The organism is Aeromonas sp. s10 (assembly GCF_040907975.1).
GTDB classification, from domain to species: domain Bacteria; phylum Pseudomonadota; class Gammaproteobacteria; order Enterobacterales; family Aeromonadaceae; genus Aeromonas; species Aeromonas caviae.
In genome coordinates this window covers 113,853-154,552 of sequence record NZ_JBFOCV010000038.1, presented here as the reverse complement: position 1 = coordinate 154,552, position 40,700 = coordinate 113,853, and the positions used below count along the sequence as shown (strand labels likewise).

The following is a 40,700-nucleotide window of genomic DNA, read 5'->3' as shown; positions in this document are numbered from 1 at the left end:
CCCCGTGGAGGGGTTCCCGAGCGGCCAAAGGGATCAGACTGTAAATCTGACGGCTCTGCCTTCGAAGGTTCGAATCCTTCTCCCTCCACCATCTTCCTGAACACAATATGCAATGCCCCTGTGGAGGGGTTCCCGAGCGGCCAAAGGGATCAGACTGTAAATCTGACGGCTCTGCCTTCGAAGGTTCGAATCCTTCTCCCTCCACCATCCTTCAGACAACCCGGCCTCGCGCCGGGTTTTCGCTTTTCTGGATAGAATCCATATGGCGCTGTCAGATCTGACAATTGCCCTCCCCGCACTTTTTAGAAACAGTGGAGCCTCATGTCGCAAGGAGTGCACACAGATGTTTGAAATCTGGGATGAAACGGGTCGCGAGCACGGGCTGACACTGCCCGAGCTGCAACTGCGGCTGCGGGATTACCAGGGAGACGTGATGGTGCGCTACCTCAACCGCCTCGGCTTGCCAAGCACCCTCTTCCTGACCATCCGCCAGGGATGTGCCTATCAGCGCTTCAAGGCGGGCTCCCCCATGCTCGACTGGTCCTGGCTTGCCCAGGCCATGCACGCAGCCCCCCTGGCTGGCGCCGCACCTGCACAGGGCCATGCCCTTCCCTGACCCCCTCCTTTCTGCCCACGCCCATTATCAGACTCTTCCTACAGCCTCCCTTTAGACCCTCCCTGTATGATGCGCAGCCATGTTCCCGTCAGGTGAGAGCCATGTTTGCGTTCAAAGAAGAGTATCCCGTGAGTGCCATGGTCAGCATGGCGGATATCGTCGTCCCCTTTTATCAGCCCATCATCGGCCAGGATCGTCAGGTCAAGGGGTATGAGGTGCTGGCCAGACGCTGGAATGCCGGCAGCCAGGGTTATCAGGGCATCGATTTTGCCGCCCTCGGCGAAGATGACGCTCTGCACCTGGATATCGTCATGCTCAGGGCCATCATGCGCGATCTGCCCGTGCTCGCCCAAAAAGGCCCCTATGCGCTCTCCATCAACCTCAATCCGGCGCTCTCCAGCCCCACCTACCGCAATCTGCTGTTGCTGGTGCTGCTCCAGGCCCGCAAGCTGGGGATCGCCATCTGGTTCGAGGTGCTGGAACACGTCAGGATCAAGCACCAGCACAGGGAGATGATCGAGGTGTTGCGAGCCCATGGCGCCCACATCGCCTGTGACGACTTCGGCTCCCTGGCATGCAACTTCCAGCGCCTGATGATGCTCCCCTACGAGATCGTGAAACTGGATCGTTCCCTGCTGCTCCAGGCTGTACGCAGCACCCATGCCCTCAACATGCTGACGGGGCTGGTGAAATACCTGCAACGACTCGGCATGGCCGTGGTGTGCGAGGGAGTGGAGACCCAGGCCCATATCGAGGTGGCGAACCGGCTGGGCTGCGACTACCAGCAGGGCTACGCCTACGCCATTCCCTCCCCTCTCTCCCGCTGGGCCTGAGCCGAGCGCTTGCGTGTCACGGGGGAAACCCGGGCACCTTTCCCATGAAATTCGGCAGGGTGCTGCCATTTTCCTGCCAAAGATGGCAGGCTGTCCCGGCCACACTGACGCCGAGGCCCGCCATGGTTCGCTTTGCCACCTTCAATCTCGCCTTCGATCGCACTGCACCCGGCATGCTGGGGGAAGAGCTCGCCCTGACCCGCACCGAGCAGGATGCCCTGCTGGCCCGCCTCGCCGACGGCACCTTGAGCGGCGCCGAGAAGACCAAGGCCCTCGACGTGCAGCAGATCCGCAACATCGCCGAAATCCTCCAGCGCACTCGGCCGGACGTGTTGCTGCTGAGCGAATTCGACAATGACGGCAAGGGCAGCGACACCAAGGACCTCAACGCCTTCAACGACAACTACCTGGCCCACGCCCAGCACGACGAGGTGACCGCCATCAGCTACCCGGTGCTGCAGAACTTCGCCACCAACACCGGCCTGATGAGCGGCCACGACCTCAACCTGGATGGCAGAGTGAGCGGGCCGGACGACGCCTGGGGCTTTGGCAACTATCACGGCCAGTACGCCTTCGCCGTGATGTCCCGGTATCCCATCGATACCAAACAGATCCGCACCTTCCAGACCTTCAAATGGAAGGAGATGCCGGGCGAAGCGAACCCCGTCATCGACGACTGCCACAACCCCAGGGTACCGATCCCGAACGGCCGCCAGTGTGGCGATGCCTGGTATGACGACGCCGCCTGGCAGGCGCTCCCCCTCTCCTCAAAGAACCACGCCGACGTGCCGGTGCGCATCAGGCAGGGAGACAGGGAGGAGGTGCTCCACTTCCTTATCTCCCACCCGACCCCGCCCATCTTCGGCAACGCGGCGCGCCACAACGTCAAACGCAACCGTGCGGAGATCGCCTTTTGGCAGGACTATGTGGCAGGGGCTGGCTACATGGTGGATGACGCCGGCAAGGCGGGTGGCTTGGCCGAGGGCGCCAGGTTCGTCATCGCCGGGGATCTCAACGCCGATCCCCAGATTGGCGATGGGGATCTCACCGCCATTCAGGCGCTGCACAACCATGTGCTGGTCAACCAGGCCGTCACCAACGGCGCCCTGATCCCGGTCAGCCAGGGCGGCCCCGAGTGCCTCGCCAGCCAGCCGGATCAGTGCAAGCGCAACAACAACCGCCCCACCCCGGAGCGCATCACCAGCAGCAGCGGCCTGCAGCTCGACCACGTGCTGCCCTCCGCCAACCTGAACGCGGTCGCCTCCGGCGTGTTCTGGCCGGCCAGCTTCGAGCCGGGCTACCACCTGGTGTATGACCCCAAGCTCGGCATCGCCAAGGGCGTCAGTTCGGATCACCGCCTGGTGTGGGTCGACGTCACACTGTGACAGTGACGCAGAGCAGACAAGCAACGGGGCCCGCAGGCCCCGTTTTCATTGGTTTGTCATACCAGCTTCTCCACCCGGGCCGGCAGCCCCTGGCGGGCCGACGAGCCGATGGCCCAGTCCACCAGGGGATAGCGGCCATGGCGGCTGGGATCCAGCACCGCCAAGTCATTCAGATTGACCCCGGCTCCGCGCAGGGGATTGGCGACCACTTTCTGGCCGTCTATCCAATGTTCCCGCGCCCCCAGCTCCTTGTGGCCGAAACCGTGTTCGATGGCGATGGCATCGGCCTGCACCCCGGCCACGCACTCGGCCACCCCGATCACGCTGCCATCCGGGGTGCTGACCCGCACCCTGTCCCCGCTCTCGATGCCCAGCTGCGCCGCCGTCTGCGCATTGAGCCGCACCCGGTTGCTGGGATTCACCTGGCGTAGACGATCCGAGCCGATACTCATGGAGCTCATGGTGTGAGACTTGTAGCTGGTGAGCAGCAGAGGCCACTGGGCCGGCTTGAACGCCTCGTTGAGCGGCGTGCCGTCCGCCAGCTGGGGGCGGAAGAAGCGCGGGGTGCCACTCAGGAACTTCCCGCTCTGGCTGTGACGACGGCTGCCCACCTCGGGGTTCCACACCATCAGCGGCTTGGGCCAGCGCTTGCTTGGCTGACCCGCGTCATCGCGCCCCTTGGCCGCCGGCTCGAAGCGCCCGCCGCGAGCGAAAAGATAGGCGGCGCGGCCCGCCTCCTCCGCACTCAGGGTGGCATTCAACACCGGCAGGATCCGCTCCACCCCGGACCAGGCGAGATCCTCAGGCCCGATAGGAGGCACCGGCTCGCCGAGATAGGCGACGTTGGCCGCGCCGTAGAGGGAGAAGTCCGCCGCCTTGTGCAGAGCATGCAGCTTGCCATCCGCCCCTTTGAGCGCCCCCTCGCCAAAGCCCGGCAGCCCCAGCCGTTTGGCCACCGCGATAAAGAAGGACTCCATGCAGACCGGATCTCCCTCGGCGGTCTTGGCGACACGGGGCTCCACGATGGGCCAGCGGCCGGTGGAGACCTTGGTCATCACCCCGTGCCAGGCACTGGCCCAACCCCAGGACTCGTAGGTGAGGGTATCCGGCACCAGGTAGTCCGACAGCGCCGACGACTCGTTGATGAAGCTGTCGATGCTGACAATGAGCGGCAGCACGGCAGGATCCTTGAGCTCTTCACCGATGGCCTTGGCGAGCCCGGCCTGGCCGTAGAGGGGGTTGCCCATGTGATTGATCCAGGCCTTGAGCCGGTAGGGGTAACCGTTCACCGCCGCAGTCAGGTGTTCGCCGAGCAAGGGGCCCGAGATGGGGAACCAGGGCTCTTGCGCCGGATAGGGGTTCTGGCCCGCCTCGCGCTTGCGCCGATACTCGGAGGTCTTCTCGTAGGGGAACTTGGAGCGCGACAGGAAGACCCCGGCGGGCTTGACCATGCCGGGGAAGCTCGCCAGATCGTAGCGCGGCCCTGCCCCGAAGGGATCGAACTTGCCGCCGCTCGCCACGGCGCCGCCCCGGGCGTTCAAGTTCCCTACCATGACGTTGAGCATCATGATGGCCCAGGCCGAATAGAAGCCGTTGGCGCTCATGGTGCCGCCGTGGGAGACCACCGCCGCGCGGGTGCCGTGGCTGGTGAACTCCCGCGCCAGCGCCTCGATATCACTCACCGGCACGGCGCACTCGGCGCTGTATTGCGCGAGGGAGTGCTCCCGGCACGCCTCGGCCAGCAGCTGGAAGCTGCTCTTGACCATGAACTCCCCCTTGGGGCCCGGAATGGTGCGATCCACCCAGAGGTTGGCCCGCTCACACTGACCGGCGGGTCTCGGCTCGCCGCTGCTCGCCTCCTCTACCAGCATGGCGTCCCCCTCCCCATAGGCTTCCCCCTCAAAGGGCAAGCCGAGATCGCTGGCCCGCAGCATCTGGCCGAAGCGCGGATGCCCCTCGTCGCAGACAACCAGATGGCTGGCGTTGCAAAAACCGCGATAGCCGGCCCGCTCGGCGGCAGCGGCATGGGGGGCCGTCAGGAAAGGCTCGGCGTAGCGTTGGTTGTCGATGATCCAGCGCAACATGGCCATGGCCAGCGCCGAGTCGGTGGCAGGGCGGATGGGCAGCCAGCGGTTGGCGGGGGCGGAGGGCATGTTCACCGTGTTGGGCAGGCTGGGGGCCACCACCACGTAGGAGAAGGGCTTGCCCTGCCGCGCCCGGTTCGCCGCCAGCTGACGGGACTGACGCTTGAAGGGGTTGCCCGATTGCTGGGGCGAGGTACCCATGAACAGCAGGAAGTCGCTCTCGTCCCAGTCCGGCTTGAGGTGGGCGTTCTTCTCCAGATCGTCCAGCAGGGCGCCGGCCCCGACCCGGAACGACAGGCCGCAATAAGCACCGTGGTTGGCGAAGTTGCGGGTGCCGAAGCTGTTGAAGGTGAAGCGCTTGATGAAGTGATCCCGCCCCTCGTCCGAGGCGTTGCTCACCAGCAGCTGGTTGGCCCTGGGGCCGTACTCCGGGTTGGCCGGATCGAGCGGCTCGGCGAGGTTGCGAATGGCCCGCAGCCCCTCAACCAGGCCCTCGCCAAACAGATCGCCCCCCTCCACCACCTCGGCCACCAGCTGCTCGAAGGGGATGCTCTGCCAGCGGCCGCTGCCACGGGGCCCCACCCGCTTGAGACAGCGGGTGACTCGCTGCGGGCTGTCGAGCTGCTCCAGCATGGCGTTGCCCCGCGCGCAGGCGGTGGAGCGTCCGTCCAGCCCCCCTTCCTGGTAGCCGCTGGTAGCGAGCAGCGCCTGCTTGACCGGGGTCTTGAAGTCGATGTGATGGCGGGCGGAGAGGGGATGATAGGGATTGCCCAGGATCCGCACTATCTGGTCGCGTTCGTTGTCGATGCGGGCCCGCACTCCGCACAGGGTCCAGCAGCCGAGGCACATGGTGTTGGCAACCCGCTGATCCGGGTTGGGGTGCAGCTCCCCCCGCTCGTCAACCCGGTACTCCACGGCCAGCGAGTTGCCATGGATGGGATCCCGGGTCGGCTGGCCCGAGCTGCCGGTGGCAAGGCCAGTCGCCACCTGCTTGAGGGTGTCGCTGTAACCGGCGACGAACAATCCTGTGCCGCCGGCGATGGCGGCGCCCTTGAGAAACTTGCGTTTGCTGTGATCCATCAGAGTGCCTCGCGTGCAAAAGGAGTGGATGCCTTGATGGCGGGGGAAGCAGAGGGGCGCACCAGCTCCGAGAGGGCCACCAGCAGGGCCAGCAGCAGACCGAAGGTGCCGAGAATGCCGAGCACACCAGCCGGGCCCCAGGCGATTTCATAGAGGTAGACGCCGGCCCCGTACTTGGGTGCGAGCTGCCCCTGGATCAGCATCAGCCAGCGCAGGCCCCACACCAGGTGCAGCCCCAGCAGCGCCAGCCCCCAGAGTGCCAGGCGGGCAGAAAGCCTTGGCCGCAGCAGCATCAGCAGGCCGGCCAGCCCCAGGGTCAGCAACAGCCAGTGGGCCGCCAGCCGCCAGCTCGGGTCGAGCCGATAGAGGGCCGCGGCCTCTGCTGCCGAGGCGCCGCCAAACAGGGCCCAGCCCAGCAGGGAGAGGGCCAGCAGGCCTAACGTCCAGCCGCTCTGGTGCAGCAGGGTCGACTCGGTCTGGGCACGCCAGCCAGCCAGCAAGCGATTGAGCAGCAGCAGGGCACTCTGAGCCCCCAGCACAGCGCTCAGGGTCAGCAGCCAGGGCAACCAGGGGGTATGCCAGAGCGGGCGCGCCGCTACCGCCATGGTCTCGAGCCCGGTGTAGAGGGCGATGCTGAGCCCGCTCAGGGCGGCCAGCAAAGAGAAGGGCCGCAGCCAGACGTGCCCCGACCAGCGTCCCAGGCAGAGCAGCCTGGCAAGGCGGGCTATCTTGTCCCCTTCTGCGCCGCGCCGGGCCAGGGCAGGCCTTAGCAGCAGCCAGCCGAGCAGCATGGAGAGCAGGCTGAACAGCGGCAGCAGATAGGCGCCATACCACATGACGGAGCCAAAGCGCGTCTGGGCGTAGAAGTGCCAGGCCCGGGCCGGCTGGTGCAGATCCGCGGTCAGGGCGATGGGCGCCACCAGACCGGCCGCCACCATCAGCACCGCCGCCAGGGTCTGCAGCCGCGGGTCCGGCGCCTTGCGCCACAGCTCAAACGCGCCGAGCCAGAGGCCTCCGTAGGCGAGGCCGATGAGGAAGAAATATTGCACCGCCCAGGGCAGCCAGGTGATGGGCTGAGCCGGGGCCAGCAGTTCGTTAATGACCATGGGCTATCTCCTTGCCATCGTCGGTGAGCAGGGTGCGCAGGGCCGGGTTGCCGTCGACCTTGCTGACGAAGGCCTCGTCCATGCCGAGATAGAAGACCCGCGGCTGGGTCTTGGCCTCCGGCTTGAGCACCTTGAGCGCCGGCTCGTGTTCGCGCAGCAGCCGGCTGATCCGGCTCGCGGGGTCGTTCAAATCCCCTATGATGCGCGCCTCGCCGACACAGCTCTCGACGCAGGCGGGCAAGAGCCCCGCCTCCAGCCGATGGGCGCAGAAGGTGCACTTGTCGGCGGTGTTGGTCTCGTGGTTGATGAAGCGGGCGTCATAGGGGCAGGCCTGCACGCAGTAGCCGCAGCCGACGCACCAGTCGTTGTTGACCACGACGATGCCGTCGTCGCGCTGGAAGGTGGCGCCGGTGGGGCAGACATCGAGGCAGGCGGGCTCGGCGCAGTGGTTGCACAGCCTCGGCAGCATCAAGAGGGAGGCGGGAGCCGCGAGGGCGGCCACGTCGCTCACCTCGTACTGGCTCACCGTGGTGCGAAACTGGCCGAGGGGAGGCTGATTTTCGATGGTGCAGGCCACGGTGCAGGCCTGACAGCCGACGCAGCGGCGCAGGTCGATCAGCATGCCGTAACGCTTGCACCCGTCCCCCCGGCTAATGGCCGCCCGCCCGTTGCGGGGAGCGGGAGCGGACTGCGCCTGAACCTGGGTGACGGGGATCAGGGCCGCCCCTGCGGTGAGGGCGGCGATCCCGGATAACAATCGGCGCTTGCTGGGCTCCATGGCGTCTTTCCTTCTGCTGAGCTGGCTTGAAAGGGGTTGGGCCGATTGTCCTCAACGCAGGAAGTCGCCTCTATTGTGGTTTTCCACATACCGGGAGCCGGGTTGATCCAGCGCAATAAAAAATGCCCCAGCCCTGCTGAACTGTGACCGGGGCGGCGTTTGCCACCCCTCCCGGCCCCCGTTCGCATGCAAGCGCACATCCCGGTGATAGACTGCCCCCTTTGCACCGAGAGGAGAGCCCCCTGCACGCCCCAGTTCCCTTGCCCCTGCTCAGCCTGCTGCTCTGGCTCGCCCTGTCAGCCCTGCCGCTGCGGGTGCAGGCCGCCTCGCCCCCCTCTTCACCAGCGCCGGCCCGACAGGAATCCGCCCCATCCCAGGCCATGTCGGTGCAGGCCATGGCCGAGCCGATACGCATCGGCGTGCTGGCAACCCGCGGCCCGGCCCTGGCCAGAGCCCAGTGGCAACCGCTGTTGCGCTGGCTGGCACAGCGCGTGCCCGGCCATCGCTTCGTGCTGCATCCGCTGGGGCTCGATGAACTGGCCGAGGCCGTCGCCCGCGAGCACCTCGACTTCGTCATCACCAACCCGGGCCAGTCGGTGAGTCTGGCGCGCCAGTATCCGCTGGCTTGGCTCGCCACCCTCAAGAGTCCGGCCGGGGGGGACAACCTCGCCATCGGCGCCGCCCTGGTGGTGCCTGCCCAGACCCCCTACCGACACTGGCGTGACCTCGAGGGGCAAGCGGTCGCCGCCGTCTCGGAGAACGCCTTCGGCGGCTACCTCGCCTATCGCTTCGAGGCGGGCGAACAGGGGGTTCGGCTGGAGCACTTCTTCTCCACCGTGCAGTTCACCGGCTTTCCGCTGGACCGGCTCATCGAGCGGCTGGCGGCTGGCGAGGTGGCCGCCGCCATCGTGCCGGTGTGTCAGCTGGAGCGCATGGAACGGGAAGGCAAGGTCGCCAGGGGGGCGTTTCGGGTGCTGGACGATCAGGCGCCGGCCGAGTTTGGTTGCCAGAGCTCGACCCGGCTCTACCCCAACTGGTCCTTCGCCAAGACAGAGCGGGCCTCCCCCGCGCTGGCGCTGGCGGTGACCCGCGCGCTGTACGATCTGCCCGCTGATAGCGAGGCGGCCATCGCCGCCGATTCGGCGGGCTGGACCGTGCCCACCAGCGAGCTTGCCATCGACCGCCTGCTCAAGGCGCTGGATCGCCACCCGCTGCAGGGCCCCTGGTGGCAAGCGGCCTGGCACTGGCTGCGCCAGCATCAGCAGTGGGGCTGGGGTGCTTTGGTGCTGGTACTGCTGCTGGGAGGCCACCACCTGCTGCTGCAATACCTGTTCAACCGCAGCCAGCGCCGGCTGCTCAAAGCCCGCCACCAGCTCGAACAGAAGGGACGCCAGCTGGCACAGGCCAGACGGCTCGCCGAACTGGGCGAGCTGGGCGCCAACGTGGCCCACGAGATCAATCAGCCCCTCAGTGCCATCGCCAACTACAGCCAGGGAGCCTTGTTGCGACTGGACAAATTGGCACAGGATCCGGCCCAGTCTGCCGCCCAGGCCTCCCTGCGTCAGGCCCTGGAGCAGATAGGGCTCCAGGTCCAGCGCATCACCCAGACCGTCAACCGGCTCAGGGCCCGGCTGCAAAAGCGCCCTCCCCGCTTCGCGCCTTGCGACCTGCCCACCCTGGTGGCGGAGTTGCGCCCCCTGCTGGAGCAGATGCTGGCGCCGCTCGACGTCGCCTTCACCCTGCACTGGCGAGGCCAGCCGCGCCCGTTACCTCTGGACGGCACCGGGATGGAGCAGCTGCTGGTCAACCTCATCAAGAATGGCGCCGAGAGTGCAGCGAAGAGTGCGCGCCCCGCTGTTCACTCCCCTACTCACCCCCCTGCGCAAGCACCGGCACAGGCGCCAGCCCGGGTCGAGCTGCTGATCGCCTTCGAGGCGCAGACCCTGCTGCTGGAGATCCGCGACAACGGCGCCGGCCTGAGGGTCCCCGCCACCGAACTGCAGCAGGCGTTTTACAGCGACAAGCCGGACGGCATGGGGCTGGGGCTGGCCATCTGCCGGGAGGTGGTCGAGAGCCATCGCGGCCAGTTCAGCCTGGAGAGCCTGAGCCCCCACGGCTGCCTGGCCCGGGTCATCCTGCCCGTGCCGCCACCCGAAACCCTCCCTTCATCCACCGACATACCGAGGAACTGAGATGCCGACCCCTGCCCGCCCCCCGCTCTATCTGGTCGATGACGACGAGGCCGTGCTCGACTCCCTGCGCTTCATGCTGGAGAGCTGCGACGAGCGGCAGCTGTTCAGCTTTTCCGATGGCGAGCGCTTTCTGGCAGAGGTCGATCTGCACCAGCCCGCCTGCCTCATCCTCGACTGCCGCATGCCGGGGCTCTCTGGCCCCGAGGTGCAGCAGCGGCTGAAGGCGGCCCAGAGCCCCATCGCCATCCTGTTTCTCACCGGCCACGGCGAGGTGCCCCTGGCGGTGGAGTCCCTCAAGCTGGGGGCGGTGGATTTCTTGCAAAAGCCGGTGCAGCTGGCCCCCCTGCTCGCCGCTATCGAGCGGGCCGAGCAGGCGACGCTGAGCGCGGCCACCCGCCTCGCCCAGCTGGCCGCCTTTGAGCGCCTCACCCCGCGCGAACGCCAGTTGTTGCAGCTCATCGCCCGGGGCCACAAGAACCAGCAGATAGCGCAGGATCTCTGCATTTCGGTGCGCACCGTCGAGGTGTGCCGCGCCAGCCTGATGAAACGCCTGGCGGTGAACTCCCTCGCCGAGATGCTGCTGCGCTACGCGCAGGTGAACGAACACCCCTGAGTGGCCTGCAACCGTACAAAACGGGCAGGGATCACACATTTGGCGCTTCGATGGCGGTAGAGTGCCCTCTTCTCTTCACCAGGATCGCTCGGGTCCTGCGCCTTGTTTCGAGGACACATCATGGAACTGCTTCTGCTCAGCAACGGTAAAACCACAGAACACCCCGGCCTGCTCGGCTGGGCCCGCGACCGGGTGCAAACCATGCTCGCTCGCAACCAGGTCAAGCGCATCCTGCTCATCCCCTACGCGGTGATCCGCAGCGACTGGGATGCCCGTGCCCGGGAGCTCACCGAGAGTCTGGGGGTGGACGCCATCAGCATCCATCACTTCGACGATCCGGTGGATGCCATCAACCGGGCCGACGCCATCTTCATCAGCGGCGGCAATACCTGGCTCCTGAACCAGCGGCTGCACGAGTATGGTCTGGTGGTCCCCATCCAGCGTGCGGTGCGCGAGCGGGGCGTGCCCTATGTGGGCTGGAGCGCCGGCTGCAACGTGGCCACCCCCAGCATCCGCACCACCAACGACATGCCGGTGTGCAGCGCCGTGGTGCTGCCTGCGCTGGGGCTCTTCCCCGTGCAGATCAACCCTCACTATCTGGACGCCAGCATCAGCGGCCACATGGGGGAGACCCGGGACGAGCGTCTGGCCGAGTTCTGCGCCATCAACCCGAGCGAATCCGTGGTGGCCCTGCGCGAGGCGAGCCTGTTGCAGATCGGCGGCAATCACATCGAGTACTGGAGTGCCCGGGGCGAGACCTTCAAGATCTTCAAGCACGGCGAACCCGTCCGGGAATACGGGGACGCTGCGCCTCTGGCAGCGCTCACCCCCTTCACGCCGGCACGCTGATCCTGCCAAACGACAGAGGGATGGCCTGCGCCATCCCTCTTTCTTTGTTGCTCGCCCCTTCGTGATTCACTCCAGAATGGCCATCTCCTCCCGAGAGCCGCTGCGCCCGGGAGCCCTCAGCAACACCACCACCGGCACGGCGCACAGGCTGACCCACATCATCAGGCGAAAATCCTGCAGGTAGGCGAGCAGGCTGGCCTGCCGGGTCACCTCGCCGTTGATCATGGCCAGCCCCTTCGGCGTCATCAGCTCCGCCATGCCCCCGCCCTGATGCAGGTTGACATTGAACGGGGTGATGTAGGCGGCGAACGCCTCGTGGTTCATCTGGGATCGCTGGGCCAGATAGGTGATCACCACCGAGATGCCGATGCTGCTGCCGATGTTGCGCACCAGGCTGAACAGCGCCGTCCCCTCGTTGCGATAGCGCGGCGCCAGGGTCGCAAAGGTGATGGTGGAGAGGGGCACGAAGATGAAGCCGAGCCCCAGCCCCTGGATGATGCCGGTGCGCACTATGTCCCAGCTGCCGATGTCCGTGTTGAACAGGGTCATCTCCCACATGGAGAAGCTGGTGAGCAGCAGCCCTGACAGGATGAGGTAACGGGCGTCCACCCGGCCCGACAGCCTGCCCACCAGCATCATGGCAACCATGGTGCCCACCCCGCGCGGGGCGAGCAGGTAACCCACGTCGATCACCGGGTAACCCATCAGCCCCTGCATGAAGGGAGGCAGCAGCGTCATGGTAGCCAGCAAGATGATGCCGACGATGAAGATGAAGAGCAGACCGACGCTGAAGTTGCGATCCCGGAACAGGGCCGGTTCTATGTAGGGGTGCGGGTGGGTGAAGATATGCACCACGAAGAGGTAGAACGCCATCACCATCAGGGCGGTCTCGATGACGATCTCCCGGCTGGCGAACCAGTTCTGGGACTCTCCCCTGTCCAGCGCCATCTGCAACGCCCCGATGCCGAGACTCAGCAGGGCGAACCCCAGCAGATCGAAGCGGCGGCTGGCATCGATCTTCGTCTCCTCGATGAAGGCGGCAAGTCCGAACCAGGCCAGCAGACCGAACGGCAGGTTGATGTAGAAGACCCAGCGCCAGTTGTAGTACTCGGTGAGCCAGCCCCCCAGCGACGGCCCCAGAATGGGGCCCACCATGACCCCTATCCCCCAGAGCGCCATGGCGGAGCCGTGCTTCTCCGGCGGATAGGTGTCCAGCAGCACCGCCTGTGAGAGGGGCACCAGACTGGCACCGAAGATCCCCTGAAGCAGGCGGAACAGCACTATCTGATCCAGGCTCTGGGCCGCGCCGCACAGCATGGAGGCGACGGTAAAGCCCGCCACCGACCACATGAACAGCCTTTTGCGGCCAATTCTTGCCGAGATGAAACCGGTCAGCGGCATGAAGATGGCGGCCGCCACTATGTAGGAGGTGAGCACCCAGGAGATCTGATCCTGGGTCGCCCCCATGGCTCCCTGCATGTGGGGGAGGGCCACGTTGGCGATGGTGGTGTCCAGCGCCTGCATGATGGTTGCCACCATCACCGACAGGGTGATGAAGGTGCGACGGGAAGCCTGGTCGGCCTGCCCTGTGGCTGCGCTCGTCATATCAACCTCGACCTGACAGGCCAGGCAGGGTGCGCTGATGGCCGGTGTCTATCTCGGCAGTGGCACTCAGACCCGCCCTCAGGGTGGGCAGATCCGCTCCCGAATCCAGCTTGATCCGCACCGCCACCCGCTGGGCGATCTTGACCCAGTTGCCGGTGGCGTTCTGGGCCGGGATCACCGAAAACTCGGAGCCTGTGGCCGGGCTAAGGCTCTCCACCACCCCGGTCCAGTGCGCATCTGGGTAGGTATCCACACTGATGTCCACCTTCTGGCCAGGTTGCACATGGGTCAGCTCCGTCTCGGTGAAGTTCGCCTCCACCCAGGGGGTGTCGGTCTCCACCAGCATCATGGCGGTCATGCCCACCAGATTGTACTGGCCGGGCTTGGGCAACTGGCTGACGATGCCGTTGGCGGGGGCATAGATGGTGGTGCGAGCCAGATCCAGCCTGGCCTTGGCCAACTCGGCCGCGGCCTCCTGATAGGCGGGCTGCTGCTCCACCGGCTGGTTCACGTCCCCGCTGAGGGAGGCTTCAATCTTCTTGAGCCCCTCCTCCAGCGCCACCTGCTGCTGGGCGGTCTGTATGGTGAGCTGGCGGGCATCGTCGTAATTGGCGGTGGAGGTGAAGTGCCTGGTCACCAGATCCGCCTGGCGATGCTCCTCCTTCAGGGCATAGGCATGGCGGGTGCGGGCCACGGCGATCTCCGCCTGCTGGCCGCGATAACTGGTCTGCAGCGCCACCAGATCGGTGCGCACCTTGGCAAGTTCCGCCTCGGCCTTGGCCACGGCGACCCGGAAGGACTCCTGATCCAGCTCGAACAGCGGCTGGCCAGCCCGGACCTGCTGGTTTTCCTCGACGAACACCTTGGCCACCCGGCCCAGCACCTCGGTGCTGATGGGGACCTTGTCCGCCTTCACATAGGCGTTGTCCGTCTCCACATAGCGCCCGCCCTGCAGGTAGATAACGCCCGCCCCGAGCAGGGCCAGTGCCGGCACCACCACCAGCAACAGCAGGCGGGTGCGGCGCCGGTTGGCGGCGGGACGGGAGGAAGAGGGGGAATCAGTGGTCATGATATGGCTCCACGTTGGTTGGCATCACAGGAAAGCATCAGAGGTGGCCGAGGTTGGCACGCAGGATCTTGAGGGAGCGGCACAGCGCCTCGGTCGCCTCCTCCCCCAGCTCGCCGATGGCCCTCTGATGCACCAGATCGGACGCCTGTTTGATCATCGCCAGATAGGGGGCGGCCCCTTCGGTCAGATGGAGCTGATAGGCCCGCCTGTCATGGGGGTCGCTGCGCCGCTCCACCAGGCCGCTCTCCGCCAACTGATCAAGCTGACGGGCCAGGGTGATGGGCTGGATGTCGAGCCGCTCCGCCAGATCCACCTGGCGGATCCCTTCGCTGCGTGCAATGTGCACCAGAGCTCTGGCCTGGGCCAGGGTGAGGCAGCTTCCCTCCAGCTGCTGCTGGAACTGGCGGCGCATCAGGCGCTGGACGTCGCCGATGAGAAAGCCAAGGGTGTCCGGTTGTTTGTTCATGATATGCAATCCATATAGTAAGCTTTACTTATTATATGCAAAGCGTATCCATGTGCAAGCTGGCCCCGGCCGCCGTTTGGGTTCATGCTGGGTGCCACCACCTCAACGGCAGGAGACACGTCATGGATATCAGGATGGAGCGGGACAGCCTGGGGGAGATAGCCGTCCCGGCGGACAGGCTCTGGGGGGCCCAGACCCAGCGCTCCCTGCATCACTTCAACATCTCGGGGGAGCGCCAGCCCATGGAGATCATCCATGCCCTGGCCCGCATCAAGTCCGCCTGCGCCCGGGTCAACCACGCCCTGGGGCTGCTCCCCGCCCGCAAGGCCCAGGCCATCATGGCCGCCGCCGACGAAATCCTGCGCGGCCTGCACGACGCCGAGTTTCCCCTGATGGTGTGGCAGACCGGCTCCGGCACCCAGACCAACATGAACCTGAACGAGGTGCTGGCAAACCGGGCCAGCGAACTGCTCGGCGGCCCCCGGGGGGAAGCGCGGCTGGTGCATCCCAACGACGAGGTAAACAAGAGCCAGTCCAGCAACGATGTCTTCCCGAGCGCCATGAACCTGGCGGCGGTCACCGCCATCACGCAGCGGTTGCTGCCGGCCCTCGCTGCCCTGAAGCAGACCCTGTCAGGCAAGGCCGCCGCCTTCGACCACATCGTCAAGATTGGCCGCACCCATTTGCAGGATGCCACTCCCCTCACCCTGGGCCAGGAGATCTCCGGCTGGGTCGCACAGCTTGAACAGGGGGAGCGCCATCTAAAGGCCGCCCTGCCCCATCTGTGCGAGCTGGCGCTCGGCGGCACCGCCGTGGGCACCGGCCTCAACTGCCCTCCCGGCTTTGCCGAGGCGGTGGCCAGGACCCTGGCCGAGCAGACCGGCCTGCCGCTGGTGAGCGCCCCCAACAAGTTCGAGGCCCTGGCGGCGAGTGACGCCCAGGTTCACGCCCACGGTGCCCTCAAGACGCTGGCAGCCTCCCTCATGAAGATCGCCAACGACGTGCGCTGGCTGGCGAGCGGCCCCCGCAGCGGGCTGGGGGAGCTGCTCATCCCCGAGAACGAGCCTGGATCCTCCATCATGCCCGGCAAGGTCAACCCGACCCAGAGCGAGGCCCTCACCATGCTCTGCGCCCAGGTGATGGGCAACGATGTGGCCATCAACATCGGCGGTGCCAGCGGCAACTTCGAGCTCAACGTGTTCAGGCCGATGATCGCCTACAACGTCCTGCAGAGCGTGCGGCTGCTGGCAGATGGCATGCAGAGCTTCCACGACCACTGCGCCGTCGGCATCACCCCGAACCAGGCCAGGATCGACGATCTGCTCTCCCGCTCCCTGATGCTGGTGACGGCCCTCAACCCCCATATCGGCTATGACAAGGCGGCCGAGATCGCCAAGCGGGCGCACCATCAGGGGCTCAGCCTGCGGGAGGCGGCCATTGCCTCGGGCCACCTCAGCGCGGAGCAATTCGATGCCTGGGTGATCCCCGCTGACATGGTGGGTCGCACGCCATAAGGCAGCTCAGCTGCGCGATAATCCGAGCCCGGGTGATCCCCGTCGGCAGAGTGGGTCGCACGCCATAAAGCAGCTCAACGCACTGCACGGCAATCCCATGCCCGGGCATACCAGCGCAGGTGGCAGGCGCAGCAAATAGGGACAGTGATGGGCAATAAAGATGAAAAGGGCGCCATGGCGCCCTTTTCATTGCAGATCTGCCGTCAGGTCTTGCTCTGGCAGTTGAACATCCAGTGGGTGCCGAACTTGTCCACCAGGGATCCGAAATAGTCACCCCAGAACATCTCCGCCAGCGGCATCTCCACCTGGCCTCCCTCGGCCAGGACTGCGAACAGGCGATCGGTCTCGCCCCGGCTGTCCGGCTCCAGGTTGAGGTAGCTGTTGTTGCCCTGCACCAGGGTGAACCCCATGCTGGCCGGAGCATCCGTGCCCATCAGCACGTGACCCCCAAGGATGGGCAGGGCCACATGCATCACCAGCTCCCCGTCTTCCTCCGACAAAGGGGGCTGGCCCGGGCAACCCGGGGACTCCTTGAACCTGTGGATGGGGCCGCTGAAGTCACCGCCGAACACTTCGCGATAGAAGAGGAAGGCAGCCTCCGTCTCCCGGGCAAAATTGAGATAGGTACTGACACGCGCCATGGGTTTCTCCTTGTCACCGATAGCTGGCCCCTGTGGCCAGCTAACAGCATAGAAGAGCACGGGGCTCTGTCAGGTGGCGCTCCGCCCCCTTCTGCGCACGGGGGAGCCGCGCTCACAGCCCAGGCTCGGTCGAACACGCAAAAGTGCAACCCGATTCACAGTGGGTTGCACTTCATATAGGCATTCATAAGATGCATTGCCAACCCATTAATAATGCTGTGAAAAGCGGACAAGCGGCGGGTTTGAAAGGATCCCGATGGAGACCGTATTCATGGAAGAATTCAACAATGTAACCAATACATTAAAATTTCTTGCTTGAAGGTTGCACCTGGTTGCACCATCATCGGCGAAATTTAACCGTCCGGTAATATTGTTACCTTCTAGACACAGGAAGTCCCATGGCCACTACCACCCTCGGCGTCAAACTCGATGAAGCGACCCGCGACCGCCTCAAACAGGCTGCGCAGACCCTGGATCGCACTCCCCACTGGCTGATCAAGCAAGCCATCTTCACCTATCTGGAGCAACTGGATCGCGGTCTGACCCCGCCCGAGCACTCCGGGCTGGCTGCCGCCGCCGGGGAAGAGGCCGTCGAGACCCTGACCGAGCAGGGCATCCAGGTCTTCCTCGAGTTTGCCGAGAGCATTCTGCCCCAGTCCGTGCTGCGGGCCGCCATCACGGGGGCTTATCGCCGCCCCGAGACCGAAGCCGTCCCCATGCTGCTGGAGCAGGCCCGTCTGCCCAAGGAGAAGGCTGACGCGACCCAGAAGCTGGCCATGGGCATCGCCGAGAAGCTGCGCAACCAGAAGAGCGCCAGCGGCCGTCAGGGCCTGGTGCAGGGACTGCTTCAGGAGTTCTCCCTCTCCTCCCAGGAAGGGGTGGCCCTGATGTGCCTGGCGGAGGCGCTGCTGCGCATCCCCGACAAGGCGACCCGGGATGCCCTCATCCGCGACAAGATAAGCGGTGGCAACTGGAGCCAGCACCTGGGCCAGAGCACCTCATTGTTCGTCAACGCGGCCTCCTGGGGTCTGCTCATCACCGGCAAGCTGGTGGCCACCCACAACGAGGCGGGCATGAACAGCTCCCTCAAGGGACTCATCGGCAAGGGGGGTGAGCCGCTCATCCGCAAGGGCGTCGACATGGCGATGCGCCTGATGGGTGAACAGTTCGTCACCGGCGAGACCATCGCCGAGGCGCTGGCGAACGCAGGCGGCATGGAGAGCAAAGGGTTCCGCTACTCCTACGACATGCTGGGGGAAGCGGCCCTGACCGAGGAGGACGCCAAACGCTATCTGGCCTCCTACGAGCAGGCCATCCACGCCATCGGCAAGGCCTCCCACGGTCGCGGCATCTACGAGGGGCCGGGTATCTCCATCAAGCTCTCCGCCCTGCATCCGCGCTACAGCCGCGCCCAGTACGATCGCGTCATGGAGGAGCTCTACCCCACCTTGCTGGGCCTGACCCAGCTCGCCAGGCAGTATGACATCGGCATCAACATCGACGCCGAGGAGGCCGATCGCCTGGAGATCTCCCTCGATCTGCTGGAGAAGCTCTGCTTCGATCCGTCCCTCGCCGACTGGAACGGCATCGGCTTCGTCATCCAGGCCTACCAGAAGCGCTGCCCCTATGTGATCGACTACGTCATCGATCTCGCCAAGCGCAGCCGTCACCGCCTGATGATCCGTCTGGTGAAGGGCGCCTACTGGGACAGCGAGATCAAGCGTGCCCAGCAGGAAGGGCTGGAAGGCTACCCGGTCTATACCCGCAAGCCCTACACGGACGTCTCCTACCTCGCCTGCGCCCGCAAGCTGCTGGCGGTGCCCGAGGCCATCTATCCCCAGTTCGCCACCCACAACGCCCACTCCCTGTCTGCCATCTATCAGCTGGCGGGTCAGAACTACTACCCGGGCCAGTACGAGTTCCAGTGCCTGCACGGCATGGGTGAACCGCTCTACGAACAGGTGGTCGGCAAGGTGGCCGACGGCAAGCTGGGTCGCCCCTGCCGCATCTATGCCCCGGTGGGCAGCCACGAGACCCTGCTCGCCTACCTGGTGCGCCGCCTGCTGGAGAACGGGGCCAACACCTCCTTCGTCAACCGCATCGCGGACAACAACATCTCCCTCTCGGATCTGGTGCAGGATCCGGTGCAGCAGATCGAGCAGATGGCCGCCCGTGAAGGGACCCTGGGTTTGCCCCATCCGCGCATCCCCCTGCCCCGGGATCTCTACGGCGAGGCGCGCCCGAACTCCGCAGGTCTGGATCTCGCGAACGAGCACCGCCTGGGATCACTCTCTGCCGCCCTGCTCGCCAGCACCAACACCGCCTATCAGGCCGTGCCCATGCTGGGTTGCGACACCGAGGCGCCGACCCAGTTCCAGCCCGTGCTCAACCCGGCGGATCACCGCGATGTCGTCGGTCAGGTGAGCGAAGCCACGGTAGCGCTGGTGGACAAGGCGCTCGCCTGCTCCCTCACGAGCGGCCAGATCTGGCAGTCCACCCCGCCAGCCGAGCGGGCCGCCGTGCTGGACAGGGCAGCCGATCTGATGGAATCCGAACTGCAACCCCTGATGGGCCTGCTGGTTCGCGAATCCGGCAAGACCTTCGCCAACGCCATCGCCGAGGTACGCGAGGCGGTGGACTTCCTGCGCTACTACGCCGCCCAGGCGCGCAACCACTTCGCCAACGACACCCACAGACCGCTCGGCCCCGTGGTCTGCATCAGCCCCTGGAACTTCCCGCTGGCCATCTTCAGCGGCCAGGTGTGCGCGGCCCTGGCAGCCGGCAATACGGTGCTGGCCAAGCCTGCCGAGCAGACCCCCCTCATCGCGGCACAAGCGGTGCGCATCCTGCTGGAAGCGGGGGTTCCCGCCGGTGCGGTGCAACTGCTGCCGGGCCGTGGAGAGACCGTGGGTGCGGCGCTCATCGCGGACGAACGGGTGCGCGGCGTCATGTTCACCGGCTCCACCGAGGTGGCGGGCATCATCTCCCGCAACCTGGCCGGTCGCCTCGACGCCCAGGGTCGCACCATTCCCCTCATCGCCGAGACCGGCGGCCAGAACGCCATGATCGTCGACTCTTCCGCCTTGACCGAACAGGTGGTGATGGATGTCATCTCCTCGGCGTTCGACAGCGCCGGTCAGCGCTGCTCCGCCCTGCGAGTGCTGTGCGTGCAGGATGACGTGGCGGATCGGGTGATCCGGATGCTCAAGGGCGCCATGGCCGAGTACAAGGTCGGCAGCCCCGAGCACCTCTCCACCGACATCGGCCCCGTCATCGACGCCGAGGCCAAGACCAACATCGAGCGCCACATCAAGGCGATGGGCGACAAGGGGCGCAAGGTGCACCAGATCGCTCGCACCCAGGGGGATGCCTGCAGCCGCGGCACCTTCGTGCTGCCGACCCTGATCGAGCTCGACAGCCTGGACGAACTGGGACGCGAAGTGTTCGGCCCCGTGCTGCACCTGGTCCGCTACCCGCGCACCCGGCTCGGGGAGTTGCTCGAGCAGATCAACGGCAGCGGCTACGGCCTGACCCTGGGTGTTCATACCCGCATCGACGAGACCATCGCCCAGGTGGTGAACGTGGCCAAGGTGGGCAACCTCTACGTCAACCGCAACATCGTGGGCGCCGTGGTCGGGGTGCAACCCTTCGGTGGGGAAGGGCTTTCCGGCACCGGTCCCAAGGCCGGTGGCCCGCTCTACATGTATCGCCTGCTCGGCGCCCGTCCCCAGGAGGCGGTGGCCAACCAGCTGCACCAGGAGTCCGGTGCCCTGCATGCCGAGGCGAAAGCCCCCCTCGTGGCCCTGCGCGACTGGGCGAGCAAGCAGGATCCGGCCCTCGCCGCCCTGTGCGATCACTACGCCGCGATCTCCCAGAGCGGCCGTACCCAGTTGCTGACCGGCCCCACCGGCGAGCGCAACAGCTACAGCCTGCTGCCCCGGGAACGGGTGCTCTGTCTTGCCCAGGAGAAGGCCGACCTGCTGGCCCAGCTGGCCGCCTGTCTGGCGGTCGGCAGCCAGGTGCTGCTGCCGGACGATGCCCAGACACGCGCCCTGCTCTCTTCCCTGCCGACCGAGGCGCGGGATCCCATCGCGCTGGTGGCGGACTGGGCCACGGGGGAGACGGACTTCGATGCCCTGCTGCACCACGGCGACTCGGATCAGTTGCGGGAGGTGAGCAAGCTCGCCGCCGCGCGCCAGGCAGCCCGTAACGGCGCCATCATCGGTGTGCACGGCCTGCATCGCGGCGAGACCGACATCCCGCTGGAGCGCCTGCTCATCGAGCACGCCCTCTCGGTCAACACCGCCGCCGCCGGTGGCAACGCCAGCCTGATGACCATAGGCTAAGCGCCGCATAGTGACGGAGACTCAAGCCCCGCAGATGCGGGGCTTGTTCTTTCGTCTATGGGACACGCCCATGAAAAAGGCCGCCCTTGTCGGGGCGGCCTTTTTGTTCTCCCCTCGCGGGAGAAGGGTTGGGGATGAGGGGCGACTCGCCTACACGTACTCCATAAAGACGCGGGAGGTGAGCTTGGTGATGAGCTCATAGGGAATGGTGCCGATCTGGTCGGCCACCCGCTCCACCGGCAGCCCTTCCCCCCAGAGCACCGCCTCGTCGCCGGCCTTGTCGGTGGCGCCGGGGCCGAGATCCACCGTGGTCATGTCCATGGAGACGCGGCCCACCAGGGGCACGATGCGGCCATTGACCAGCACTGGCGTGCCGTTGGGGGCCATGCGCGGATAACCGTCGCCATAGCCGATGGCAATCACCCCGAGCCGGGTATCGCGATCCGACACCCAGTTGGCGCCATAGCCTACCGGCTCGCCCGCCTTGTGATCGCGCACCGCGATGAGCTGGGTCTTGAGGGTCATCACCGGCTGCAGGTCATAATCCGCCGCCACCGTATTGGGGAACGGCGACACGCCGTAGAGGATGACGCCGGGGCGCACCCAGTCGCAGTGGGAATCCGGCCACGCCAGGATGCCTGCCGAGTTGGCCATGGCGCGCTCGCCCGACAGCGGCGCAGTCAGCTGGCTGAACAAGTCGATCTGCTCGCGGGTGGTGGGTTGCTCCAGCTCATCGGAGCGGCTGAAGTGGGTCATGACGTTGAACGGCTGCACCACGTTCTTGCACTTGCCGAGGCGCTCGATAAAGACGGGCATCTCCTCGGCCCGTACCCCGAGGCGGTGCATGCCGGTGTCGAGCTTGAGCCAGGCCACCACGGGGGCAGGCAGCTCCGCCTGCTCCAGCGCTTCGAGCTGCTCCCAGGTGTGCACCGCGGTCTGCAGGTTGTTGGCCGCCAGCACCGGCAGGTCGGCGGCGCTGAAGAAGCCCTCCAGCAGCACGATGGGCTTGACCACGGCGCAGGAGCGCAGCATCAGCGCCTCTTCGATGCGGGCCACCGCGTAGGCGTCCGCATCCACCAGGGTGCGGGCAACCGGCAGCAGCCCATGGCCGTAGGCATTGGCCTTGACCACGGCAATGATCTTGCATTGGGGGGCGTGGCGTTTCACCACGGCGAGGTTGTGGCGCAGGGCCGCGGTATTGATCTGGGCGATAGCCGCTTTCATCTGTTTTCCCTTACGAGGGCATGATAATCAGGCACCGGGTGGTGTCAGCCCTCAAATCTCATCGTCTAAGGCCGGACCGGCAGAATTGTCGAACCGGGAAAACTGTTTCTGGATACCGGGAGCAGGCTCCCGGCTTACTTAGTAGTCATCATCAAACGCCGGGCCGGCGTAGTTGTCAAAGCGCGAGAACTGACCCTGGAAGGTGAGGCGCACTCGTCCTATGGGGCCGTTACGCTGCTTGCCGATGATGATCTCGGCGATCCCCTTGTCGGGGCTGTCGTCGTGATAGACCTCGTCGCGGTAGATGAACATGATCAAGTCCGCATCCTGCTCGATGGAGCCGGATTCCCGCAGATCCGAGTTGACCGGGCGCTTGTCGGCCCGCTGTTCCAGGCTTCGGTTCAGCTGGGAGAGCGCCACCACGGGACACTGCAGCTCTTTCGCCAGCGCCTTGAGGGAGCGGGAGATTTCACCGATTTCCAGAGTACGGTTGTCAGACAGCGCCGGCACCCGCATCAGCTGCAGGTAGTCCACCATGATCATGCTGATGCCGCCGTTGTCCCGCGCCACCCGGCGGGCACGGGAGCGCACTTCGGTCGGGGTGAGGCCGGAGGAGTCGTCGATGTACATCTTCCCCTTCTCCAGCAGCAGCCCCATGGTGGAGGAGAGCCGCGCCCAATCCTCGTCGTCGAGCTGGCCGGTCCGCACCTTGGTCTGGTCGATGCGCCCCACGGAGGCGAGCATACGCATGATGATCTGCTCGGAGGGCATCTCGAGGGAGAAGATCAGCACCGGCTTGTCGGCGGTGAGGGCCGCGTGCTCGCACAGGTTCATGGCAAAGGTGGTCTTGCCCATGGAGGGACGAGCGGCGACGATGACCAGATCCGAACGCTGCAGGCCGGCGGTCATCTTGTCCAGATCGTTGTAGCCGGACGACACGCCGGTCACCCCGTTGTGGGGGGTCTTGAACAGCTCTTCAATCTTGTCGACGGTTTGCTCGAGGATGAGCTTCAGGGGCTGGGGGCCCTCGTTGGCGCTGGTGCGCTGCTCGGCGATCTGGAATACCTTGCTCTCGGCCAGGTCCAGCAGATCGTTGGAGGTACGCCCCTGGGGCTCGTAGCCCGCTTCGACTATCTCGTTGGCGACCGAGATCATCTCCCGCACCACCGCCCGCTCACGCACGATCTCGGCGTAGGCACTGATGTTGGCGGCACTCGGGGTGTTCTTGGCGATCTCCACCAGATAGGCGAAGCCACCGGCCTCTTCCAGTTGCTCGGAGCGCTCGAGCTCCTCCTGCAGAGTGATAAGGTCGATGGGGTTGCCCGCATTGGAGAGGCGGGTCATGGCCTGGAAGATCAGGCGGTGCGGACGGCTGTAGAAATCCTTGTCGATCACCCGTTCGGCGACCCGATCCCAGGCCTCGTTGTCCAGCATCAGGCCGCCCAGTACGGACTGTTCGGCCTCAAAAGAGTGGGGAGGTACTTTCAGCTGTTGTGTCTTGGCGTCTTTTTTCGCCGTCACTTGCTCTGCCATACACATAAAAACCGCAGCGGGAAGGGGACGGGAATTTTACAAAAGAAACCCCGCCATCGCGAGTGCTAATACGTCCCGTCATCGCATCCGGCGACAAGACGGGACCCTGGCCTCGTCAGCGTCATCCACTTCTGCGCCGCAGACCTGCCTCATAGTACGAGAAAGGGCCAGACCAGGGTCTGATCCTTCGTTCTTGCTCTTTGCTTGTTGCGCAACCTGCGCACCGAGCGACTCGGCCGTCTGTGTCTCATGGGTGCCCCCCTGTCGGACGACTCAATCTGTTCATGAATAATTCATGCCATCCGTGATAATCATACCCGCAAGCTGCAACACAAAAAGGGACTGGCAGCCTGCCATGCGCCTCGCTGAGCTTGCACAAGCAGAGCATGCCCCCACCTACATGAGAGTGAAAGAGTCAAAATGAAAAAGATGCTGACCCTGTTTGCCCTGATCCTGGCCATTGGCCTTGGGGCACCCATCGCCGAGGCCAAGAAACTTGGTGGCGGCAAATCCTTTGGCAAGAGCTACAAGACGGCTCCGGCCCAACCTGCGGCCAAGCCGGTCGACACCAAGAACCCGACCGTGGGCGCCCAGGCACCCAAGAAAGGCGGCATGATGGGCGGCCTGCTGGGTGGTCTGCTGGCCGGCGGTCTGTTTGCCTACCTGCTGGGCAGCGGTGCCTTCGAAGGTCTGCAAGGGATGGACTTCCTGCTGATCGCTCTGCTGGCACTGGGTGGTGTCTTCCTGTTCCGAGCCCTGCGCAGGAACAAGGCGGCAGCGGCCCAGCCACAGACGGCCTATGCGGGCTATCAACCGCCCCAGAGCGCGGCCCCCCAGCAGTTCGAGCAAAGCCACAGCGCCCCGCAGGCCACCGGTTTTGCCGACAGCGACGTGCCCTTCCGTCTGCCCCCGGGCTTTGACATGAACGGCTTCCTGGCCGGTGCCCGCGATCACTACCGCACCCTGCAAGAGGCCTGGAACAAGAACGACCTGGAGAAGATCCGCGAGTACGTGAGCCCCGAGCTGTTCGAGCACCTCAAGGCAGAACGCGCCGAGCTCTCCGGTGAGCAGCACACCGAGGTGATGTACGTGGACACCCAGCTGGTCCGTGCCGACTACGGCAGCGACTGGGCCCAGGTGAGCGTGCGCTTCAGCGGCCGCTACATGGACCGTCAGGAGCAGGTCGAGGAGGACATCAAGGAGGTGTGGCACCTCGAGCGTGATCTCGCCAAGGACAATGCCCCCTGGCATATCGTCGGCATCGAGCAGCTCTAAGGCTCAACCGACCCATTTCATCAAGGCGACCTCAGGGTCGCCTTTTTATTGCCATCAGATCGTGTCATGCCCTATTTCGGGGCAGCTTCCCGTGGCCGGATATATTTCCCGAGAGACACTGCTGATGACATTGAAAATAAAAAGAGAGGCAGCCATGACTGCCTCTCTTTTTTATTGGCTCGGGGTGCAGGGATTATTTGCAACCCTCTACCGAGGTGGAGTTGATATAGCTGACCTCGCCGGCCGGCTGATAATCGGCGACCTGAATGGTCTTCTTCGCCGCGATATAATCCTTCAGCACACCGGCATCCACCAGACCGGCATTGATGGTGTCGATCTTCGGATAACCGTCACCACCGGCCGCGCTGAAGCTCGGGATGGAGAAGCTGTAGGTTGCTGCCGGATCGAAGGCCTTGCCGCCGATGGTGGCGATGTCCACACTCTTGGCTTGGCAATCCACCGTCATCTTGATGCCGCCGAACTGGGCATAGCCACCGGTATTGGCGGTCTTGGTCGCGACCTGACCCAGGTAGGTCAGCAGCTCGTGGCCGCTCATGGTCGCCTTGTTGACGGTGTTGCCGAACGGATGCACGGTCAGCACGTCACGGTAGCTGATGTCCCCTGCCGCGATGGAGGCACGCACCCCGCCGGAGTTGACGATGCCAAAGTCGGTGCTCAACTTCTCGGCGGTCGCGGTGGTGATGAGACGACCCAGGTTGGTCTGCTTGTTGCGCACGTTGGCGCGCTCACCGTCCAGTACGCCATCGGTGGCACCGATGACCACACCCAGCTCCTGCTGTCCCTTCTCCTGATAGGTGAGCAGGGTGTTGTAGAGCTCGGGATCCTTGACGATCTCTTCCTGAATGAAATCACCGTCCGCATTCTTCAAGTTGACCGGGATCAGATCGTACTGGGTCAGGGTCAGCTTGCCATTCTGGTAGTCAAACTGGGCACGACCCACATACTTGCCCCACTCGTGAGCCTGCATGATCCAGGTGCCGTTCTGCTGATCCGGCTGGCAGTCGTCGCCCGGCTTGAAGTCGGCGTACTTGTCCGGGGTGCCCGGCTCCATGCAGACCGGGTTCTGGGAGTGACCACCGATGATGGCGTCCAGGGTGCCTGCCGGCAGCGCACGGGCCATCTCCACGTCACCCGGTGCGTTGCTGCCGTGCTGACCATTCTCGTAATGGCCCATGTGGGTGATGGCAAGAACCAGGTTCGCCTCTTTGTTGTCGCGGATTTGCTTGCCGAGATTGGCGGCTTCCGTGGTCGGATCGCGGAACTCGAGGGTCTGGACGTTGTTGGGATCCACCAGCTGGGCGGTGTCCTCTGTGGTCAGACCCAGCACGGCGACCTTGAGGCCGCTCTCCAGCTTGAACACCTTGTAGGGATCGAAGTAGCGCTTGCCGCTCGTCTTGTCATAGATGTTGGCGGAGATCATCGGGAACTGGGCCCACTGACGCTGTTTCTCGAGGATGGTCAGGGGGTTGTCGAACTCGTGGTTGCCCACCGCCATGGCATCGTAACGGATGCTGTTCATGGCCATGAAGTCCGGCTCTGCATCCTGCAGATCCGACTCCGGCACCCCGGTGTTGACGTCACCGCCGGAGAGCACCAGCACTTCGCTGCCCGCCGCTTTCGCCTCGGCACGCAGCCGCTCGACCAGGGTCTTCTGGGCCGCCATGCCATATTCGCCCTTGTCGTTGTGCCAGAAACGACCGTGGGTATCATTGGTATGCAAAATGGTCAGCTTGCAGACATTTTCGGTGCAGGGGGCGACGCTGTCGTTGCTTGAGGTATTGCAGCCGCTCAATGCGGCAAGCACTGCCAGTGCGATACTTCCTTTGACAAATTTATAATTCATTTCCATATCACCTTGTTATTTTGTTATTGGACGACCCTATCCAGGATCGGGCGGTAATATAACAAACAACATGTGACGGTTTTTCATCGGCGACTCACAAATTCCGCCAAATGTGATCATCCACGCAACCTGTTTCCCCTATTTGGAACAGAGGCACCCCACTCGCAGAGCAATTTCCCCCATGATGGCAGCCCGCCGGTAACGGTTATGGCATACTGCCCGCCAATCAATGCCAAGGAGTGCCTGGAATGGCCAAGTACGACAAAATTTCCCCCGAAACCCAGCAGGAGGCGATGAAGATCGCCCGTGCCAACCAGAAGCCGGGGCAGACCAAGGAGCAAACCCAGCTCATCGCCCAGGGGATCCAGAAGGGCATAGACGAATACAAGAAACAGATGAAGGCGAAGGCCCGCGAGGCCAGCCGCCAGAAGAAACTGCAAGCCAAAGCCAGGCACTCTTCCCAAGAGACGCCGGAAGAGGAGAGCGAAGCCGAGGTCATCGAGCTCACCCGCCAGCACCCGCTGCCCTGGATCCTGCTGGTGCTGAGCTGGCTGGTATTTGCCGTGCTCTGGTTCTGGTTCCGCTGATCCTGCCCAGGCAAACCTTTGCCCTGCGATCCGCTTCACAGCCCGGGCGCAGGGGACTGGTCATTCCCCACCCGGACTGCCTACACTCTGCCCCCCCTTGTCAGGAGACACTCATCATGAACCCGGCCCCGCTCTACCTGCTGGCACCCCTCGCCCTCTTCCTAGTGACCCTGGTGCTCTATCGCATCTCGCCACTGCGGGCGGTCGCCGCCGGCCATGCCCGCTGGTTTATCCTGCCCGCCTTCACTCTCTTTATCCTGCTCATCGTCATCAATGGCGCTGCGGATCCCGCCCTGAGAAGCCCTGCTTTCCACTGGCTGATGCCGGGGTTCGGCTTTGCCCTGAGCCTGTTCCCTGCCCTGCCCAAGGCGCTGGTACCGCGCCTGGCTATCAAGGAGGGAGCCTTTGCTGCCCTGGGTCTGATGCTGATGAGCCTTGCCATGGTCTACTGATCGGCAAGCGCTGGCGTCACGATGGCGCCAGCCCCCTTCTTGTACAAAGAATGGCCTTCAGGCATCTTGGTGGGCGGATAACCGGCATGGAGGCCAGATGAACAATCCGCCCGATTTCATGGCACTGTGGGATTATCAGGATCCCGTTGCCAGCGCCCAGCGTTTTCAAGCACTGCTGCCCGAGGCGCGTGCCGCCAACCTGCAATGGGAGCTGGAGCTCCTCACCCAGATAGCCCGCACCCATTCGCTGCAACGCCAGTTTGCACAGGCGCACCAGCTGCTTGACGAGATAGAACCCCGCCTCACCGAGGCGACTCCACGGGCCCGCCTGCGCGCCTTGCTGGAGCGTGGCCGCACCTTCAACTCCGCCGGTGACAAGGCCAGCGCCAGAGCCCTGTTTGAACAGGCCTGGCAACTGGGAGAGCAGTACGAAGAGCACTATCTGGCCATCGATGCGGCCCATATGGTGGCCATCGCCGCCCCCCTGGAGGAGCAGAGCCACTGGCACCAGCTGGCGATGACCCTGGCCGAGCGCAGTCACGACAAACGGGCGCGAGGCTGGCTCGCCACCCTCTACAACAATCAGGGCTGGACCCTGTTCGAGCTGGGTCGCCTCGACGAGGCCATCGCCTGTCAACAAAAGTGCCTGGCCTGGCACGAGCAGCACAACAACCAGGGCAAAGCCTTTATCGCCCGCTGGAGTCTGGCGCGCCTGAGCCGGGCCCAGGATCGCCATGAACAGGCCATGGCCGAACTGGCGCAGTTGCGCGACGACATGACCGCCGCAGGCGCCCCCGAGGATGGCTATGTGTTCGAGGAGCTGGGGGAGAATGCACTCGTGCTCAATGATCCCGCGGCGACCGAGTACTTTGCCCGCGCCTGGTTTCTGCTGTCACAGGATGGCTGGTTCACCGCCAACGAGGCAGAACGACTGGCCAGGCTCAAGCTGCTCGCCAAACTCTGATAAGCGTGCGGGGCGACCAATTGGCCGCCCCGCACATCAGCATGTCTGCCCGGGAGCAGAGGTGACGGCTCAGGCCGGACTCGCCTCTTCCCAGCTCTGCTTCTTGCGATAAATCGTGGAAGGGCTTATTTCCAGCAGGGCCGCCGCCTTGGGGATGTTGCCGTCACAGCTTGCGATGGCCTGCTCGATGGCCTCCTTCTCCACCTGCCAGAGCGGACGGACCTGCCTGCGAACGACGACGGATTCTGACTGGGGATCCGCGATCCCGACCGCAGGCTCCGGGGCCAGGGTTCGCCCCCCGTTGAGGGGAGGTGGCAGGATATCCGGGCTCACCAGCTCGCCATCGTTGAGCACCACTATGTTGCGCACCACGTTTTGCAACTCGCGCACGTTGCCGGGCCAGGGGTAGTCGAGCAGCACCTGCACTGCGTCCGCATCAAAGTCCCTGAACCGCTTGTTCTCCTCACCGGCATAACGCAGCAGCAACTCCCGGGCCAGCAGCAGGATGTCCTCTCCCCGCTCCCTCAGGGGGGGCAGCGCCAGCGGGATCACGTGCAGGCGGTAGTAAAGGTCTTCACGAAACCGTCCGGCCTTGACCTCCACCAGGGGATCCCGGTTGGTGGCGCAGACAAAGCGCACATCCACCGTCTCCAGCTTGCCGCTGCCGACCCGCTGCAGGGTGCCGGTCTGGATGAAACGCAGCAGCTTGCTCTGCAGGTCGAGATCCATCTCGCAGATCTCGTCGAGGAAGAGGGTACCGCCGTCCGCCAGACTGGCCGCCCCCTTGCGATCCCCCTGGGCACCGGTAAACGACCCCTTCACGTGGCCGAAGATCTCGCTCTCCATCAGGTCATGGGGAATGGCAGCGCAGTTGAGGGCGATGAAGGGCTGATCTCGACGCGGGCTGCACTGGTGGATGGCCTCGGCGCACACCTCCTTGCCGGTGCCGCTCTCGCCAGTGATGAAGACGGTAGCCTTGCTCGGCGCCGCGCTCTCGATGATGCGATAGACCGCCTGCATCGCCATGGAGGCGCCGATGAAACCGGCAAAGGAGCTGCGCTCGAAGTTTTCCCGATACTGGGCCACCAGCGAGCTGAGTTGCTGGTGCTTCAGGGCATTGCGCGCCGTGGCGCACAGGCGCTTGCCATCGAACGGCTTGGTGAGAAAATCGAAGGCCCCGAACCGCATCGCCTCCACCGCCACATCCACCGAGCCGTGAGCGGTGATCACCACCACGGAACAGGGCAGTTGCCGCTCCGTGATCTGCTGCAAGATGTCCATGCCGGACATGTCGGGCAACTCCAGGTCGAGCAGCACCACGGGGGGCGGGCTTGCCAGCAATTGTGCCAAAGCCTGCTGGCCACAATCTGCCAGCTGCACCTCGTAGCCATCCTGGGCCAGATACTGCTCATAGACGACCGCCAGACTGCGGGTATCTTCCACCAACAGGACACGGGGTTTGCTTTCAGCCACGAGATCCATCCTTGCGCTTGATTTTGTTGTCTATTCTGGGGGCTAGCCGCCACACACTCAAGACGGCCTCATCGCTTTATCCGGGGGATTGCGACAATACACAAGCAAAAACGGCTCCCTGGGGAGCCGTTTTTATGGTGCTTTGAGCTTATTTCTTGGCGTTGTCGCCATCGGCAGCCGGTTTTTCGATGGCCAGCAGCTCTACGTCAAATACCAGCACGGCGTTGGCCGGGATGGAACCTGCACCGTGCTCGCCATAGGCCAGCTTGGACGGCAGGAAGAACTTGAACTTGGAGCCGACCGGCATCAGTTGCACCCCTTCGGTCCAGCCCGGGATCACCTGGTTGAGCGGGAAGGTAGCCGGCTCGCCGCGATCGACGGAGCTGTCAAACTTGGTGCCGTCGGTCAGGGTACCGGTGTAGTGCACCTTGACGATGTCGGTGGCCTTCGGCTTGGCGCCGTCACCCATCTTCTCGACCTGATATTGCAGGCCGGACTCGGTGCTCTTCACGCCCTCTTTCTTGGCGTTGGCAGCCAGGAACTCTTCACCCTTCTTCAGGTTTTCCACGGCATCCTTGTCGGCCTTCGCCTTGGTCAGCTCGTTGATCTTGGCGTCGTATTCCTGCAGAACCTTCTGGATCTCCTCGTCGGTCATCTTGGCTTCTTTGCCCAGACCGTCGGTGACACCCTTCAGGATCACGGTGTTGTCCAGCTTGATGCCGAGCTCCTGCTGGCGCTCCAGGGTATTGGCGATATAACGACCCATGGAGAGGCCGATCGCATAGCCGGATTGCTCTTCAAAGCTCTTGGCCTCAGCCTTGGGGGCCTCTGCCGGCTTGCTGGCTTCTGCCTTGACCTCTGCGGTGTTGGTCGCAGCAGGTTTCTCATCTTTTTGGCAAGCAGTCAGACCGACGGCAACCGCCGCAGCCAACAGGGACACCTTCAGAAAATTGTTCATCAGTTTCTCCAAAACTCTAAATACCGCTCTCGGTTCCTTCGTGAAATGAGAGGTTTATCGTGATAAGCGCCTTATACTAACGCCGTGATCGCAGGTAACGAAAGCATGAGACAGGAAAAATGATCAAAAGTGCCATTTATCTCATCGGTATTTGCCTGATGCTGACGGGGTGCGAACAACGCTCACTTCCCAGCCAGCAGATCCGCCTCGCCAACCAGGGTCTGCTGAGCGCGGATCTCGCCAGTTCCGGCAAGCTCGCGCTCGTCTCCAGCCTGAGTCAGGGCACTGTGGTGTGGGATCTGGAACAGGGCAAGGAGCGCTGGCGCTGGCGCCAGAGCGACGACCAGGAAGAGTTCGTCACCCTGACCCGCTTCTCCCCCGATGACAGCCATGCCATCACCGCCACCCAACACACCTTCGCCATCTGGCGCTTGCAGGATGGCCGCTCCCAGGGCTACTACTCTCTGCCAGAATCCCGCCTGCGCGATGCGGCGATCTCGGCGGATGGCCGCCAGGTGCTCATCGGCCGTGAAGACGGCAAGGCGGAAGTGGTCGACACCCAGACCGGACGCCGGCTGCAATTCCTCGGCCACACCGAACAGGTCAACACGGTGGATCTCTCCCCCAATGGTCGCTATGCCCTCACCGGCGGCAACGATTACAGCGCCTATCTGTGGGACACCCGCACGGGCCAGGTTGTGTGGCGCTTCAACCACGCCGGGCGAGTCGTGATGGCGAGACTGGATCCGTCCGGACGTTTCGCCTTCACCGCAGACAGTCGCCAGGCCAGCATCTGGGATCTCAAAAGCGGCAAGGAGCACAGCAGGTTGCAATATGATCACCGCTTCGAGGTCTACACCAGCGCCCGCTTCGCCAACGGCGGCAACTGGCTCATCACCGGCGCCCCCTCCCGCCAGCTCACTCTGTGGCAGGTGAGTGACGGCCAGCCGTTGCAGAGCTGGCGCGTCTCGCCCCATCCCAAGGTGAAACCGCCGAGCGCTGTGGTCTATGGCGTGGCTTTGCGCGACAATGACCACCTCGTCAGTGCCAGCTCCAGTGGCCTGGCTGAAATCTGGACTATCAAGTAAGGACCAAAAGGCCCATGAGTCAGCAACTAAACGAACGCCTCGAAACCCTGGAAAGCCGCCTCGCTTTTGCCGAATACACGGTGGAGCAGCTCAACGACGAGGTCACCACCCAGGGTCGCGAGCTGGACCGGCTCAAACACCAGATCCATCTACTGGTGGATAAATTGCAGAGCGTACAGCCGAGCCAGATCGCCAGCATGGCCGAAGAGACGCCGCCACCGCACTACTGATGCGTGCCAGCCATAAAAAAACCCGCGCCATGCGCGGGTTTTTTTATCATCGGCCAGGCCGTGATCAGTGCTGATGGCCCTTGCCACCACAACCGCCACCACCGCAGCAACCACCGTGACCGTGATCGTCGCCGTGATCGTGTGCATGGTTGTGACCATGGCCGCCACAGCAGCCACCGTGGTCATGATCGTGATCATGGCCGTGATCATGGTCATGACCATGATCGTGACCGCAGCCACCAGCGCCGTGCACATGGCCATGGGCCAGCTCTTCGGCGGTCGCGGCACGCACGTCCTTGATCTCGACCTTGAAGCCCAGGGTCACGCCAGCCAGGGGATGATTGCCGTCCACCTTGATGAACTCCTCGGACACCTCGATGACGGTCACCGGGCGGTGGCCGTCGTCGGTCTCGGCCACAAAAGTATCCCCTTCAGACACTTCCATACCGTCGAACAGCTCGCCGGGCACTTCCTGCACCAGATTCTCGTCGTACTCGCCATAGGCCTGGTTCGGCGTCAGGGTGACGTCGAACGCCTCGCCCACGCTGCGACCTTCCAGCTCGGCTTCGAGGCCGGAGACCAGGTAACGGGTACCGTGCAGATACACCAGCGGCTCTTTACCTACAGTGGTGTCGATGACTTCACCGTGTTCGTCGGTGACCGTGTATTCCAGCGTAACCACGCTCAGGGGAGCTACTTTCATGTCAGGGATCCTGCGGATAGAAAAAAACGGGCTCAGAATACCTCAAAAAGGCAGACAAGCATATGGTCGGCCCGGCTTCAGTGTGATGAAAAAGTCATCAACAGCGACCAGCCTGACCGGCGTACCATCACCTTGAGGCATGCCACTCACTCGGGACGAAACACCCCTATCACCTGCTCCGCCTCGCGCGTCGCCTTGTCCACCTGCTCCTGGGTCTGCACCTGGGTATCCCCGCACTCGACACAGGTCACCTTCTCGACTCCATGCTCCATATACAGCATCATGGTGTCCATCTTGCCGCACGCCGGGCAAACCGCCCCGGCAATGAAGCGCTTTTTACGTCTGGTTTCCATTTTTGTTACCTCCAGGCAGCATCATATCAGGGTTTTTACATGCATCACGCCATCGAATATCAGCATTTTTCCACTTCCACCCTTCAGGTCGGCCCCCGCAAGCGCTCCCCCATGGGCCAATTGCTGCGCGTCACCCATGGGGCGGCGCTGCTGAAATTGGGTGCCCATGAGCTGTTGCTGACACCTGGCAGCCACTTCTGGCTCTGTGCCGATGCTCTCGCCGCCTTCACCCCTCTGGCTGACTGCCAGCATGATCTGCTGGCCTGCTCCGTACGGGTGCCCCAGCCCGCCCAGGCTGGCTGGTTGCAGGCAAGCCCGTTGATGGACGCACTGCTGGACAGCCTGGCGGCCTGGTCACGCCCCCGCGACTGGCAAGGCCCCTATGGGCAGCGGCTGCAAGTGATAGGGGATGAGTTGCACGGCTGCACCACCTCGTCCCTGGGGGATCAGGCACTGCAAGATGCCTGGCAAGCCCTGGCCAGAGCGCAGCCGGATAGCGTGGCTGCCTGGCAGACCCTGCTGGGCACTCGCGGTCTCGAGGGCCCGGACGCCCGGGCACTGCAGGATCAGTGGCAACTGTTGCAGGGGATTCGCCTGCTGCGAAGCGGCAGCACACCGTCACAGGTGGTGAGCAGGCTGGGTTATCGGGATGAAAGCGCGCTGGCCGAGGCTCATCTGCAATGGCTCGGGGCGCCCCTCTCCCCTCAGCCGTCCGCGACCCGATAAGAGAGGCATAAAAGGATGGCAAAAGAAATCCAGTTTTGCGGCTCACCGCCGCTAACAACAAAGGAGTCATTCATGTCACCATCCTTTATGCTGAACACCCGATTGACCGTCACCGACTAGATCAACAGGACATCCGCCATGACGAGCAAGGCCAACCAATCCCAGGGCATGTTGCTGTTCCACCTCTCTGCCAGACAATCCTTCGCCATCGGTACCCTCAAGGTGAAGGAGATCGTGCCCTATACCCAGCTCACCGCCCTGCCACAATCCCATCCCACCGTGCTCGGGGCCGCCAGCATGCGCGGCACCACCATCCCGGTGATCGACATGGCAATGGCCGTGGGCTACCGCCCCATCAGCCGGGAGGAGATGCCCCACTGCTTCATCATCATCACCGATTGCCGCCGCACCCTGGTGGGCTTTCTGGTGCGGGGCATCGACAAGATCACCGAGTGCAACTGGCGTGACATCGAGCCGCCCCCTCCCTCCTTGGGACAGAACGTCTTCGTCACCGGCGTGACCCGGGTGGGAGATCAGTTGATACAGTTGCTGGATGTGGAGCTCATCCTGTCGCGGGTCTATCCGGACGATCCCAGCCATCTTTACCCCGTGCTGACCGACGTGCAGCGCGAGCGGCTCAAGCCGATGCGGATCCTGCTGGTAGACGACTCCTCCGTCGCCCGTCGCCAGCTCATGGCGGCGCTCGATTACATCAACATCCCCTACGAGGTCTGCACCAACGGACGCGACGCCCTCACCCTGATGCAGACCCGGGTCTCCCAGGGCACGCGGATCGACATCCTGGTGAGCGATATCGAGATGCCGGGGCTGGATGGTTACGAGCTGGCCTTCGAGGTGCAGAGCGATGCCAAGCTGGCGGGAGCCTACATCATCCTGCACACCTCCCTCTCCAGCGAGATCAGCGTGGAGCGGGCCCATCAGGTCGGTGCCCATGAGGCGCTCACCAAGTTTGAAGCCAACGAACTGATCCAGGCCATGCTGCGCGGCGCCGAGCACCACGATCGTCTGCTGGCCTGATGTCGCGGCGAGCCNGCCAAGGGCTCGCCGCCCCCTTTTCCTCCTTGCTCTTCCGAGTCGCTGCATGTTGACAGAAAGCCACTTCCACGCCCCCTGGTGGGCGCGCAACCCCCATCTGCAAACCATTTTGCCCAAGTGGCTGCGCCGCTCGCCTGCCCGCTTCATCCAGGAGCGCTTCGAACTCCCGGACGGCGATTTCGTCGATCTGGCCTGGAGCGGCGAACCCGGCCAGGATGAACAACCCCTGGTGGTGGTGTTCCACGGACTGGAGGGGAGCATTCACTCCCACTATGCCAAGGGGCTCTTTGCCCACCTGCAGCGACAAGGGAACGAGGCGGTGCTGATGCATTTTCGGGGGTGCAGTGGCGAGCCGAACCGGCTGCTGCAGGCCTATCACTCAGGCGCCATCGAGGACGCCCAGACGGTGATTGCCGAGCTGGAGCGGCGTTTTCCTGGCCGCCCCCTGGTCGCCATCGGCTATTCCCTGGGGGGCAACATGCTGGTCAATCTGCTGGCGCGGGCCTGCCCGGCACCATTGAAGGCGGCGGTGGTAGTGTCGGCCCCGCTGCAACTGGCAAGCTGTGCCGATCGGGTCAATCAGGGCTTCTCACGGGTCTATCAGAACTACCTGCTGCGGACCATGCGAACCAACCTGCAAAGCAAGATCCGGCGCCAGAGCGCAGCACGGGCGCGCTGGCAGCCGGCCCAGATCACCCGCATCGCCACAATGAGGGAGTTCGACGAGCTGGTGACGGCACCGCTCCATGGTTTCGAAAGCGCCGATCACTACTACCAGACCTGCTCCGGCCTGGGCCTGCTGGCCCGCATTCCCATCCCGACCCTCATCATTCACGCCGCCGACGATCCCTTCATGACCGATGCCGTCATTCCGGCTGCGGAGCAGCTCTCCCCTCTGGTGCGCTACGAGCTGAGCCGCCAGGGCGGCCACGTGGGCTTCCTGCACGGCTCTCCCTGGCGCCCCCGCTTCTGGCTGGATGAGCGCATCAGCCAGTGGTTGCGGGAACAGACTCAGGGCGCGAACCGGTAACCGTTGCGCCCCTCTTCCTTGGCCTGATAGAGGGCGCCATCGACTCGCTCGAGCAGCATGACGAGGCTCTCCCCGGCTCGCCACTGGGCTATCCCCTGGCTCAGGGTGAGGTGGGGGGCTACGTCGGAATCCTCATGGGGCAGAGCCCTGGCCGCCAGAGTGGCGCGAATGCGCTCCGCCACCTCCTGGCCACCGGCCAGCGTCGTCTCCTGCAGCAACACCACGAACTCCTCTCCCCCGTAGCGCGCCACCAGATCGCCGGGCTCCCGCACACTCTCCTCCAGGCACTCGGCCACCAAGATCAGGCACTCATCCCCCGCCTGATGCCCATAGCGATCGTTGTAGCGCTTGAAGAAATCCACATCGAGCAGGATCACGGTGAGCGGTACATCCTGGGTGGTGCCTTGCGCAATGGCACGCTTGCACGCCTGATCGAAGTGGCGACGGTTGGCTATGCCGGTCAGGGGATCCCGGTTGGCCATGGCATTCATCTTGTTTGCCAGCATCAGGTTGTCGTGCTCCCTTGACACCGCAAGCTCGAACCAGCCGTTGAGCATGCGCCGTCCCGTCTCCAGCACCACTAGCAAGACCCCGACCACTATGGTGTTGACCAGAACAAAGGGCTCATGACTCCAGGAGGCTCTCACCAACAAGAACAGCAGGGGGACCGACACCAGTGCGTAAAACAGCCGCACATCGCAATACGCGGCGACGAGACCGGTCAGCAGCAACAGACTGACCATGTTGAAAATGAAACTGAAGCCCCCCTTCAAGTCGACGATCGAGATGGTGTAACCCACCATGGCCCAGGCTAGCCCCCAGGCCAGGGCACAGACGCACAGGGACACCAGCCAGATGGCATGGGATTGACGGGAGAGCCAGCCCCACCCGAGCGGCAGCAGCAGGCCAACACCTATCATGGCAAAGAGCTGCCATTTGTATGACCAGGGCAGGTTGCCGACCAGTACCAGGTGTGCATCCCGATAGATGTAGAAGCGGGTCAGCAGAAATACGAGGGCGATGAGATTGATGACCCAGTACCAGCGCAAACCGGCGCTCAGGGCGCGGCGGCGGGCATCGAACAGGTGCTGTTCGAATTGACTGGAGGGTCGGCGTGCGTCAATGGATTGCATGGCACCCCTCGTCCAAAACGAGATAAATCCCTTGCGCTTGCCGACCAGACATCGACAATATCCGCAACCCACTGAGTGAAGATGAAATCATGATTATCCCCTGGCAAGAACTGGAGCCGGACACCCTCACCAACCTGCTCGAACACTTTGTGCTGCAAGAAGGCACCGAATACGGTGAACAGGATGTCAGCCTGACCGACAAGGTCGAAGCAGTCAGGCAACAATTGCTACAAGGTAGCGCCGTGCTTGTCTACAGCGAGCTGCACGAAAGTGTCAATGTCGTCCCAAAGACTCATTTAAGCAAGTCACCCACTGACGACTTCCCCCAAGCGTAACGCGGTCACGGCTTATCGGGCGGCTCACCCCGCCCTCCACCTATCCAGCTCACATCATCAGGCCGCATGACCAGTTCGCCACCCAGCAGCACCTATTCCAACGTACCCAGAGCACAGGGCAGCCCTTGTTCACCGCTATTGCCGGGAAGCGTGGGGGCAGCGGGAGGATGACGGTGCACTTGACCGCACTTTGGGCCACCCCTTATAACGGAACTCCCAAGGAAGAGAGAATTCTATGTCCGCCAAGCATCCCATCATCGCGGTCACCGGTTCGTCCGGTGCCGGTACTTCCACCTCCACCAACGCCTTCCGATCCATGTTCCACCAGCTTGGATACAAGGCGGCCGTGGTCGAGGGGGACAGTTTTCACCGCTACACCAGGCCCGAGATGGACGTGGCGATCCGCAAGGCCCGGGAGCAGGGGCGGCATATCAGCTACTTCGGCCCGGAGGCCAACGACTTCGGTCTGCTGGAGTCCTTTTTCCAGGAGTATGGCCAGAGCGGCACCGGCCAGTATCGGCGCTATCTGCACAGCTTCGACGAGGCGGTGCCTTTCAACCAGATGCCTGGCACCTTCACCCCCTGGCAGGATCTGCCCGGCGAGACGGATCTGCTGTTCTACGAAGGACTGCATGGCGGCGTGGTCACGGGGGAGCACAACGTGGCGCGGCACGTGGACTTTCTCATCGGCGTGGTGCCCATCGTCAACCTGGAGTGGATCCAGAAGCTCATTCGCGACACCTCGGAACGCGGCCACTCCCGCGAGGCGGTGACCGACTCCATCGTGCGTTCCATGGACGACTACATCAACTTCATCACGCCGCAGTTCTCCCGCACCCACATCAACTTCCAGCGGGTGCCGACCGTCGATACTTCCAACCCCTTCAGCGCCAAGGTGATACCCAGCCTGGACGAGAGTATGCTGGTGATCAGGTTTCGGGGCATCAAGCAGGTGGACTTCCCCTACCTGCTGTCGATGATAGACGGCGCCTTCATGTCCAGGATGAACACCATCGTCGTGCCGGGTGGCAAGATGGGCTTCGCAATGGAACTGATCCTGCGCCCCCTGATCCAGCAACTGATCGAAACGGGCAAGATCACCTGAGCCAAGGAGCTTAACGATGCGCGCTGCACTTCTCTCATTCACGCTGGCAACCCTGCTGGGCGGTTGCAGCTCCGGCCCCGCCGCACCCACGGTCGAAACGGGCACCATGGTGGTTCGCCCGGCGGAGCATTGGACCTACGGGGCGACACCACGCTATGCGCTGGCCGAACAATTCCAGTATGCGGGCAACAGCGCCGCGCCCTGGCTCGAACCGGTACAGCAGGCCGTCATCCGGCAACTGGACGGCAAAGGCTGGCGCAGCGTTCCCCTGGATGAGGCCGACGTCTGGGTCGCCATCGGGGTAGCTGGCAGCCAGGACATGAGCGATGGTGAGATCTTCTCCCGCCTCGGCATGACACCGGGCCTGAACGCCGCCGCCAATGCCCGCAAGGGGACCCTGGCCGTCGTGCTGCTCGACGGGCATAGCCAGAAAGCGGTGTGGAGCAGCGCCATCCAGCTCGCCAGCGACGTGCCTGTCGCAGAGGAAGCCCGTGGCCAGCTTAGCCAGCAACTGGCCGCCCAGTTGCTGGGCTCGCTACCGTCAGACTGATGTCTCTTTCAACAAAAACGGCCTGCTTCACGCAGGCCGTTTTCCATGCACGCCGTGACGGCATCAGGGTCACTTCAACTCGCAGGTCAGCTGGGTCACACCGCTCTTGACCAGGGTGGCCTGCTTGTCCTGACGGGAGAAGGTAGTCACCCCGTCGGAATAGCTGGCAGTCTCTTTGGGCGACTCGATGCGCCCCAGCTTGTGATAGACACCGGCATAAGGGAACTGCACCATGTCGGCCTGGGCATCATAGGTGATGGCCAGCAACTCTTCCCCGCACTGATACTGGCTGTATTGATACTGGGTCGGCTGCGGCATGCTGCAGGCGGCCAGACCGAACAGGGGAAGCAACATCATCATTTTTTTCATCGCACTTTCCTTATGTCATGGCGTTATCGACGGGACAAACTTTAGCGGTCAACCCTCAAGAATTTGATAACTATGGGTAATTTCTACCGCTTTTTCCAACATCAGGGAAACTGAACAATATTTTTCCATGGACAGATCCACCGCACGGGCGACCTGCTTCTCCGCCAGCCCCTTGCCGGTCACCACGAACTTGAGGTGGATCTGCTCAAATACCCGGGGAACGGTATCGGCGCGGGTCCCTTCCAGTTCGACATGGCAGGCGGTCACGGACTGACGGGCCTTCTCCAGGATGGAGACCACATCGATGGAGCTGCAACCGCCGACAGCCAGCAGGATCATCTCCATCGGGCTGGCACCTTCACCCGGGTTGGCGCCATCCAGGGTCACCTGATGACCGGACTCGCTCTCCCCCACAAACTTCATGCCTTCCACCCAGCTGACCTTGGCTTTCATCTCTCACTTTCCTCTCAATGACAACGGTTCTAACGCCCATAGCATACCTCAAGCCGGGGTCG

At 63.9% G+C, this 40,700-nt stretch carries 36 protein-coding genes, 2 tRNA genes and 1 pseudogene; 22 read left to right on the top strand and 17 right to left on the bottom strand.

What is annotated here, in order from left to right:
* Positions 1 to 6: 6 nt before the first annotated feature.
* From AB5Y59_RS13805 to AB5Y59_RS13785, 5 genes and pseudogenes are all read left to right on the top strand, one after another.
* A tRNA-Tyr gene (locus tag AB5Y59_RS13805) sits at positions 7 to 91 on the top strand.
* Between the two features lie 31 nt (positions 92 to 122).
* Positions 123 to 207, top strand: a tRNA-Tyr gene (locus tag AB5Y59_RS13800).
* 136 nt (positions 208 to 343) lie between these two features.
* A complete protein-coding gene (locus AB5Y59_RS13795; protein WP_010673275.1) occupies positions 344 to 616 on the top strand; it encodes a hypothetical protein in 273 nt (90 codons plus the stop codon).
* Positions 617 to 717: 101 nt separating this feature from the next.
* Positions 718 to 1,449 (top strand): EAL domain-containing protein, encoded by a 732-nt coding sequence (locus AB5Y59_RS13790; RefSeq protein WP_368212159.1) that lies wholly within the window; start codon positions 718 to 720, stop codon positions 1,447 to 1,449.
* An 82-nt stretch (positions 1,450 to 1,531) separates the two neighbouring features.
* Positions 1,532 to 2,834, top strand: a pseudogene (locus tag AB5Y59_RS13785) (endonuclease/exonuclease/phosphatase family protein).
* 56 nt (positions 2,835 to 2,890) lie between these two features.
* On the opposite strand, the gene AB5Y59_RS13780 reads toward AB5Y59_RS13785, so the two are convergent.
* From AB5Y59_RS13780 to dsrO, 3 genes are read right to left on the bottom strand one after another with little or no spacing between them, the layout of a single operon-like run.
* Positions 2,891 to 5,998 (bottom strand): tetrathionate reductase subunit A, encoded by a 3,108-nt coding sequence (locus AB5Y59_RS13780; RefSeq protein WP_368212158.1) that lies wholly within the window; start codon positions 5,996 to 5,998, stop codon positions 2,891 to 2,893.
* Entirely contained in the window at positions 5,998 to 7,104 is a 1,107-nt protein-coding gene (gene nrfD / locus AB5Y59_RS13775) for an NrfD/PsrC family molybdoenzyme membrane anchor subunit (protein ID WP_368212156.1), read from the bottom strand. Before nrfD ends, AB5Y59_RS13780 begins: the two co-directional genes overlap by 1 nt.
* Positions 7,094 to 7,882 carry a sulfate reduction electron transfer complex DsrMKJOP subunit DsrO gene (gene dsrO / locus AB5Y59_RS13770; protein ID WP_368212154.1) on the bottom strand — a complete coding sequence of 263 codons (789 nt, stop codon included), beginning with the start codon at positions 7,880 to 7,882 and terminating at the stop codon, positions 7,094 to 7,096. The genes nrfD and dsrO overlap by 11 nt, the downstream gene beginning before the upstream one ends.
* Before the next feature lie 260 nt (positions 7,883 to 8,142).
* Here dsrO and AB5Y59_RS13765 point away from each other — a divergent pair, with 260 nt between their 5' ends.
* The 3 genes from AB5Y59_RS13765 to pepE all read left to right on the top strand — a co-directional run bounded on the left by AB5Y59_RS13765 (position 8,143) and on the right by pepE (position 11,536).
* On the top strand, positions 8,143 to 10,074 hold the full coding sequence (locus AB5Y59_RS13765; RefSeq protein WP_151027770.1) for a PhnD/SsuA/transferrin family substrate-binding protein: 1,932 nt from the start codon (positions 8,143 to 8,145) through the stop codon (positions 10,072 to 10,074).
* Position 10,075: 1 nt separating this feature from the next.
* On the top strand, positions 10,076 to 10,687 hold the full coding sequence (locus tag AB5Y59_RS13760) for a response regulator transcription factor (protein ID WP_151027743.1): 612 nt from the start codon (positions 10,076 to 10,078) through the stop codon (positions 10,685 to 10,687).
* Between the two features lie 120 nt (positions 10,688 to 10,807).
* Positions 10,808 to 11,536, top strand: a complete 729-nt coding sequence (pepE, locus tag AB5Y59_RS13755) for a dipeptidase PepE (protein WP_151027744.1) — start codon at positions 10,808 to 10,810, stop codon at positions 11,534 to 11,536.
* 66 nt (positions 11,537 to 11,602) lie between these two features.
* Here pepE and AB5Y59_RS13750 read toward each other — a convergent pair whose 3' ends face one another.
* Genes AB5Y59_RS13750 through AB5Y59_RS13740 form a run of 3 tightly spaced genes read right to left on the bottom strand, consistent with a single transcriptional unit; the run spans position 11,603 to position 14,676 of the window.
* Positions 11,603 to 13,141: a DHA2 family efflux MFS transporter permease subunit gene (locus AB5Y59_RS13750; RefSeq protein ID WP_368212151.1), complete on the bottom strand. Its 1,539-nt coding sequence runs from the start codon at positions 13,139 to 13,141 to the stop codon at positions 11,603 to 11,605.
* 1 nt (position 13,142) lies between these two features.
* Complete coding sequence (locus tag AB5Y59_RS13745; RefSeq protein WP_151027746.1) at positions 13,143 to 14,210, bottom strand: HlyD family secretion protein; 1,068 nt, start codon at positions 14,208 to 14,210, stop codon at positions 13,143 to 13,145.
* Positions 14,211 to 14,247: 37 nt separating this feature from the next.
* Positions 14,248 to 14,676, bottom strand: coding sequence for a MarR family winged helix-turn-helix transcriptional regulator (locus AB5Y59_RS13740; protein ID WP_045523708.1), 429 nt, complete (start codon positions 14,674 to 14,676; stop codon positions 14,248 to 14,250).
* Between the two features lie 122 nt (positions 14,677 to 14,798).
* On the opposite strand from AB5Y59_RS13740, the gene fumC reads away from it, so the two are divergent.
* Positions 14,799 to 16,190 carry a class II fumarate hydratase gene (fumC, locus tag AB5Y59_RS13735; RefSeq protein WP_151027747.1) on the top strand — a complete coding sequence of 464 codons (1,392 nt, stop codon included), beginning with the start codon at positions 14,799 to 14,801 and terminating at the stop codon, positions 16,188 to 16,190.
* Between the two features lie 203 nt (positions 16,191 to 16,393).
* Here the strand turns inward: fumC and AB5Y59_RS13730 are convergent, their stop codons facing one another.
* Positions 16,394 to 16,831, bottom strand: a complete 438-nt coding sequence (locus AB5Y59_RS13730; protein ID WP_045523711.1) for a VOC family protein — start codon at positions 16,829 to 16,831, stop codon at positions 16,394 to 16,396.
* A 398-nt stretch (positions 16,832 to 17,229) separates the two neighbouring features.
* Here AB5Y59_RS13730 and putA point away from each other — a divergent pair, with 398 nt between their 5' ends.
* Positions 17,230 to 21,177: a trifunctional transcriptional regulator/proline dehydrogenase/L-glutamate gamma-semialdehyde dehydrogenase gene (putA, locus tag AB5Y59_RS13725; RefSeq protein WP_368212148.1), complete on the top strand. Its 3,948-nt coding sequence runs from the start codon at positions 17,230 to 17,232 to the stop codon at positions 21,175 to 21,177.
* Between the two features lie 150 nt (positions 21,178 to 21,327).
* On the opposite strand, the gene alr is transcribed toward putA, so the two are convergent.
* Both alr and dnaB read right to left on the bottom strand, forming a co-directional pair.
* Complete coding sequence (alr, locus tag AB5Y59_RS13720; RefSeq protein WP_069651807.1) at positions 21,328 to 22,401, bottom strand: alanine racemase; 1,074 nt, start codon at positions 22,399 to 22,401, stop codon at positions 21,328 to 21,330.
* Between the two features lie 138 nt (positions 22,402 to 22,539).
* Positions 22,540 to 23,934 carry a replicative DNA helicase gene (gene dnaB, locus AB5Y59_RS13715; protein WP_039040054.1) on the bottom strand — a complete coding sequence of 465 codons (1,395 nt, stop codon included), beginning with the start codon at positions 23,932 to 23,934 and terminating at the stop codon, positions 22,540 to 22,542.
* Between the two features lie 420 nt (positions 23,935 to 24,354).
* Between dnaB and AB5Y59_RS13710 the strand changes: the two genes are divergently transcribed.
* The gene (locus AB5Y59_RS13710) at positions 24,355 to 25,209 is read left to right on the top strand and encodes a Tim44 domain-containing protein (protein ID WP_010673257.1); all 855 of its coding nucleotides are present in this window, start codon (positions 24,355 to 24,357) and stop codon (positions 25,207 to 25,209) included.
* 193 nt (positions 25,210 to 25,402) lie between these two features.
* Here the strand turns inward: AB5Y59_RS13710 and ushA are convergent, their stop codons facing one another.
* On the bottom strand, positions 25,403 to 27,073 hold the full coding sequence (ushA, locus tag AB5Y59_RS13705) for a bifunctional UDP-sugar hydrolase/5'-nucleotidase UshA (RefSeq protein WP_368212146.1): 1,671 nt from the start codon (positions 27,071 to 27,073) through the stop codon (positions 25,403 to 25,405).
* A gap of 248 nt (positions 27,074 to 27,321) precedes the next feature.
* Here ushA and AB5Y59_RS13700 point away from each other — a divergent pair, with 248 nt between their 5' ends.
* The 3 genes from AB5Y59_RS13700 to AB5Y59_RS13690 all read left to right on the top strand — a co-directional run bounded on the left by AB5Y59_RS13700 (position 27,322) and on the right by AB5Y59_RS13690 (position 29,076).
* Positions 27,322 to 27,660 (top strand): DUF2956 domain-containing protein, encoded by a 339-nt coding sequence (locus tag AB5Y59_RS13700; protein WP_010673255.1) that lies wholly within the window; start codon positions 27,322 to 27,324, stop codon positions 27,658 to 27,660.
* Between the two features lie 116 nt (positions 27,661 to 27,776).
* Positions 27,777 to 28,112 (top strand): hypothetical protein, encoded by a 336-nt coding sequence (locus AB5Y59_RS13695; protein WP_010673254.1) that lies wholly within the window; start codon positions 27,777 to 27,779, stop codon positions 28,110 to 28,112.
* Between the two features lie 97 nt (positions 28,113 to 28,209).
* Entirely contained in the window at positions 28,210 to 29,076 is an 867-nt protein-coding gene (locus tag AB5Y59_RS13690) for a tetratricopeptide repeat protein (protein WP_069784537.1), read from the top strand.
* A 69-nt stretch (positions 29,077 to 29,145) separates the two neighbouring features.
* On the opposite strand, the gene AB5Y59_RS13685 is transcribed toward AB5Y59_RS13690, so the two are convergent.
* Both AB5Y59_RS13685 and fkpA read right to left on the bottom strand, forming a co-directional pair.
* Positions 29,146 to 30,549: a sigma-54 dependent transcriptional regulator gene (locus tag AB5Y59_RS13685; RefSeq protein WP_042881314.1), complete on the bottom strand. Its 1,404-nt coding sequence runs from the start codon at positions 30,547 to 30,549 to the stop codon at positions 29,146 to 29,148.
* A 148-nt stretch (positions 30,550 to 30,697) separates the two neighbouring features.
* On the bottom strand, positions 30,698 to 31,507 hold the full coding sequence (gene fkpA, locus AB5Y59_RS13680) for an FKBP-type peptidyl-prolyl cis-trans isomerase (RefSeq protein ID WP_029313875.1): 810 nt from the start codon (positions 31,505 to 31,507) through the stop codon (positions 30,698 to 30,700).
* A gap of 119 nt (positions 31,508 to 31,626) precedes the next feature.
* Here fkpA and AB5Y59_RS13675 point away from each other — a divergent pair, with 119 nt between their 5' ends.
* Positions 31,627 to 32,595: a WD40 repeat domain-containing protein gene (locus tag AB5Y59_RS13675; protein ID WP_010673250.1), complete on the top strand. Its 969-nt coding sequence runs from the start codon at positions 31,627 to 31,629 to the stop codon at positions 32,593 to 32,595.
* A gap of 14 nt (positions 32,596 to 32,609) precedes the next feature.
* Positions 32,610 to 32,825: a SlyX family protein gene (locus AB5Y59_RS13670; RefSeq protein ID WP_010673249.1), complete on the top strand. Its 216-nt coding sequence runs from the start codon at positions 32,610 to 32,612 to the stop codon at positions 32,823 to 32,825.
* 64 nt (positions 32,826 to 32,889) lie between these two features.
* Here the strand turns inward: AB5Y59_RS13670 and AB5Y59_RS13665 are convergent, their stop codons facing one another.
* Together AB5Y59_RS13665 and AB5Y59_RS13660 are read right to left on the bottom strand one after the other, a co-directional pair.
* The gene (locus AB5Y59_RS13665; protein ID WP_010673248.1) at positions 32,890 to 33,528 is read right to left on the bottom strand and encodes a peptidylprolyl isomerase; all 639 of its coding nucleotides are present in this window, start codon (positions 33,526 to 33,528) and stop codon (positions 32,890 to 32,892) included.
* Positions 33,529 to 33,674: 146 nt separating this feature from the next.
* Positions 33,675 to 33,881 (bottom strand): YheV family putative zinc ribbon protein, encoded by a 207-nt coding sequence (locus tag AB5Y59_RS13660; RefSeq protein ID WP_010673247.1) that lies wholly within the window; start codon positions 33,879 to 33,881, stop codon positions 33,675 to 33,677.
* Between the two features lie 39 nt (positions 33,882 to 33,920).
* On the opposite strand from AB5Y59_RS13660, the gene AB5Y59_RS13655 reads away from it, so the two are divergent.
* The 3 genes from AB5Y59_RS13655 to AB5Y59_RS13645 all read left to right on the top strand — a co-directional run bounded on the left by AB5Y59_RS13655 (position 33,921) and on the right by AB5Y59_RS13645 (position 36,693).
* Positions 33,921 to 34,607, top strand: a complete 687-nt coding sequence (locus AB5Y59_RS13655) for a hypothetical protein (RefSeq protein WP_368212145.1) — start codon at positions 33,921 to 33,923, stop codon at positions 34,605 to 34,607.
* A 138-nt stretch (positions 34,608 to 34,745) separates the two neighbouring features.
* Positions 34,746 to 35,645, top strand: coding sequence for a chemotaxis protein (locus AB5Y59_RS13650; RefSeq protein ID WP_045523724.1), 900 nt, complete (start codon positions 34,746 to 34,748; stop codon positions 35,643 to 35,645).
* Positions 35,646 to 35,709: 64 nt separating this feature from the next.
* On the top strand, positions 35,710 to 36,693 hold the full coding sequence (locus AB5Y59_RS13645; RefSeq protein WP_368212143.1) for a hydrolase: 984 nt from the start codon (positions 35,710 to 35,712) through the stop codon (positions 36,691 to 36,693).
* Here the strand turns inward: AB5Y59_RS13645 and AB5Y59_RS13640 are convergent.
* Positions 36,675 to 37,826 (bottom strand): membrane-associated sensor domain-containing protein, encoded by a 1,152-nt coding sequence (locus tag AB5Y59_RS13640; RefSeq protein WP_368212142.1) that lies wholly within the window; start codon positions 37,824 to 37,826, stop codon positions 36,675 to 36,677. The two genes, AB5Y59_RS13645 and AB5Y59_RS13640, sit on opposite strands and share 19 nt — an antisense overlap.
* 89 nt (positions 37,827 to 37,915) lie before the next feature.
* On the opposite strand from AB5Y59_RS13640, the gene AB5Y59_RS13635 reads away from it, so the two are divergent.
* From AB5Y59_RS13635 to AB5Y59_RS13625, 3 genes are all read left to right on the top strand, one after another.
* Complete coding sequence (locus tag AB5Y59_RS13635) at positions 37,916 to 38,161, top strand: YheU family protein (protein WP_010673242.1); 246 nt, start codon at positions 37,916 to 37,918, stop codon at positions 38,159 to 38,161.
* Between the two features lie 235 nt (positions 38,162 to 38,396).
* Positions 38,397 to 39,266 (top strand): phosphoribulokinase, encoded by an 870-nt coding sequence (locus AB5Y59_RS13630; protein WP_010673241.1) that lies wholly within the window; start codon positions 38,397 to 38,399, stop codon positions 39,264 to 39,266.
* A 16-nt stretch (positions 39,267 to 39,282) separates the two neighbouring features.
* The gene (locus AB5Y59_RS13625; protein WP_043152620.1) at positions 39,283 to 39,816 is read left to right on the top strand and encodes a lipoprotein; all 534 of its coding nucleotides are present in this window, start codon (positions 39,283 to 39,285) and stop codon (positions 39,814 to 39,816) included.
* Positions 39,817 to 39,885: 69 nt separating this feature from the next.
* Here the strand turns inward: AB5Y59_RS13625 and AB5Y59_RS13620 are convergent, their stop codons facing one another.
* Both AB5Y59_RS13620 and AB5Y59_RS13615 read right to left on the bottom strand, forming a co-directional pair.
* Positions 39,886 to 40,185, bottom strand: coding sequence for a hypothetical protein (locus tag AB5Y59_RS13620; RefSeq protein WP_010673239.1), 300 nt, complete (start codon positions 40,183 to 40,185; stop codon positions 39,886 to 39,888).
* Between the two features lie 48 nt (positions 40,186 to 40,233).
* Positions 40,234 to 40,638 (bottom strand): OsmC family protein, encoded by a 405-nt coding sequence (locus AB5Y59_RS13615; protein ID WP_010673238.1) that lies wholly within the window; start codon positions 40,636 to 40,638, stop codon positions 40,234 to 40,236.
* Positions 40,639 to 40,700 lie beyond the last annotated feature (62 nt).

Coding starts and splice junctions, on each gene's coding strand:
- AB5Y59_RS13795 (WP_010673275.1), top strand. CDS start 344: ATGTTTGAAATCTGGGATGAAACGGGTCGCGAGCACGGGCTGACACTG.
- AB5Y59_RS13790 (WP_368212159.1), top strand. CDS start 718: ATGTTTGCGTTCAAAGAAGAGTATCCCGTGAGTGCCATGGTCAGCATG.
- AB5Y59_RS13780 (WP_368212158.1), bottom strand. CDS start 5,998: ATGGATCACAGCAAACGCAAGTTTCTCAAGGGCGCCGCCATCGCCGGC.
- nrfD (WP_368212156.1), bottom strand. CDS start 7,104: ATGGTCATTAACGAACTGCTGGCCCCGGCTCAGCCCATCACCTGGCTG.
- dsrO (WP_368212154.1), bottom strand. CDS start 7,882: ATGGAGCCCAGCAAGCGCCGATTGTTATCCGGGATCGCCGCCCTCACC.
- AB5Y59_RS13760 (WP_151027743.1), top strand. CDS start 10,076: ATGCCGACCCCTGCCCGCCCCCCGCTCTATCTGGTCGATGACGACGAG.
- pepE (WP_151027744.1), top strand. CDS start 10,808: ATGGAACTGCTTCTGCTCAGCAACGGTAAAACCACAGAACACCCCGGC.
- AB5Y59_RS13750 (WP_368212151.1), bottom strand. CDS start 13,141: ATGACGAGCGCAGCCACAGGGCAGGCCGACCAGGCTTCCCGTCGCACC.
- AB5Y59_RS13745 (WP_151027746.1), bottom strand. CDS start 14,210: ATGACCACTGATTCCCCCTCTTCCTCCCGTCCCGCCGCCAACCGGCGC.
- AB5Y59_RS13740 (WP_045523708.1), bottom strand. CDS start 14,676: ATGAACAAACAACCGGACACCCTTGGCTTTCTCATCGGCGACGTCCAG.
- fumC (WP_151027747.1), top strand. CDS start 14,799: ATGGATATCAGGATGGAGCGGGACAGCCTGGGGGAGATAGCCGTCCCG.
- AB5Y59_RS13730 (WP_045523711.1), bottom strand. CDS start 16,831: ATGGCGCGTGTCAGTACCTATCTCAATTTTGCCCGGGAGACGGAGGCT.
- putA (WP_368212148.1), top strand. CDS start 17,230: ATGGCCACTACCACCCTCGGCGTCAAACTCGATGAAGCGACCCGCGAC.
- alr (WP_069651807.1), bottom strand. CDS start 22,401: ATGAAAGCGGCTATCGCCCAGATCAATACCGCGGCCCTGCGCCACAAC.
- dnaB (WP_039040054.1), bottom strand. CDS start 23,934: ATGGCAGAGCAAGTGACGGCGAAAAAAGACGCCAAGACACAACAGCTG.
- AB5Y59_RS13710 (WP_010673257.1), top strand. CDS start 24,355: ATGAAAAAGATGCTGACCCTGTTTGCCCTGATCCTGGCCATTGGCCTT.
- ushA (WP_368212146.1), bottom strand. CDS start 27,073: ATGAATTATAAATTTGTCAAAGGAAGTATCGCACTGGCAGTGCTTGCC.
- AB5Y59_RS13700 (WP_010673255.1), top strand. CDS start 27,322: ATGGCCAAGTACGACAAAATTTCCCCCGAAACCCAGCAGGAGGCGATG.
- AB5Y59_RS13695 (WP_010673254.1), top strand. CDS start 27,777: ATGAACCCGGCCCCGCTCTACCTGCTGGCACCCCTCGCCCTCTTCCTA.
- AB5Y59_RS13690 (WP_069784537.1), top strand. CDS start 28,210: ATGAACAATCCGCCCGATTTCATGGCACTGTGGGATTATCAGGATCCC.
- fkpA (WP_029313875.1), bottom strand. CDS start 31,507: ATGAACAATTTTCTGAAGGTGTCCCTGTTGGCTGCGGCGGTTGCCGTC.
- AB5Y59_RS13675 (WP_010673250.1), top strand. CDS start 31,627: ATGATCAAAAGTGCCATTTATCTCATCGGTATTTGCCTGATGCTGACG.
- AB5Y59_RS13670 (WP_010673249.1), top strand. CDS start 32,610: ATGAGTCAGCAACTAAACGAACGCCTCGAAACCCTGGAAAGCCGCCTC.
- AB5Y59_RS13665 (WP_010673248.1), bottom strand. CDS start 33,528: ATGAAAGTAGCTCCCCTGAGCGTGGTTACGCTGGAATACACGGTCACC.
- AB5Y59_RS13660 (WP_010673247.1), bottom strand. CDS start 33,881: ATGGAAACCAGACGTAAAAAGCGCTTCATTGCCGGGGCGGTTTGCCCG.
- AB5Y59_RS13655 (WP_368212145.1), top strand. CDS start 33,921: ATGCATCACGCCATCGAATATCAGCATTTTTCCACTTCCACCCTTCAG.
- AB5Y59_RS13650 (WP_045523724.1), top strand. CDS start 34,746: ATGACGAGCAAGGCCAACCAATCCCAGGGCATGTTGCTGTTCCACCTC.
- AB5Y59_RS13645 (WP_368212143.1), top strand. CDS start 35,710: ATGTTGACAGAAAGCCACTTCCACGCCCCCTGGTGGGCGCGCAACCCC.
- AB5Y59_RS13640 (WP_368212142.1), bottom strand. CDS start 37,826: ATGCAATCCATTGACGCACGCCGACCCTCCAGTCAATTCGAACAGCAC.
- AB5Y59_RS13635 (WP_010673242.1), top strand. CDS start 37,916: ATGATTATCCCCTGGCAAGAACTGGAGCCGGACACCCTCACCAACCTG.
- AB5Y59_RS13630 (WP_010673241.1), top strand. CDS start 38,397: ATGTCCGCCAAGCATCCCATCATCGCGGTCACCGGTTCGTCCGGTGCC.
- AB5Y59_RS13625 (WP_043152620.1), top strand. CDS start 39,283: ATGCGCGCTGCACTTCTCTCATTCACGCTGGCAACCCTGCTGGGCGGT.
- AB5Y59_RS13620 (WP_010673239.1), bottom strand. CDS start 40,185: ATGAAAAAAATGATGATGTTGCTTCCCCTGTTCGGTCTGGCCGCCTGC.
- AB5Y59_RS13615 (WP_010673238.1), bottom strand. CDS start 40,638: ATGAAAGCCAAGGTCAGCTGGGTGGAAGGCATGAAGTTTGTGGGGGAG.